Source organism: Nitratireductor luteus (genome assembly GCF_026162365.1).
GTDB lineage: Bacteria > Pseudomonadota > Alphaproteobacteria > Rhizobiales > Rhizobiaceae > Chelativorans > Chelativorans luteus.
In genome coordinates, this window is record NZ_JAOANW010000008.1 from 115,344 (window position 1) to 171,235 (window position 55,892).

The 55,892-nt window shown below is 63.3% G+C and carries 55 protein-coding genes (1 of these 55 only partly in view); 32 read left to right on the top strand and 23 right to left on the bottom strand.

Annotated features, from left to right (window positions below; translation table 11 throughout):
• Positions 1–28: 28 nt before the first annotated feature.
• Positions 29–1,057, top strand: a complete 1,029-nt coding sequence (locus N1058_RS13000) for a zinc-binding dehydrogenase (protein ID WP_265517993.1) — start codon at positions 29–31, stop codon at positions 1,055–1,057.
• Between the two features lies 1 nt (position 1,058).
• Complete coding sequence (locus N1058_RS13005) at positions 1,059–1,979, top strand: lipid A biosynthesis lauroyl acyltransferase (protein WP_265517994.1); 921 nt, start codon at positions 1,059–1,061, stop codon at positions 1,977–1,979.
• A gap of 119 nt (positions 1,980–2,098) precedes the next feature.
• Here N1058_RS13005 and N1058_RS13010 read toward each other — a convergent pair whose 3' ends face one another.
• Positions 2,099–2,530 carry a L,D-transpeptidase gene (locus tag N1058_RS13010; protein ID WP_265517995.1) on the bottom strand — a complete coding sequence of 144 codons (432 nt, stop codon included), beginning with the start codon at positions 2,528–2,530 and terminating at the stop codon, positions 2,099–2,101.
• A 193-nt stretch (positions 2,531–2,723) separates the two neighbouring features.
• Between N1058_RS13010 and N1058_RS13015 the strand changes: the two genes are divergently transcribed.
• The 5 genes from N1058_RS13015 (at position 2,724) to N1058_RS13035 (ending at position 9,119) form a co-directional block, all read left to right on the top strand.
• Positions 2,724–4,010 carry an acetylornithine deacetylase/succinyl-diaminopimelate desuccinylase family protein gene (locus N1058_RS13015; protein WP_265518198.1) on the top strand — a complete coding sequence of 429 codons (1,287 nt, stop codon included), beginning with the start codon at positions 2,724–2,726 and terminating at the stop codon, positions 4,008–4,010.
• Positions 4,011–4,167: 157 nt separating this feature from the next.
• Complete coding sequence (locus tag N1058_RS13020; protein ID WP_265517996.1) at positions 4,168–5,646, top strand: ABC transporter substrate-binding protein; 1,479 nt, start codon at positions 4,168–4,170, stop codon at positions 5,644–5,646.
• A 46-nt stretch (positions 5,647–5,692) separates the two neighbouring features.
• On the top strand, positions 5,693–6,640 hold the full coding sequence (locus N1058_RS13025) for an ABC transporter permease (protein WP_265517997.1): 948 nt from the start codon (positions 5,693–5,695) through the stop codon (positions 6,638–6,640).
• Positions 6,637–7,506, top strand: coding sequence for an ABC transporter permease (locus tag N1058_RS13030; RefSeq protein WP_265517998.1), 870 nt, complete (start codon positions 6,637–6,639; stop codon positions 7,504–7,506). Before N1058_RS13025 ends, N1058_RS13030 begins: the two co-directional genes overlap by 4 nt.
• Entirely contained in the window at positions 7,503–9,119 is a 1,617-nt protein-coding gene (locus N1058_RS13035) for an ABC transporter ATP-binding protein (RefSeq protein ID WP_265517999.1), read from the top strand. The genes N1058_RS13030 and N1058_RS13035 overlap by 4 nt, the downstream gene beginning before the upstream one ends.
• 116 nt (positions 9,120–9,235) lie before the next feature.
• On the opposite strand, the gene N1058_RS13040 is transcribed toward N1058_RS13035, so the two are convergent.
• The gene (locus tag N1058_RS13040) at positions 9,236–9,631 is read right to left on the bottom strand and encodes a hypothetical protein (protein ID WP_265518000.1); all 396 of its coding nucleotides are present in this window, start codon (positions 9,629–9,631) and stop codon (positions 9,236–9,238) included.
• A gap of 107 nt (positions 9,632–9,738) precedes the next feature.
• Between N1058_RS13040 and N1058_RS13045 the strand changes: the two genes are divergently transcribed.
• From N1058_RS13045 to N1058_RS13060, 4 genes are all read left to right on the top strand, one after another.
• The gene (locus tag N1058_RS13045; RefSeq protein WP_265518001.1) at positions 9,739–10,524 is read left to right on the top strand and encodes a TSUP family transporter; all 786 of its coding nucleotides are present in this window, start codon (positions 9,739–9,741) and stop codon (positions 10,522–10,524) included.
• Between the two features lie 53 nt (positions 10,525–10,577).
• Positions 10,578–10,748, top strand: a complete 171-nt coding sequence (locus tag N1058_RS13050; RefSeq protein ID WP_265518002.1) for a hypothetical protein — start codon at positions 10,578–10,580, stop codon at positions 10,746–10,748.
• 76 nt (positions 10,749–10,824) lie between these two features.
• Complete coding sequence (locus tag N1058_RS13055) at positions 10,825–11,646, top strand: helix-turn-helix domain-containing protein (RefSeq protein ID WP_265518003.1); 822 nt, start codon at positions 10,825–10,827, stop codon at positions 11,644–11,646.
• Between the two features lie 94 nt (positions 11,647–11,740).
• Positions 11,741–12,163, top strand: coding sequence for a VOC family protein (locus N1058_RS13060; RefSeq protein ID WP_265518004.1), 423 nt, complete (start codon positions 11,741–11,743; stop codon positions 12,161–12,163).
• A 7-nt stretch (positions 12,164–12,170) separates the two neighbouring features.
• Here the strand turns inward: N1058_RS13060 and N1058_RS13065 are convergent, their stop codons facing one another.
• Positions 12,171–13,643 carry a cobyric acid synthase gene (locus tag N1058_RS13065; RefSeq protein ID WP_265518005.1) on the bottom strand — a complete coding sequence of 491 codons (1,473 nt, stop codon included), beginning with the start codon at positions 13,641–13,643 and terminating at the stop codon, positions 12,171–12,173.
• Positions 13,644–13,842: 199 nt separating this feature from the next.
• On the opposite strand from N1058_RS13065, the gene N1058_RS13070 reads away from it, so the two are divergent.
• Entirely contained in the window at positions 13,843–15,012 is a 1,170-nt protein-coding gene (locus N1058_RS13070) for an isobutyryl-CoA dehydrogenase (protein WP_265518006.1), read from the top strand.
• 122 nt (positions 15,013–15,134) lie between these two features.
• Entirely contained in the window at positions 15,135–16,028 is an 894-nt protein-coding gene (mmsB, locus tag N1058_RS13075) for a 3-hydroxyisobutyrate dehydrogenase (RefSeq protein WP_265518008.1), read from the top strand.
• A gap of 291 nt (positions 16,029–16,319) precedes the next feature.
• Here the strand turns inward: mmsB and N1058_RS13080 are convergent, their stop codons facing one another.
• Both N1058_RS13080 and N1058_RS13085 read right to left on the bottom strand, forming a co-directional pair.
• Positions 16,320–16,724, bottom strand: coding sequence for a carboxymuconolactone decarboxylase family protein (locus N1058_RS13080; protein ID WP_265518009.1), 405 nt, complete (start codon positions 16,722–16,724; stop codon positions 16,320–16,322).
• A 53-nt stretch (positions 16,725–16,777) separates the two neighbouring features.
• On the bottom strand, positions 16,778–18,157 hold the full coding sequence (locus N1058_RS13085) for an aspartate aminotransferase family protein (protein WP_265518010.1): 1,380 nt from the start codon (positions 18,155–18,157) through the stop codon (positions 16,778–16,780).
• Between the two features lie 336 nt (positions 18,158–18,493).
• Between N1058_RS13085 and N1058_RS13090 the strand changes: the two genes are divergently transcribed.
• The 3 genes from N1058_RS13090 to N1058_RS13100 are packed head-to-tail and all read left to right on the top strand — an operon-like array spanning position 18,494 to position 23,245.
• Positions 18,494–20,068 (top strand): trimethylamine methyltransferase family protein, encoded by a 1,575-nt coding sequence (locus tag N1058_RS13090; RefSeq protein WP_265518011.1) that lies wholly within the window; start codon positions 18,494–18,496, stop codon positions 20,066–20,068.
• Between the two features lie 4 nt (positions 20,069–20,072).
• A complete protein-coding gene (locus tag N1058_RS13095) occupies positions 20,073–20,663 on the top strand; it encodes an endonuclease domain-containing protein (protein WP_420847982.1) in 591 nt (196 codons plus the stop codon).
• Positions 20,660–23,245 (top strand): GcvT family protein, encoded by a 2,586-nt coding sequence (locus tag N1058_RS13100; RefSeq protein ID WP_265518012.1) that lies wholly within the window; start codon positions 20,660–20,662, stop codon positions 23,243–23,245. The genes N1058_RS13095 and N1058_RS13100 overlap by 4 nt, the downstream gene beginning before the upstream one ends.
• An 11-nt stretch (positions 23,246–23,256) precedes the next feature.
• Here the strand turns inward: N1058_RS13100 and N1058_RS13105 are convergent, their stop codons facing one another.
• Both N1058_RS13105 and N1058_RS13110 read right to left on the bottom strand, forming a co-directional pair.
• Positions 23,257–24,051 (bottom strand): phosphate/phosphite/phosphonate ABC transporter substrate-binding protein, encoded by a 795-nt coding sequence (locus N1058_RS13105; protein WP_265518013.1) that lies wholly within the window; start codon positions 24,049–24,051, stop codon positions 23,257–23,259.
• Positions 24,052–24,122: 71 nt separating this feature from the next.
• The gene (locus N1058_RS13110; protein WP_265518014.1) at positions 24,123–25,130 is read right to left on the bottom strand and encodes a fatty acid desaturase; all 1,008 of its coding nucleotides are present in this window, start codon (positions 25,128–25,130) and stop codon (positions 24,123–24,125) included.
• Between the two features lie 204 nt (positions 25,131–25,334).
• Between N1058_RS13110 and N1058_RS13115 the strand changes: the two genes are divergently transcribed.
• From N1058_RS13115 to N1058_RS13135, 5 genes are all read left to right on the top strand, one after another.
• The gene (locus tag N1058_RS13115; RefSeq protein WP_265518200.1) at positions 25,335–26,174 is read left to right on the top strand and encodes a helix-turn-helix domain-containing protein; all 840 of its coding nucleotides are present in this window, start codon (positions 25,335–25,337) and stop codon (positions 26,172–26,174) included.
• 72 nt (positions 26,175–26,246) lie between these two features.
• Positions 26,247–27,293, top strand: coding sequence for a betaine--homocysteine S-methyltransferase (gene bmt / locus N1058_RS13120; RefSeq protein WP_265518015.1), 1,047 nt, complete (start codon positions 26,247–26,249; stop codon positions 27,291–27,293).
• 206 nt (positions 27,294–27,499) lie between these two features.
• Entirely contained in the window at positions 27,500–29,437 is a 1,938-nt protein-coding gene (locus N1058_RS13125) for a pilus assembly protein TadG-related protein (protein ID WP_265518016.1), read from the top strand.
• A 31-nt stretch (positions 29,438–29,468) separates the two neighbouring features.
• The gene (locus tag N1058_RS13130) at positions 29,469–30,074 is read left to right on the top strand and encodes a TadE/TadG family type IV pilus assembly protein (protein ID WP_265518017.1); all 606 of its coding nucleotides are present in this window, start codon (positions 29,469–29,471) and stop codon (positions 30,072–30,074) included.
• The gene (locus N1058_RS13135; protein ID WP_265518019.1) at positions 30,071–30,514 is read left to right on the top strand and encodes a TadE/TadG family type IV pilus assembly protein; all 444 of its coding nucleotides are present in this window, start codon (positions 30,071–30,073) and stop codon (positions 30,512–30,514) included. Before N1058_RS13130 ends, N1058_RS13135 begins: the two co-directional genes overlap by 4 nt.
• A gap of 26 nt (positions 30,515–30,540) precedes the next feature.
• Here N1058_RS13135 and N1058_RS13140 read toward each other — a convergent pair whose 3' ends face one another.
• The 4 genes from N1058_RS13140 to N1058_RS13155 form a co-directional block, all read right to left on the bottom strand.
• Positions 30,541–32,139: a trimethylamine methyltransferase family protein gene (locus N1058_RS13140; RefSeq protein ID WP_265518020.1), complete on the bottom strand. Its 1,599-nt coding sequence runs from the start codon at positions 32,137–32,139 to the stop codon at positions 30,541–30,543.
• A gap of 129 nt (positions 32,140–32,268) precedes the next feature.
• Positions 32,269–32,682 carry a hypothetical protein gene (locus N1058_RS13145; RefSeq protein WP_265518021.1) on the bottom strand — a complete coding sequence of 138 codons (414 nt, stop codon included), beginning with the start codon at positions 32,680–32,682 and terminating at the stop codon, positions 32,269–32,271.
• Positions 32,683–32,705: 23 nt separating this feature from the next.
• Positions 32,706–33,101, bottom strand: coding sequence for a hypothetical protein (locus tag N1058_RS13150; protein ID WP_265518023.1), 396 nt, complete (start codon positions 33,099–33,101; stop codon positions 32,706–32,708).
• 8 nt (positions 33,102–33,109) lie between these two features.
• On the bottom strand, positions 33,110–33,580 hold the full coding sequence (locus N1058_RS13155) for a hypothetical protein (RefSeq protein ID WP_265518024.1): 471 nt from the start codon (positions 33,578–33,580) through the stop codon (positions 33,110–33,112).
• Between the two features lie 282 nt (positions 33,581–33,862).
• Between N1058_RS13155 and N1058_RS13160 the strand changes: the two genes are divergently transcribed.
• Positions 33,863–34,561: a corrinoid protein gene (locus N1058_RS13160; RefSeq protein ID WP_265518025.1), complete on the top strand. Its 699-nt coding sequence runs from the start codon at positions 33,863–33,865 to the stop codon at positions 34,559–34,561.
• Positions 34,562–34,635: 74 nt separating this feature from the next.
• On the opposite strand, the gene N1058_RS13165 is transcribed toward N1058_RS13160, so the two are convergent.
• Positions 34,636–34,794 carry an entericidin domain-containing protein gene (locus N1058_RS13165; protein ID WP_265518026.1) on the bottom strand — a complete coding sequence of 53 codons (159 nt, stop codon included), beginning with the start codon at positions 34,792–34,794 and terminating at the stop codon, positions 34,636–34,638.
• A gap of 88 nt (positions 34,795–34,882) precedes the next feature.
• Here N1058_RS13165 and N1058_RS13170 point away from each other — a divergent pair, with 88 nt between their 5' ends.
• The 7 genes from N1058_RS13170 to N1058_RS13200 all read left to right on the top strand — a co-directional run bounded on the left by N1058_RS13170 (position 34,883) and on the right by N1058_RS13200 (position 41,585).
• Complete coding sequence (locus N1058_RS13170; protein ID WP_265518201.1) at positions 34,883–35,479, top strand: DUF1638 domain-containing protein; 597 nt, start codon at positions 34,883–34,885, stop codon at positions 35,477–35,479.
• Between the two features lie 189 nt (positions 35,480–35,668).
• Positions 35,669–36,313, top strand: coding sequence for an exopolysaccharide biosynthesis protein (locus tag N1058_RS13175; RefSeq protein WP_265518027.1), 645 nt, complete (start codon positions 35,669–35,671; stop codon positions 36,311–36,313).
• Between the two features lie 114 nt (positions 36,314–36,427).
• Positions 36,428–36,730, top strand: coding sequence for a virulence factor (locus N1058_RS13180; protein WP_265518028.1), 303 nt, complete (start codon positions 36,428–36,430; stop codon positions 36,728–36,730).
• Positions 36,717–37,319, top strand: coding sequence for a methylenetetrahydrofolate reductase C-terminal domain-containing protein (locus N1058_RS13185; RefSeq protein WP_265518029.1), 603 nt, complete (start codon positions 36,717–36,719; stop codon positions 37,317–37,319). The genes N1058_RS13180 and N1058_RS13185 overlap by 14 nt, the downstream gene beginning before the upstream one ends.
• The gene (locus N1058_RS13190) at positions 37,316–38,413 is read left to right on the top strand and encodes a methylenetetrahydrofolate reductase (protein WP_265518030.1); all 1,098 of its coding nucleotides are present in this window, start codon (positions 37,316–37,318) and stop codon (positions 38,411–38,413) included. The genes N1058_RS13185 and N1058_RS13190 overlap by 4 nt, the downstream gene beginning before the upstream one ends.
• Before the next feature lie 158 nt (positions 38,414–38,571).
• Positions 38,572–39,525 (top strand): methyltetrahydrofolate cobalamin methyltransferase, encoded by a 954-nt coding sequence (locus N1058_RS13195; RefSeq protein WP_265518031.1) that lies wholly within the window; start codon positions 38,572–38,574, stop codon positions 39,523–39,525.
• A gap of 11 nt (positions 39,526–39,536) precedes the next feature.
• A complete protein-coding gene (locus N1058_RS13200; RefSeq protein ID WP_265518032.1) occupies positions 39,537–41,585 on the top strand; it encodes an ASKHA domain-containing protein in 2,049 nt (682 codons plus the stop codon).
• A gap of 30 nt (positions 41,586–41,615) precedes the next feature.
• Here the strand turns inward: N1058_RS13200 and ligD are convergent, their stop codons facing one another.
• Both ligD and N1058_RS13210 read right to left on the bottom strand, forming a co-directional pair.
• Positions 41,616–42,539, bottom strand: a complete 924-nt coding sequence (gene ligD, locus N1058_RS13205; RefSeq protein WP_265518033.1) for a non-homologous end-joining DNA ligase — start codon at positions 42,537–42,539, stop codon at positions 41,616–41,618.
• Between the two features lie 90 nt (positions 42,540–42,629).
• Entirely contained in the window at positions 42,630–43,529 is a 900-nt protein-coding gene (locus N1058_RS13210; RefSeq protein WP_265518034.1) for a LysR substrate-binding domain-containing protein, read from the bottom strand.
• On the opposite strand from N1058_RS13210, the gene N1058_RS13215 reads away from it, so the two are divergent.
• From N1058_RS13215 to N1058_RS13225, 3 genes are all read left to right on the top strand, one after another.
• Complete coding sequence (locus tag N1058_RS13215; RefSeq protein WP_265518035.1) at positions 43,528–43,839, top strand: hypothetical protein; 312 nt, start codon at positions 43,528–43,530, stop codon at positions 43,837–43,839. The genes N1058_RS13210 and N1058_RS13215 overlap by 2 nt on opposite strands.
• Positions 43,840–43,859: 20 nt before the next feature.
• Complete coding sequence (locus N1058_RS13220) at positions 43,860–43,985, top strand: hypothetical protein (protein WP_265518036.1); 126 nt, start codon at positions 43,860–43,862, stop codon at positions 43,983–43,985.
• Between the two features lie 492 nt (positions 43,986–44,477).
• Entirely contained in the window at positions 44,478–45,476 is a 999-nt protein-coding gene (locus tag N1058_RS13225; protein WP_265518037.1) for a GlxA family transcriptional regulator, read from the top strand.
• A 30-nt stretch (positions 45,477–45,506) separates the two neighbouring features.
• On the opposite strand, the gene N1058_RS13230 is transcribed toward N1058_RS13225, so the two are convergent.
• The 9 genes from N1058_RS13230 to N1058_RS13270 form a co-directional block, all read right to left on the bottom strand.
• Complete coding sequence (locus N1058_RS13230) at positions 45,507–46,352, bottom strand: DUF1194 domain-containing protein (RefSeq protein ID WP_265518038.1); 846 nt, start codon at positions 46,350–46,352, stop codon at positions 45,507–45,509.
• A 120-nt stretch (positions 46,353–46,472) separates the two neighbouring features.
• Positions 46,473–47,669: a hypothetical protein gene (locus N1058_RS13235; RefSeq protein WP_265518039.1), complete on the bottom strand. Its 1,197-nt coding sequence runs from the start codon at positions 47,667–47,669 to the stop codon at positions 46,473–46,475.
• Positions 47,670–47,724: 55 nt separating this feature from the next.
• A complete protein-coding gene (locus N1058_RS13240; RefSeq protein ID WP_265518202.1) occupies positions 47,725–49,152 on the bottom strand; it encodes an aspartate aminotransferase family protein in 1,428 nt (475 codons plus the stop codon).
• A gap of 57 nt (positions 49,153–49,209) precedes the next feature.
• Complete coding sequence (locus tag N1058_RS13245; RefSeq protein ID WP_265518040.1) at positions 49,210–50,217, bottom strand: NAD-dependent epimerase/dehydratase family protein; 1,008 nt, start codon at positions 50,215–50,217, stop codon at positions 49,210–49,212.
• Positions 50,214–50,645 carry an EamA family transporter gene (locus N1058_RS13250; RefSeq protein WP_265518041.1) on the bottom strand — a complete coding sequence of 144 codons (432 nt, stop codon included), beginning with the start codon at positions 50,643–50,645 and terminating at the stop codon, positions 50,214–50,216. Before N1058_RS13250 ends, N1058_RS13245 begins: the two co-directional genes overlap by 4 nt.
• A 117-nt stretch (positions 50,646–50,762) precedes the next feature.
• Entirely contained in the window at positions 50,763–52,109 is a 1,347-nt protein-coding gene (locus N1058_RS13255; protein ID WP_265518042.1) for an FAD-binding oxidoreductase, read from the bottom strand.
• Between the two features lie 2 nt (positions 52,110–52,111).
• A complete protein-coding gene (locus tag N1058_RS13260; RefSeq protein ID WP_265518043.1) occupies positions 52,112–53,545 on the bottom strand; it encodes a UbiA family prenyltransferase in 1,434 nt (477 codons plus the stop codon).
• Between the two features lie 216 nt (positions 53,546–53,761).
• The gene (locus tag N1058_RS13265; RefSeq protein WP_265518044.1) at positions 53,762–54,025 is read right to left on the bottom strand and encodes a hypothetical protein; all 264 of its coding nucleotides are present in this window, start codon (positions 54,023–54,025) and stop codon (positions 53,762–53,764) included.
• A gap of 122 nt (positions 54,026–54,147) precedes the next feature.
• Positions 54,148–55,892, bottom strand: partial view of a mechanosensitive ion channel domain-containing protein gene (locus N1058_RS13270; protein WP_265518045.1) — the 3' portion only. Its footprint extends 616 nt past the window's final position; only the last 1,745 of its 2,361 coding nucleotides appear in the window; the start codon falls outside the window, past its right edge; its stop codon occupies positions 54,148–54,150.

Genomic DNA, 55,892 nt, shown 5'->3' on the forward strand with positions numbered 1-55,892 from the left:
CGGCAGCCTTTCAAAGGAACGACATTTCATGCGCGCACTGCAACTCGTCGCCGACCGCAAGCTCGAACTGAGCGAGGTTCCGCCCCCGCCCCCGCCGGGCCAGGGCGAGGTGACGGTCAATATCCGGGCCGTGGCGCTCAACCATATCGATGTGTGGGGCTGGCGCGGAATGGCCTTTGCCAAGCGCAAGCTGCCCCTGACCGTAGGTGCCGAGGCCTCGGGTGTGGTCGACGCCGTAGGCGCTGGCGTGAGCGGCCTCCTGCCCGGCCAACTGGTCTCGATCTACGGTGCGCGCACCTGCGGGCTTTGCCGCCCCTGCCGCGAAGGCCGCGACAATCTTTGCGAACATGTGGGCGGCGTGCACGGCTTCCATCTCGACGGCTTCGCCCAGGAAAAGATCAACCTGCCGGCGCGCCTGCTGGTCCCCGCCCCGCCCGGCGTCGACGAGATCGGCGCGGCGGTGGCGCCCGTGACCTTCGGCACCGTTGAGCACATGCTGTTCGACAACGCGAAGCTGCAGCCCGGCGAGACGATCCTGGTCCACGCAGGAGGCTCGGGCATCGGATCGGCGGCGATCCAGCTCGCCAAGCGCATGGGCTGCACCGTCATCACCACCGTAGGCTCGGATGTCAAGATCGAGCGAGCCAAGGCGCTGGGCGCCGACCACGTCATCAACTACCGCGAAGACCGCTTCGAAGGCGCGGTGCGCAAGATCACCAGGAAGCGTGGCGTCGATGTGGTGTTCGAGCATGTGGGCGCCGACACCTGGGCGGGATCGATGCTCTGCCTGAAGCGCGGCGGCCGGCTTGTCACCTGCGGCTCCACCTCCGGCGTGTCGACCAGCATGAATCTCATGCAGCTCTTCCAGCAGCAATTGAAGCTGTTCGGTTCCTTCGGCTGTCGCATGGAGAACATGGCCGACGCAATGCAGAAGATGGCTGCCGGACTGGTCGCGCCCGTCATCGACACGGAAGTCGGCATCAGTGAGATCGACAAGGCGCTCGCGCGCATGGAAGGGCGCGACGTCTTCGGCAAGATAATCCTGCGCCTCGAATAGGATGAAACCGTTTCTGGTCAGGCTCGGCCGTATGCTCAAGACGGCTGAACACTGGGTGAGCGCCCAGCTCATGCTGGCCATTCTGGCACTGCTGCGCCGACTGCCTCCCGAAAAGGCGCTGGACTTTGCCGAGAATGCCGCGCGCAAGGTCGGCCCGAAACTGGGCCGTCATCGCGTGGCAATGGGCAATCTGCGCCAGGCCTATCCCGACAGAAAGCCCGAGGAACTGGAAACGGTCGCCTCGGACATGTGGGCCAACATGGCGCGTCTGGCGGTCGAGTATGTTTTTCTCGACAAGCTGTTCGACTACGATCCGGACGCCGCCGAGCCCGGCCGGGTGGAGGTCAAGGGCCGCGAGATTTTTGAGCGTGTGCGCGACGAGGACGGTCCGCACATCTTCTTCACCGGCCATCTCGGCAATTTCGAGTTTCTGCCGATAGCCGCCTCGACATTCGGCCTGGGTATAACTTCCCTGTTCCGCGCGCCCAACAATCCCTATGTCGCCGATTACGTTCACAAGACGCGCAGTTCTTCCATGGGAAAGCTGCTCGCATCCCGTTCAGGGGTCGCCTTGCAACTGGCCCGGATTCTGGAAGACGGCGGCAATATCGGCGCACTGGTCGACCAGAAATTCATGCGCGGCGTCCCGACCCGCTTTTTCGGCCGCCCGTGCCAGACGAGCCCGCTGGTGCCGAAACTCGCCCGGCAATATGAGTGCGACGTCTATCCGGCCCGCTGCATCCGCCTGCCCGGCGGCCGTTTCCGGCTCGAAGTTGAAGACAAGCTGACATTGCCGCGCGACGACACGGGCGCCGTTGACGTCGACCGCATGGCCCAGCAGCTCAACGACGTCGTCGAGCGGTGGGTGCGCGAGGATCCCGGCCAGTGGATGTGGTTCCACAAACGCTGGGACATACGTTGATACGTTGCACCAGAGCGAAGACCGGGGCCGCGCTCTACGATGCTCTTCCGATAGATCCCGGATAGCCCTTCGGGCTTCCAGGAACGAGGAGAACCTATCCCGCTCTGCCGCTACAGCTATCAATCCACTACCACGACCCGCGTATTGCCCGGCCCCACCTGCTTGACCAGCGAATAAAGCCGCGCCGCGTTGGACGTATGCAGCCGCACACAGCCGTGCGACGCGGGGCTTCCAAGCCTGCTGATGGCGTTGGTTCCGTGGATCGCATAGCCGCGATGATAGAAGATCGAATACGGCATCGGCGACATGTCGTATTTGCGCGAATGCCACATGCGATGCATGCGCTTCGGCCGCCACTGGCCGCGCGGCGTGACATAGCCGCGCCGTGCGGTCGACACCTTCCAGCGATAGATCACCCGGCCCCGATGTAGCACCGTCATCGTCTGGCTGGAAACGTCCACCTTCGCCACCAGCTTGGCAGCAACACTTTCCCCTCCGGATCCAAACATGATCGCTGCCGCGACCATGGCACCTCCGATAAGCTTTCGCATATCATCCCCCTGCCCATGTTGCGCCGACCAGTATAGTCGGCCCCGCCAACGCAAGAATTAAGCATCAAATGAAAATTTTGTGCAATTATCGGCTGATCATGTCCTGGTGACGAAGCAGGAGGCAGGCTCTGGCGTGATCGGTTGGGCCCTCTGGCCCCTTGCCAGATTGAGCGCCAACCGGCCCAATTCCGCCATGTTCGAGAATCTCTACCGCGCTATAGAAGACCGCACCGAAGAACTCGTTGCGCTGACCTCCGACCTCATCCGCTTCCCCACGGTCAATCCACCGGGTGAGGCCTATACGCCATGCGCCGAATTCATCGCGCGCCGCCTCGCCGCAAAGGGCTTCCAGACGCTGTTCATGCGCGGTGAAGGCACGCCCGGCGACAGCGACCGCTATCCACGGACCAATGTCATTGCCCGCAAGGAAGGCCGCGGTCCCGGCCCGACCGTTCATTTCAATTCGCATATCGACGTGGTCGAGGCCGGCGAAGGCTGGACGATGGATCCTTATGCGGGGCTCGTCCGCGACGGCAAAGTCTATGGGCGCGGTGCCTGCGACATGAAGGGCGGGCTGGCCGCCTCGATCATTGCGGCCGAAGCCTATATCGCCGTCAATCCGGGTTTCTCCGGCGCTATAGAGATTTCGGGCACCGTGGACGAAGAATCCGGCGGCTATGGCGGCGTCGCCTATCTGGCCTCCAAGGGCCTGTTCTCCAAGCCGCGCGTCGACCACGTCATCATTCCCGAGCCGCTGAACAAGGACCGCATCTGCCTTGGTCATCGCGGCGTCTGGTGGGCCGAGATCGAAACCCACGGCTCCATCGCCCATGGCGCCATGCCCTTCCTGGGCGATTCGGCGATCCGCCACATGGGCGCCGTTCTGCATGCCTTCGAGGAAGAGCTTTATCCCGCCCTCGACCGCAAGCAGACCCAGATGCCCGTGGTGCCGGAAGGCGCCCGCCGCTCGACGATGAACATCAATTCCGTCCATGGCGGCCAGACGGAGGACTTCTTCCCCGGTCTGCCGTCGCCCAATGTCGCCGATTCCTGCCGCCTCGTGGTCGACCGCCGCTTCCTGATCGAGGAGGACATCGCCGAGGTGAAGGGCGAAATCGTCGCCATCCTGGAAGGGCTGAAGAAGAAGCGCCCGCGCTTCGACTACGCCATCCGCGACCTAATGGAAGTGCTGCCGACCATGACCGAGCGAGACGCGCCGGTGCCGGAGGCGCTGGCCGGTGCCATTCGCCAGGTGTTCGGCCGCGAGCCGGACTACGTGATTTCACCCGGCACCTACGACCAGAAGCACGTCGCCCGCCTTGGTCATTTGCACGATTGCGTGGCCTATGGCCCCGGCATTCTGGACCTTGCCCACCGCCCGGACGAATGGGTGGGCATCGATGACATGGTGGAATCGGCCAAGGTCATGGCCATCGGCATCGACGCCCTTTTGAACGGGGCCGCCAAGTCCGCCGTATAAGCCGATTTACTCGACAGCCAATTCGCGCTTTCATGCGCGCGATGGCGTTTATGCGGCAAAGCAAGAAGAGGAAGCGTCTTTGTGCGGCCCAATGGACGTACGGCGCTCCAGAGCCGCTCGCAATGTCGGGCGGCTCGCAATTTGGGAGATGAGAAGAATGAAGAAACTGGCTGCATTCCTGGGCGCGACCGCAGTCGTCGCGGCGATGAGCAGCGCGGCATATGCCGCGCGCACGGACCTCGTCCTGGGCGTCGTCCTGGAACCGCCGCATCTCGACCCGACCGCCGGCGCCGCGGCAGCCATCGACGAGATCGTCTACGCCAATGTCTTCGAGGGCCTGACACGCATCGGCCAGAACGGCGAAGTGCAGCCAGCGCTGGCCGAGAGCTGGGAAATCTCCGACGACGGCAAGTCATATACGTTCAAGCTGCGCGAAGGCGTGACCTTTCACGACGGCACCAGCTTCGAGGCCGAGGACGTGAAGTTCACCCTCGAACGCGCCATGGCGGACGATTCGACCAATGCGCAGAAGGTCCTGTTCTCGGCCATCGAAAGCGTGGAGGCGGTCGATCCGGCGACCCTCAAGGTGACGCTCGATCATCCGCAGGGCTCATTCCTCTACAATATGGGCTGGGGCGATGCCGTCGTGGTGGCGCCGGAAACGGCGGACGGCAACAAGGAAAAACCCGTCGGCACCGGCCCCTTCAAATTCGAGAACTGGGCCAAGGGTTCCTCCGTCACCATCGTGAAGAACCCCGACTATTGGGGCGAGCCGGTGGCGCTCGACAAGGCGGAGTTCCGTTTCATCCCCGATGCGGCGGCCGCCATTCCGGCCCTCCTATCGGGCGATGTGCATGCTTTCCCCATGTTCCCGGCCGATGCGGTCACACAGGTCCAGGGCGACCCCCGTTTCGAGGTGGTGATCGGCGCCACCGAAGGCGAAACGATCCTCGCCACCAACAACGGCAAAGAGCCCTTCAACGATTTGAAGGTGCGTCAGGCCATCGCCCACGCGCTCAACCGCGACGAAATCATCATGGGCGCGTCGAACGGCTTCGGCGTTCCCATCGGCTCCCATTTCTCGCCGGCCAACGAGGCCTATGTCGACCTCACCGGCACCTACCCCTACGATGTCGAAAAGGCGAAGGCCCTGCTTGCAGAGGCCGGTTATCCAGATGGCTTTTCCGGCACACTCAAGCTTCCGCCACCGGCTTATGCGCGTCAGGGCGGCGAAGTCGTGGCCTCGCAGTTGCGGGAAATCGGCATCGATCTGGAGATCGTTCCCGTCGAATGGGCGCAATGGCTGGAACAGGTCTTCACCAACAAGGACTATGACCTGACGATCGTCTCCCATACCGAGCCCAACGACATCAACATCTACGCCCGCGACGACTACTACTTCAACTACGACAATGATGCGTTCGACGCGGTGATCGAGGAGCTCGACCGCGTCTCCGATCCGGATAAGCGCAACGAACTATACGCCAAGGCCCAGCGCATCATCGCCGAGGATGCGGTGAACGGCTTCATGTTCCAGCTGCCGAAGACCGGTGTGTGGGATGCGAAGCTGGAAGGCATGTGGGAAAACATGCCGATCCAGGCGAACGACCTGACCGGGGTGCGCTGGGCGGAATGAGCATAACAGGCACGGGTTTGGAGCCGCGCAGGCTGAATCGCAAGACATGATCCCATACCTTGCCAAGCGGCTCCTCACCGGGCTCCTGACGCTGCTTGCCGCTTCCATCATCGTCTTTTCGGTGCTGGAAGTGCTGCCGGGCGATCCGGCGCGCATCATGCTGGGCATGAATGCCAGTCCAGAGGCGCTGGCGGCGCTGCGCATGGAAATGGGCATCGACCAGCCCGTCCTGGCCCGCTACCTTGATTGGGTAGCCGGGCTGGCAACCGGCGATTTCGGCCGGTCCTACACCTATTCGACGCCCGTCATCGACCTGATCGCCGAGCGCGTCGCCGTCTCGCTGCCGCTGGCGCTGCTGGCGCTTGCGCTGTCGACGCTGATTGCCCTGCCGGTGGGCGTCTACGCCGCCTCGCGCCGGGGCACGCTCTCCGACACGCTGACCATGGGGCTGGCGCAGGTGGGTGTGGCCATCCCCAATTTCTGGTTCGCGATGCTGCTCGTCTATGTTTTTGCGGTCGGCTTGCGGCTGGTGCCCGCCGGCGGCTTTCCGGGCTGGGACCAAGGCATCCTGCAAGGGCTGGCGGCCCTCCTGCTACCCGCCGTGTCTCTGGCGCTGCCGCAGGCCGCCATTCTCGCCCGTGTCACCCGTTCGGCAATGCTGGAGGTGCTGGGCGAAGACTATATCCGCACCGCCCGCGCCAAGGGCCTGCCACGGCGGGCGGTTCTGTGGCGGCACGCGCTGCGGAACGCGCTCATCCCGGTGCTGACCATAATGGGCCTGCAGTTCGCTTTCCTGCTTGCCGGCACGATCATCATCGAGAACGTGTTCTACCTGCCGGGGCTGGGCCGCCTCGTCTTTCAGGCCATCAGCCAGCGCGATCTCATCGTCGTGGAAGGCGTGGTCATGCTGCTGGTCGCAACCGTCATTGCGGTGAACATGCTGGTCGACGTGTGCTACGCCATCGCCGATCCAAGACTGAGGACGGCGCGATGAGCCTTGATCCCGTTTTCATCGCGGGGCCTGAACGCCACATTCTGCGCCAGGCGCTCTCCAATCGCTCGTTCCTCATCGGCCTTGCCATCGTCGCGCTTGTGGCGGCCATGGCCATCGTCTCCTTCGTATGGACGCCCCACGATATCACGCGCCTTCAGGTTTCCGACCGCATGCAGGGCCTGTCGCTGGCCTACCCCTTCGGCACCGACCATCTCGGCCGCGACATCCTCTCCATGATCATGATCGGGGCGCGCAATTCCATCGCCGTGGCCATCCTTGCCGTCGGCATCGGCATCGGCCTCGGCGTGCCGCTGGGCTGCTGGGCCGCCGCGCGCGGCGGCTGGCTGGACGAGGCGGTGATGCGCGTCAACGACCTCGTCTTCGCCTTTCCCGCCCTTCTGTCGGCGGTGATGATCACCGCGATCTTCGGCCCCAGCGCGATCAATGCGATCATCGCCATCGGCATCTTCAATGTGCCGGTCTTTGCCCGCGTGGCCCGTGCCGGCGCGCTGGCCATCTGGCCGCGCGAATATGTGCTTGCCGCCCGCGCATCCGGCAAGGGCCGCTTCCTGATCACCGTCGAACACATATTGCCGAATATCGCCAGCGTGCTTCTGGTGCAGGGCACGATCCAGTTCGCGCTGGGCATACTGGCCGAGGCGGGCCTGTCTTATCTCGGCCTCGGCGCACAGCCGCCTATGCCTTCCTGGGGCCGCATGCTGTTCGACGCCCAGACCCGCATGGTAGTGGCCCCTCACCTGGCGCTCTTCCCCGGCCTTGCCATCGTCGTCACCGTGCTCGGGCTGAACCTGCTCGGCGATGGCCTCCGCGACGTGCTCGACCCCCGCGTGAGGCGCCAGCGATGAGCCTGCTCGAGATCGAGAATCTGTCGCTGGACATAGGCGGCACGCCCATCCTGAAGGATATCAGCCTGTCCATCGGGCGGGGTGAGGTCATGGGTCTGGTGGGGGAATCGGGTTCCGGCAAGTCGATGACGGCGCTTGCCGTCATGGGGCTTCTGCCACACGCCGCCCGTGCCAGGGGCAGCATCATGTTCGACGGAATAGACCTTGTGGCCGCGCCCGAGGCGGCCATGTGCCGGCTGCGCGGCGACGATCTGGGCATGGTCTTCCAGGAGCCGATGACGGCGCTCAACCCGGTCAAGACCATAGGCGAGCAGGTGGCGGAGGGCATTCGCTGGCATACCGGCGCCAACAGGGCCGACGCCGAGACGCGCGCCCGCGCCATGCTCCATCGCGTCGGCCTGCCCGAAGCGCAATTTCCGCTGACCCGCTATCCGCACGAGCTTTCCGGCGGCCAGCGCCAGCGCGTGGTGATCGCCATCGCCTGCGCGCTGAAGCCCAAGCTGCTGATCGCCGATGAACCCACCACCGCGCTCGACGTCGTGTTGCAGGCGCAGATCCTCAAGCTCTTGAAGAGCCTGGTGGCGGAGGACGGAATGAGCCTGCTTCTCATCTCCCACGATCTTGCCGTGGTGGCGGATATGGCCGAACGGATCACCATCATGCGCCATGGCGAGGTGATGGAGGCCGGCAACACCAAGCAGACGCTGTCGCAGCGTGCCCACCCCTATACGAGGCAGCTTGCCGAAGCCTCCACCCATGTTCCCCATCGCCCGCAATCACCCGGCCAATCCAAGCCCGCGCCCTTGCTGCAGGTAAAGGAGGTCGTGCGCGATTATCCGGTGCGCGCGCGTCGGCTTTTCACGCGCCCCGCGCCCTTCCGCGCGGTCGACCATGTCTCGTTCGAACTGCCCGCCGGGCGTTCGATGGCGCTGGTCGGGCGGTCGGGCTGCGGAAAATCCACCCTCGCCCGTATGATCCTGGCGCTGGATCGCCCGACGGCGGGCTCCATTCGTTTTCAGGGCGAAGCGCTGGAGGATAAGAGCGAGGATGCGCTCAGGCCGCACCGCCGCAACATGCAGGTCGTGTTCCAGGACCCCTACGGCTCCTTCAACCCGCGCCACAAGGTGGAACGGCTCGTCGCCGAGCCCCTGCACCTTTTGGACCGCAGGCCGTCGCCGGCGGAGCGCCGCGAGAGCGTGGCCGAGGCCCTGTCGCAGGTAGGGCTTTCGCCTGCCGACATGGAGAAATACCCGCATGAGTTCTCGGGCGGCCAGCGCCAGCGCATCTCCATCGCCCGCGCCATCATCACGAGGCCCAAGCTGATCGTGGCCGACGAGCCTGTCTCCGCGCTCGACGTTTCCATACGCGCCCAGGTGCTCGACCTCTTCGCCGACCTCAACGCCAGGCTCGGCGTGGCCTATCTCTTCATCACCCACGACCTGACCGTGGCGCGCGCCATTACCGACGAGGTGATGGTGATGCATGACGGCAGGATCGTCGAACGCGGGCCGACGGCGCGCGTGCTCCATCACCCCGAGACCGTGCCCGCCCGCGCCCTCATCGATGCCGCCCCCGATCTCGAACGCGCCCTGCAGAGGCAAGGCGCCGCCTGAGGCGCAAGGACGCTGCGCTAAAGCATTTTGCAGTCAGATGGAATCATCTGACGTCCGCATAAATGCGGAAAAACAAGAAGATAGAGCGCCATGCGTCCGAACGGACGCATGGCGCTCTAGATTCCATCTTCCTCGATGTCCAAGAGCACGGCAACGCGGCTGCGGGCCCGCTCGATATGCGGCTTCAGCGCCTCGTCGTGTCGGCAGATGGCCATGATCGTGCGGCCGAGAGCCACCTTTTCCGGCCGGGGCTTTTCCTGAAAATGCGCCGCCGCGCCGGCCGCACCCGCCTCGCCGAGGGCGCGCAAGGAGACGTAGATTTCCAGGAAATCCGCTTCATTGAGGCCGAAGGCGCGGCGGGCGACCCGTCGCAGCACCGTCATCGTATTCTTGTCCGGTGCGCCGTCCGACAAGACCAGCCGCAGGAGCAGCAACACTTCAGCGGCATCTGCCGCCGGGTCAGCAGCGGGTGCGGAGGGAACCTCGCGGTCCGGTTCTTTTGCGGAAACCATGCCGCCCCTTTCCGACTTCCGGTGCTGGCACAAGCGAAATCTCCTTGCACCTGGCGCCGGTCTGTGATGCAAGTCCGCCTCTTGCCTTTGCAGGTTAATATTGCCAAATGTTTGACATATTCGGTGAAACGCTCGTTCTCCTTGCTTTCGCCGCTTTTTTTGCCGGCTTCATCGACGCGATTGCAGGCGGCGGTGGTCTGGTAACGATCCCTGCCCTGCTTCTGGCCGGCTTCAGCCCCATAGAATCACTCGGCACCAACAAGTTGCAGGGCCTTTTCGGCTCCGGCTCTTCGGTGATCGCCTACGCAGCCAAGGGCCATGTCGACCTCAAGGCACAATTGCCGTGGGCGCTGCTTTCGTTTCTCGCCTCCATCGGCGGGGCGGCGCTCGCGACCATCCTGCCCGGCGCGGTTCTTGAAACGATACTGCCGCTGCTTCTGATCGGCATCGCCGTCTATTTCGCGCTAAAGCCCGATATGGACGATCTCGACCGGATACGCCGCATTTCGCCCGCCTTGTTCGGCTTCACGGTCGTGCCTCTGATCGGCTTTTACGACGGCGCGTTCGGGCCGGGAACCGGCTCCTTTTTCATGATCGCCTTCGTCGCCTTTGCCGGCTTCGGCGTCTTGAAGGCGACCGCGCACACCAAGCTTTTGAACTTCTCGTCGAATGTCGGCGGCTTCCTTGCTTTCGCGCTGGCGGGGGCGGTGGTCTGGAAGGCCGGGCTCGTCATGGGCGCGGCGCAATTCGCCGGCGCGCGGCTCGGCGCCTCGCTTGCCATGAAGAACGGCGCTAAGCTCATCAAACCACTGCTGGTGATCACCTGCATCGCGCTCGCCATCAAGCTCCTGACCGAGGACGGGAACCCGATCGCCGCCTATATTGGCCTATAACCGCCCGGTCAGCCTAGGAATTCACGCAGGCACAACTTTGTCGCGAGGATCCTATGACACTCAATGCACCGACCAAGCTCGTATTCCTGATCTCCCTTCTGATCGCCATCATCGCGCTCGTCGGCGCTTTCGGCTTCCTCGCGATGATTCCGATCTCGGCCGTCTGGATCATGACAGCCGCCTATGCGCTGCTGGCCCTGGCCTGCGTCTTGAGGGGAATCTAGCCCGCGCGAATACGCCAAAGGCTTCTGAGCTGGAACGAAGTGCGCTATCCTGCCCCGCATGGAGCGTACTTCCGACTTGGACGGGCCGGCGCCGCCTTCGACCGCCGACTGCCACTTTCTGCGCCGCCCGCCGCCACCGGCACTGGCTGGCGATGTCGTAGACATCTGCGACTATCGCGAGACCCGCCGGGCGCATTTCAGACAGCGCGGGCCAGCCTCTCTGGTCGTTCCGCTGGTCATCAGCTTCGGCGACCCCTTCGTCATCGGCCTCGGCCGAATGGCGGCGACGCATGAGCGGTATGGCACCTTTGCCGCCGGGCTTTTCGCAGGCCCTGTCTATATCGACAGCTTCGGCGCATCGGCATGTGTCCAGGTGAATTTTACCCCAAGGGGCGCACGGCGCTTTTTCGGGATGCCCTTGAGCGAACTGACCGCCCGCATGATCCCGCTCGACGCGCTTTTGGGCTCCGACGCAGAACGCCTGCGCGAAAGGCTGGCGCTCGAAAGAGCGCCCGTGCGCAGGCTGGACATCGTCGCCCGGTTCGTCGCCGACCGGCTTGCCGCCGCTCCCCCGCCCTGCGCTGCCGTCGGGCGGGCTATGGCCATGGTGGAATTCAGCCGTGGAAGGCTGCCCGTCGGCAGGATCGCGGCAGAAATCGGCTGGGGCCGCAAGCATCTCAACGAGCGCTTCAAGGCCGAGATCGGCCTTGGCCCGAAAGCGGTGGCCCGCATCGTCCGACTGGGCGCTACCATGCAAGCCATCGACAAGGCGCCCGTCCGCTGGGCAGAGATCGCCGACAGCGGCGGCTACTCCGACCAGGCGCATTTCATTCGTGAATGTCGGGCACTGGCCGGCGTCTCCCCGGCCGCCCTCCAGGATCTGCCGGCCCTCGGCTGACACCTAGGCCGAACAAGCGCGCAGGTAACATTTCTTCAAGACCGGGCTGGCGCAGCCGGCCTATCTTCGCGCGATCGACATCGGGAGAAACATCATGAATGAAAGCACTCGCCAGGCCCCTTCCATCTTTCCGACATTCCGCTACCGCGATGCCTCCGCCATGGTCGAATGGCTGGAAAAGGCGCTGGGTTTCACGGCCCGGGAAAAGCATATGGACGGAAACCGGGTGGCTCATGCCGAAATGGTGTTGGGCGCCTCGATCGTCATGCTGGGCGATGCGGCCGACGACGCCTATGGCGCGATGGTCGGCACATCGGGAGCAACCGGCGGAAAATCCACCTATATCGCCGTCGAGGACGCCACTGCAGCTTACGAGAAGGCCAAGGATGCGGGGGCGGAAATACTCCAGAAACTGGTGGAGCGATCCTATGGCAGCACCGAATTCATCTGCCGCGACCCCGAAGGCAATGTGTGGTGCGTCGGCACCTATTGGCCCAAGGCCGGCAACGTATCCTGATCGGCCTTTACCGTGCCAGCGCGAACAGACCGCTGCAGTCGAGATGTTGTTCCAGCGCGTCGGCGATCCCGTCGAGCGCGGTCTCCAGGCGCTCACGATAACCGGCGCTGGCCGCTTGGACGCCATAACCGGCAAGGAAGGCGCGGCGATAGGCATCGGCGGTGAAGATGCCATGCAGATAGGTGCCCCATACGCGCCCGTCCGCTGACGTCGCGCCCTCCGGCCGCCCCTCGACCAGCGCTACGGGCCGGGCGCAGTCGGGCCCGCTCGTCCGCCCCATATGTATCTCATAGGCGGAAATGGGCAGATCGCCGGCCACCGAAAGGGCGGTGACACCCTTAACCTTTTTTTCGGCGGCCATCACGGTATCGACATCGAGGAGGCCCAGGCCCTTTTCCTCGCCGCCGGCCCCGTCGTGGCCCTCGGGATCGCGCACCAGCCGGCCGAGCATCTGGAAGCCGCCGCACAGGCCGATCACCGACCCGCCGCGCCCGTGATGACGCAGGATGTCCTCGTCCCAGCCCTGGGCGCGCAGGAAGCGCATGTCGGCGACCGTCGACTTGGTGCCCGGCAGCACGATCAGGTCCGCATCGCGCGGCAGCGCGCGCCCCGGCGGCACGAAAACTACCTCCACGCCGGGTTCGGAGCCGAGCGGGTCGAGATCGTCGAAATTGGCGATGCGCGACAGCTTGGGAACGGCGATCCGCAATTGGACATCCGTACCCGTCGCCGCCCGCCGGTCGAGCGCGACCGCATCCTCGGGCGGCAGATGCGCCACCTGCGGCAGCCACGGTACGACGCCGAACGAGCGCCAGCCGGTGAAGCGGGTGATGGCTGACAGCCCGGCGTCGAACAATGAAACATCGCCGCGGAACTTGTTGATGATGAAACCCTCGATCGCCGCGCGGTCGCCTTCCGGCAGGATCAAATGGGTTCCGGCCAGCGCCGCGATCACGCCGCCCCGGTCTATGTCTCCCACCAGGATAACGGGCACGCCGGCCCTGGTGGCAAAGCCCATATTGGCGATATCGCGGTCGCGCAGATTGATTTCGGCCGGCGACCCGGCGCCTTCGACGATGACGAGGTCGGCGTCCTCACCCAGCTTGCGCCAGGAATCCATCACCGCCGCCAGCAATTGCTCCTTCAGCGCGCCATAGGCCGAGGCCTTCGCCTCGCCGAAGACGCGACCCTGCACGACGATCTGAGCACCGACATCGCTCTGCGGCTTGAGCAGGACGGGGTTCATGTGCACGTTCGGCCTGACGCCGCACGCCAGCGCCTGGAGCCATTGCGCCCGGCCGATTTCCCCTTCCACATTTGCCGCAGGAATCTCGGCGATCGCCGCGTTGTTCGACATGTTCTGCGGCTTGAAGGGACGCACCGTCAGCCCGCGATTGCGCGCCGCGCGGCAAAGGCCGGCCACCAGCACGGATTTGCCGACATCCGAGCCCGTTCCCTGCAGCATGATGGCGCGCGCCATGGAATCTCCTTCTGCACACCGACTGTGTGCGCCTTCGGATTGCGTACCCGACCCAATGCACTAGACTGCCGGATAAGAAAAGATGCCGGCAACCAGCATTTAGCAGTCAGGTGGAATCACTTGAAGTCAGCAAACATGCGGAAAAACAAGGAAGAGCGCTGTACGTTCAAGCGGACGCACAGCGCGCTGGGAGGATGAGATGGATGCCAAAGTCGAAAGCGGCAGCGAAGCTTTTTCGCTGAACGCGGATCAGCGTGCAATCCAGGAAATGAGCCAGGCTTTCGCGGCGGACCGCGTCGCCCCCCATGCCCTGGAATGGGATGAAAAGCGGCATTTTCCCGCCGATGTCATCCGCGAGACAGGGCCGCTCGGCTTCGGCGGCATCTATGTGCGCGACGATGTTGGCGGCTCGGCGCTTGGCCGGCTGGACGCAGTGCTGATCTTCGAGGCACTCGCCGCCGCCTGTCCCGGCTTTTCCTCCTTCATCTCCATCCACAACATGGCGGCCTGGATGATCGACGTCTTCGGCAATGAGGAACAGCGCAAACGCTTCCTGCCGAAACTCACCAGCATGGAGTGGCTGGCCAGCTATTGCCTGACCGAGCCAGGCGCGGGTTCCGACGCGGCAGCGCTCAAAACCCGGGCCGTCAAGTCGGGCGATCACTATGTGATCAATGGCTCGAAACAATTCATCTCGGGCGCCGGCGTCAGCGACATCTATGTGACCATGGTGCGCACCGGCGAGGACGGGCCGAACGGCGTCTCCACTCTTGTCATACCGAAGGACGCTCCGGGACTCTCCTTCGGGCCGGCGGAAAAGAAGATGGGCTGGCATATGCAGCCCACGCGGCAGGTCGTTTTCGAGGATTGCCGGGTCCCGGTAGAAAACCTTCTCTCCGATGAGGGTCAGGGTTTCCGGATCGCCATGGCCGGGCTCGACGGCGGCCGTCTCAACATCGCCGCCTGCTCGCTCGGCGGCGCGCAATCGGCCGTCGACAAGGCGGTCGCCTACACGGGAGAGCGCGAGGCTTTTGGCCAGAAGATCAACCGCTTCCAGGGACTGCAATTCAAGCTGGCCGACATGGAGACGAACCTCAACGCATCGCGCATGTTGCTCTATACGGCGGCCGCAAGGCTGGATGCCAAGGCGCCCGATGCCTCCAAATGGTCCGCCATGGCGAAGCGCTTTGTCACCGACACCTGTTTCGACATCGCCAACGATGCACTGCAGCTCCATGGCGGCTACGGCTATCTGCACGAATACGGCCTGGAAAAACTGGTGCGCGACCTGCGCGTCCACCAGATCCTGGAAGGCACCAACGAGATCATGCGCGTCATCGTCGCGCGGCACATGGTGGGAAGGAGTTAGGGAGTAGGGAATGGGGCAGCAAGGCAATAGGAAGGCCGCCATATCCGGTGCCGGACGTTCTCACTGCCCTATTCCCATACTGCCTTGCTCCCTTGCTGCCCACCCCACTGGAGGAACCTCACATGGCCACCATTGCATTCATCGGCCTCGGCAATATGGGCAATCCCATGGCGGCCAATCTGGTCAAGGCCGGGCACGCGGTGACCGGCTACGATCTGGTCGCCGACAATCTGAAGAAGGCCGAAAGCAACGGCGTTTCCGTTGCCGGCAGCGCCCATAAGGCCATTGCCGGCACGGAGATCGTCATCACCATGCTGCCGGCTGGAGCGCATGTGATCTCGGTCTATGAAGACCTCGCGCCCCGCGCGCCGAAGGGAACGCTCTTTATCGATTCGTCCACCATCGACGTGGCATCCGCCCGCCGCGCCCATGAGATCGCCGCGGCGAACGGTCACCTTTCGGTCGACGCCCCCGTCTCGGGCGGCGTCGGCGGCGCGGAAGCCGGCACGCTGACCTTCATGGCGGGCGGCGGCGAGAAAGCCTTCGCAAGGGCCCGGCCGGTGCTCGACGCCATGGCCGGCAAGATCGTGCATTGCGGCGACGCCGGGGCCGGCCAGGCCGCCAAGATCTGCAACAATATGATCCTCGGCATTTCGATGATCGGGGTGTGCGAGGCTTTCGTGCTGGCCGAGAAGCTGGGCCTGTCGCACCAGGCGCTGTTCGACGTCGCGTCGACGTCGTCCGGCCAGTGCTGGTCGCTCACCACCTATTGCCCGGTTCCCGGCCCCGTGCCCGCCTCGCCCGCCAACCGCGACTACAAGCCCGGCTTTGCCGCCGGCCTGATGCTCAAGGATTTGCGCCTGGCGCAGGAGGCCGCGGGCAGCACGGGTGCCGCCACGCCGCTCGGCGCCGAGGCCGCTCAGCTCTACGCCCTCTTCGAATCCATGGGCAATGGAGGCGCGGATTTCTCCGGCATCATCAACTTCCTGCGCGGGAAAGCTGCACCGTCGCCGTAATGCACGAGCATGGCGCGAAACCTTACCCAATCGTAAAACTGCAGAAAAAACAGCAAATTAAGATTTGCGAAAGCACTTGCTAACCTCCCGGTAACGATGTCCGGCTAAAACGGTCTTCGAGGCGGACATCAAGGCCTCCAAGTGCTCCGGAAAAGGTCTCGCGTACCGGAGACAAGGGCCTGCCAGCGTATCGTATCAGGCAAGGTTTCCGCTTATGTGTGTGCGTAATGCCGCGTCTCTCCCCGCCCGGAGAGCGCGGCTTTCGCATATCGGCGATCCCACATGCCGTCCTCAGACCGGGCGGAACGCCTCGTCCACCGGCGGCCGCAAGCCGTTCGCCAGCCTGTTGGTCTCGTTGGCCATGCCGACGACGGCCATCACCTCCATGAGCTGGGCTTCGCTCATGCCCTTGGCGCGCGCCGAGGCGGTGTGGGAGTAGGTACAGTAGGTGCATCCATTGGTGGCCGAGACGGCAACATAGATCATCTCCTTCACCAGCGGATCGAGCGCGCCGGGGCCCATCACCTCCTTGACGCTTTCCCAGGTCCGCTTGAGCAGCGCCGGATCGTGCGCCAGCACCTTCCAGAAATTGTTCACCCAATCCGTCCCGCGCGTCTGCATAATGTCGTCATACACCGCGCGAACCTCGTCGTTCGCCACTTCATATTCCACCAGCGGCACCACGGGCCCATCCATCGTCGCCTCCTCGATTGCGCGGCCGGAGTATAACTCCGGCCGCCATTGCTACGTCAGGTCTCACGCAAGTCGATCTCCGCCTTGTCCAGCGCCCTGACGATACGGTCGCAGGCCATGTCGATCGTCTCCCTTGTCCAGATCAGCGGCGGCGACAGGATCATCGTATCGCCGACGGCGCGCATCATCATGCCTTCCGCGATTGCGTGGTCGCGCACGGCCACGGCCGCCGCGCCGCCGCCGTCGAAGCGCTTCCGCGTGTCCTTGTCGCTGACGATCTCGATGGCGCCCATCAGGCCGAAGCTGCGCGTCTCGCCGACGATGCCATGGCCGGCCAGGCGCTCTTCCAGCGCCTCGGCGAAATAGGGGCCGGTATCCTCGCGCACGCGCTCGATGAGGCCTTCGCGCACGATGATCTCGAGGTTCCTCAGCGCCACTGCGCAGGCCACCGGATGCCCCGAATAGGTGTAGCCGTGATAGAACTCGCCGCCCTTTTCCACCAGCGTGGCGGCGATGCGGTCGCCCACCAGAAGCGCCGAGAGCGGCTGATAGCCGGAGGTGAGCGCCTTGGCCGTGGTGATCGTATCGGGCTCCAGCCCCAACCTCTGGGCGGCGAACCATTCTCCCGTGCGGCCGTAGCCGGTGATCACCTCGTCGAGCATCAGGAGCACATCGTGCTTCTTGCAGATGCGGTCTATCTCCGGCCAATAGCTTTCCGGCGGAACCTTCACGCCGCCCGCCCCCATAGCCGGTTCGCCGATAAAGGCGGCGACGTTCTCTGGGCCGGATTCCAAAATGGCGTCCTCGACCGCTCTGGCCGCGCGCAGTCCGAAATCATGGTCGCTCTCGCCCTTCTCCTTCAGCTCGAACGCATAGGGCGGCATGACATGAGCGATATTGGGCACCGCGCCGTGGAGCTGTCCGTGCATGGCCTCCATTCCGCCGAGCGAGGTGCCTGCGATGGTCGAGCCGTGATAGGCCCATTTTCGCGATATGATGCGGTTCTTCTGCGGCTTCCCCTCCAGCGCCCAATAGTGCCGCACCAGCCGCAGCGCCGTGTCGTTGGCCTCCGACCCCGACGAGCCGTAAAATACCTGGTTGACGTTCTTCGGCGCGATCTCCGCCAGCTTTTGCGCGAGCAGCACCGGCGAAGGCGTGGAGCAGCGGAAGAAGGAGTTGTAGTAGGGCAACTCCTTCATCTGGGCATAAGCCACGTCGGCAAGCTCGTCGCGGCCATAGCCGATATTCACGCACCAAAGGCCGGCCATGCCGTCGAGAAGCTCATTGCCTTCGGTATCGTAGACGAAGGGGCCTTGGGCGTGGGTGATGATGCGCGCGCCCGCATCACGCAGATCCTTATGATCGGTGAAAGGATGCAGATGGTGCGCGGCATCGATGTCCTGAAGCTGCTTCAGGGAAAAGTTCTGATACGTCATGGGATTGGCGTCTCCGTTTGAATCGTTCCGGCAAGGGCCGGGCGGCGTTTCAAACGGAACGCGGCGGCGAGTATCCGATGCGGGCGCACAGCCGCAGAAGCTCCGCATGCCGTGTGCGCGGCGATGGCTTTGCGGCTGGCGCGATGTGCCCGAGCTTTTTCATGCGCCCAATGTAGCGGGTGCCGGCACCGGCAATCAAGCCGAACCGGCATCTGCCTCAAAAGGCCTTTTCGCGTCGCGCGATGTCGCATCTGTTGCCCTTTCCGTCGCCGCTCCCGTGTTCTGCGACCGAGGACGGGTCCATCATTCCGCTGTTCCAGGAGGATGAGGCGCTTGATGACCGAATTCAGCACGCCGAACGAAACCGCGCCGGAGCCGGGCCGCACCCGCCGCGGCGGGCGCACGGGAAAGCGGAATGGCGCTTCCGGCTTCTCCCAGCCGGCTTTCCAGCAGATCAAATCGCCCTTCCCCTGCACCCCGATCGTTTCCGATGACGAGCTGGAATCCATTCACCTCGCCTCGCTGCGCGTGCTTTCGGAGATCGGCCTGGAGGTGCTCCACGATGAAGCGCGTGCGATCATGAAGGAGCACGGCGCGGACGTTCGGCCGGACACCCATCGCGTCCATTTCGACGCCGAGCTGATCGCCGGGCTGATCGCCCATTGCCCGTCCGAATACACGCTCCACGCCCGCAACCCCGCCCATGACCTGCATATGGGCGGCAACAGCATGATCTTCTCGCAGATCGGCTCGGCGCCCAATTGCTCCGACACGGACCGGGGCCGCCGGCCGGGGAACCAGGCGGATTTCCGGAATTTCATCAAGCTCGCCCAGATGCACAACATCATCCACTGCATCGGCGGCTATCCGGTCGAGCCGATCGACGTGCATCCTTCGGTCCGCCATCTGGAATGCCTGCGCGATATCGTGACGCTGACGGACAAGGTTTTTCACATCTATTCGCTGGGCAAGGAGCGCAACGTGGACGGCATCGAGATAGCGCGCATCGTGCGCGGCCTCAGCCGCGAGCAGTTGCAGGAGCAGCCTTCCTGCATGACCGTCATCAACACCAATTCCCCGCTCAAGCTGGATGTTCCGATGATGGAAGGCATCATCCAGATGTCCTCCATGGGGCAGGCCGTCATCATCACGCCCTTCACGCTGGCCGGCGCCATGGCCCCCGTCACCATTGCCGGCGCGGTCGTCCAGCAGAACGCCGAGGCGTTGGCGGGGCTCGCCTTCAGCCAGATGGTCAGGAAAGGCGCGCCCGCCGCCTATGGCGGCTTTACCTCCAATGTCGACATGCGCTCCGGCGCCCCGGCCTTCGGCACGCCGGAATACATGAAGGCGCAATTACTGGGCGGCCAGCTCGCCCGCCGCTACGACATCCCCTATCGCAGCTCCAATGCCTGTGCGGCGAACACGGTGGACGCGCAAGCCGCCTATGAAAGCGTGTTCTCGCTGTGGGGCTGCGTCCAGTCCGGCACGAACTTCGTCAAGCATGCCGCCGGCTGGCTGGAGGGCGGGCTGTGCTGCTCCTACGAGAAGATGATGCTCGACATCGACCTCCTGCAGATGGTGGCCGAGTTCCTCACCCCGCTTGACCTCTCGCCGGATGCGCTGGCGGTCGATGCGATCCGCGACGTTGGCCCCGGCGGCCACTTCTTCGGCTCGCCGCACACCCAGGCCCGCTACAAGACCGCCTTCTACGCCCCCATCATCTCGGACTGGCGCAATTACGAAAGCTGGGCGCAGGCCGGCGCCCCCACGGCCATCGAACACGCCAACCGGCTATGGAAAGAGCGCCTCGCCCAATACGAGGAACCGCCCCTCGACCCGGCCATCCGCGAAGAACTCGACGATTTCGTCGCCCGGCGCATCCGCGAAGGCGGCGCGCCCACGGATTTTTAAGCCGATGCGCACCCGTCGACCCCCACTCCGATCCGCTTCGCGGACCACCTCTCCCCCGCTCGACGGGGGAGAGGAAGAGCCGGCCGCAACCTCAGGCACCCTTCCTCTCCCCCCAGCGGGGGGAGAGGTGGCCCGCAGGGACGGAGTGGGGGAAGACGCCGCCGCCACGCGAAGCCGCCGGAAAGCGGGCGTCACCAAACGCGCTCGTCAGCTCCGCCAGACCGATAATGAAGCGGAAGCCTTGCTCTGGCTGGAGTTGAAGCTGCGCAGGTTGGGCGGTTTCAAATTTACGCGCCAGTTCCCCATCGGCCCCTTCTTCGCTGACTTCGCTTGCCGGGAACGATGGCTCGTCGTCGAGGTCGACGGCAGTCAACATATCGAAAGTGCACATGACCGCAGGCGCGATGAGTTCATGCGTTCCCACGGCTACTCCGTGCTGCGCTTTTGGAATGTCGTCGTTCTGCAGCAGCGAAGCACGGTCTGCGAAACAATCCTTGCAGCCCTGGAGGGCCGCCTTGCCGAGGACGTCAGCGCTCCCAACCTGCGCTTCATACACGCCCCAAGATCAATTTCAGGTACGGACATAAGCAAATGAAATCCCACGCAAAAGCGGTTGTCATCGGTGGCGGCGTCGTTGGCTGCTCGGTCCTCTACCACCTCGCCCGCGCCGGCTGGCGGGACGTCCTGCTCATCGAGCGCTCGGAGCTTACCTCCGGTTCTTCCTGGCATGCCGCCGGCGGTTTCCACACGCTGAACGGCGACCCGAACGTCGCCCGGCTGCAGGCCTACACCGTGCAACTCTACAAGGAGATCGAGGAGCTTTCCGGGCAGTCCTGCGGCCTGCATCTGACCGGCGGCGTGATGCTGGCCGACAGCCCGGAGCGCATGGATTTCCTGCGGCTGGCCCATGCCAAGGGTCGCTATCTCGGCATGGAGACGGAACTGATCACGCCGTCGGAAGCCAAGGCGATGTTCCCGCTGATGGACGAGACGCATTTCGTCGGCGCCATGTGGGATCCGGTGGAAGGCCATCTCGACCCCTCAGGCACAACCCACGCCTATGCCAGGGCCGCGCGCAAGCTCGGCGCCGAGATCGTGCTTCGGAACCGTGTGACCGAGCTTACCCAGGAGCCGGACGGCACGTGGAACGTCGTCACCGAGCAGGGCACGGTAAAGGCCGAGCATGTGGTCAATTGCGGCGGCCTGTGGGCGCGCGAGGTGGGACGCATGGTTGGGCTGGAACTGCCGCTTCTGGCCATGGAGCACATGTATCTGCTCACCGAGCCCATGCCGGAGGTGGAAGAATTCAACCGCTCCACTGGCCGCGAGATGATCGGCGTCATCGATTTCAAGGGCGAAATCTATACGCGGCAGGAGCGCAACGGCATCCTGCTCGGCACCTATGAGAAGGCGGCGAAACCCTGGTCGCCGCGCCAGACGCCATGGGATTTCGGCCACGAGCTTCTGGAGCCCGACATCGACCGCATCGCGCCTTCGCTGGAAGTGGGCTTCCGCCATTTCCCGGCGCTGCAGAATGCCGGCATCAAGCAGATCATAAACGGCCCCTTCACCTTCGCGCCCGACGGCAACCCGCTGGTCGGGCCCGTGCAGGGGCTGACCAATTTCTGGTGCGCCTGCGCCGTCATGGCCGGGTTCAGCCAGGGCGGCGGCGTGGGGCTGGCGCTTGCCAACTGGATGGTCGACGGAGATCCCGGCTTCGACGTCTGGGGCATGGATGTCGCCCGCTTCGGCGAGTGGGCAAGCCTTCGCTACACCAACGCCAAAGTGCGCGAGAACTATTCCCGCCGCTTCTCCATCCGCTTCCCCAACGAGGAACTGCCCGCCGCTCGTCCCGCGCAGACGACGCCCCTCTACGACATCATGACCCGCGACAACAATGCGGTGATGGGCGATTCCTGGGGGCTGGAAACGCCGCTCTGGTTCGCGCCCAAGGGCACGGCGCCGAAGGATATCGTCTCCTTCCACCGCTCCAACGACTTCGAGCATGTGGGAGAAGAGGTGCGCGCCGTGCGCGAGCGCGTCGGCGTCACGGAGATCGCCAATTTCGCCAAGTACGAGGTCACGGGCCCCGGCGCGGAAGACTTCCTCAACCGACTGATGACCAACAGCATGCCGAAGACGGGCCGCATCGTGCTTTCGCCCATGCTCAACGAATTCGGCAAGCTCATCGGCGATTTCACCATCGCCAAGGCGCAAGAAGAGCGGTTCATGATCTGGGGCTCGTCGGCGGCGCAGGTCTATCACATGCGCTGGTTCGAAAAGCACCTGCCTGGGGACGGATCGGTTCGCATCCACCGTTTCGACCAGACGCTGGTGGGTCTTTCCATTGCCGGTCCGCAATCACGCGCCGTGCTGGAAAAGCTCGCCGACATCGACGTATCAAGAGATGCCTTCCGCTTCATGGATTTCCGCCAGATGGCGGTGGCCGGCTGCCCCTGCATGGTCAACCGGCTGACCTATACAGGCGATCTGGGCTACGAGATATGGATGCCGCCCGCCTATCAGCGCCAGGTGTATATGGCGATAAAGGAGGCAGGTGCGCCATTCGGCATCGCCGATTTCGGGATGCGCGCCCTGCTGTGCATGCGGCTGGAAAAGAACTTTCCGACATGGTTCCGCGAGTTGCGGCCGATCTACGGCCCGTACGAAGGCGGCATGGGCCGGTTCGTCAAGCTCGAGAAGAACGATTTCATCGGACGCGAGGCCGCCGCCAGGGAGCAGGCCGAGGGCCCGAAGCTTCGGCGGGTTTCGTTTGTCGTCGCGGTGTCGGACGCCGATGTGATGGGCGACGAGCCCATATGGGCCCGCGTGAACGGGCGCGAATTCGGCACCGTCGCAAAATCCCATGGCTTCGGCGCACAGCGCTTCGGCGCGGATGGTGGTGAGATCGAGGGCCGCGCCGCGCCGGACGGATCGGGCGGTGCGTCCTCAGTCAGGGGCATCGAGGATGGCGCCTGGCGCGTGGTCGGCTGGGTCACTTCGGGCGGATACGCGCATTATGTACGCAAATCCATGGCACAGGGCTACGTGCCGGCCGAACTCGCCGAGGATGAAAGCGAAGGCCTGTTCGAGATCGAAATCCTCGGTCACCGCCGCCCAGCCCGCATCAATATCGATCCGCCCTTCGATCCGGTGGGCGAGCGGATGAGGGGGTGAGGTGGCGCAGATCAGTCGCCCAGCGCCAGCACTTGCCGCAGGACGCGTATATCGTTGGGCGCGGTATATCTGGAGGTGATGTAGGGCAGGCCCTTGCGCCGGGCCGTCCAGCCGACGGCGACAAGCTCCGCCGCATATGGCTCGAAACGCTGGATCAGGGCCCAACTCCGGCAATCGACCGTGCACAGATCCGCCCTGCCCTCCGCCACCGCCTGCGCCGAGGCACGATGTGAGCCCGTCTCGACGGTCTCCGCGAACAGGCCTGCATCGCTGTCGATATCCTGCATGAGCGCGAGATAGCCGGACATCGAAACCGGTTCGTTATAGGCGATGCGCGCGCCTTTCATCCGGTCCAGCGGCAGCAAGGCGTTTCCCTCCAGGGGAGCGGCGACGCTTCTTTCGGCGCCCTCGCCCCGCCGCATCAGGACGGCGCTGGAATAGCAGGCCCCGGCACCACCCTCGCAGGACGAATAGTCGGGCTGGCCGACCAGTTGCACATGCTCATGCAGGCCCGCATTCATCGGGCCCCAGCAGGTCTGCGCCAAAAGCAGGTCCGGATGATGCCACAGTGCCTGCAGGTCCAGTTCGTCGGACGGCAGGTCCGCCGGATCGGCGGCGATGACCGCACCGGTCTCGTCGCGGATCCCGCCCGGCACCGGCGGCAGAGCAGCATTATTGCGGGCAAGCCGCTCCGGAGCCTCGACGCCGCAGGATCGCAGCGCCTTGGCAAGCTGGCTCCACAGCGCATCCGTCTCAGCCCGGATTTCGGGCCAGTCATACATCGGCAGCGCGGCAACCTGGCTCATGGCCGAATGTGTACGCAAACGGACGTAAGGTTCAAGCTTTTATAGAGAAAACCCGGTGTTGCGGCTGTTTTTCAGTCGTCCGTGGGTTTGGCAGGGACCGGCATCGCACCGCCCCGTGCCTTGGCGCCCGCAACCCGTGGACGGAAGGCACGCGGCTGGTGCGGCTCGCGGCGCAGGATCGGATGAGGAACCGGCTCCTTTCCCTTGAAGGCAAAATCCCTGAAAAGCGCCAGGTAGTTCGGGTAGGCGTAGCCGCCGTTCAGCCGAAGCCACTCCTCGCGCTTCTGCCGGTAGTGCTCCGGCAGCCGGTACCACGGGACGGTCGGCATCTTGTGGTGAACGAGGTGCAGGTTGTTGTTCAGGAACAGGAAGGACAGCGGCGAGCGCTCGACGATGATCGTTCGCCCGTCCGGCCGCTCGGACCATTGGTGCTCGGCAAAGGTCCTGATCGAGATCAGCGATTGGCCGAACCATGCGGGCACCAGCACATAGAGCCACAGGGGCATCGAGAAGACATAGCCAATGACAGGCAGCACAATGGCAAGTCCCACACCATGCAGAAGCCACGCCCGGCGCACTGCGGCATCGCCCTGGCGGATCAGGCGCAACTCGGAAGCGATGAAACCGAAATTCATGATTGCCGGTCCCAGGATGAAGCGCCCGAGCATGGTGTTGTTGATGTCGAGCAGCCGGCGCGCCCACCCGGGCATGGCCTCATATTCCCAAAGGGCCCGGTAATAGCTTTCCGGATCCTCGAACGGGTCGGTCAGCCTTTCGTCGGCATGGTGGCGCAGATGGAGTGCCTTGAACCGGCGATAGGGGTAGACGAGGCCGATGGGCAGGAAGACGAGCGCCTCGTTCACCCGTGGGTTCCGGGTGGGATGGCCGTGCAGGCACTCGTGCATCAGCGACGACTGCAGCGCGACCGTGAATGTCAGGATCACCAGCGCCGCGACAGGCCAATCGGGCCACAGGAAAATGCCCGCGCCACCCCAGGCGGCGTAGCACACCAGAATCAAGGCAAATGTCGGCCATTCAATCGCCGGACGACCGTCCCGGCTCTTGTTCTCACGTCTCATTCTTTTCCCTGGTTGGCGCCGCCCCGCTGCGAATCGCCGCGCGTAGCCTTCGCTTGACTGACAGGAGGATGTCAGCAGGAACGCCGCGCTTCAACGAGAGAATGAGCACAATACGTTGCGGATGCGCAGCAAGCATCGCATTTGTTTACTAAAGTAACGAAACGCGGTATATAAACCTCCTTTCGAGGAAATCTCATGGATCGCATGATCGACAAGCGCGACCTTTCCGGCACGTTCCGCGAGCGCATGAAACTTTTGATGCAGCGCACCGGCCTCAACCAGTCGGCCTTTGCCGGCGCCGTCGGCATCGACCGGTCGGCCCTGTCGCAGCTTCTCTCGGGAAGCTCGACCCGCCTGCCCCGCGCCGAGACGCTGCTGAATATCGCCGCCGAGCATCAGGTCTCGCTCGATTGGCTGCTTGGCCTCAGCCAGGACGAAGGCATTACGGGAGAACTGCGCGAGAGCCTGGAGATTGCGGAAGCGGAAGCAGGCTTCGGCAGCACCATGCTCGCCAAATGGCACGCCGAGGCGGTCGGAACCAAAATCCGCTACGTGCCCTCCGGCATCCCAGACCTGCTGCGCACCGAGGCGGTGATCGACTTCGAGGCCGACGCAGCCCACATCAGCCGCGATGCCCAGCGCGAGGAAGCCCAATACCGTGTGGACTATAACCGCCGACCCGAGACGGATATGGAGGTCTGCATGCCACGCCAGACCCTGGAGCTGTTCGCCCTTGGCAAAGGCCGATGGGACGGCCTGCCGGCGGCGGTGCGCGCGGCGCAGCTTGCCCATATGGCCGATCTGATCGAGGATCTCTACCCCACCTTCCGGCTGTTCCTTTTCGACTGGCGGCAGCGTTTTTCCGCGCCCTACACGGTTTTCGGCCCCTATCGGGCGGCGATCTACATGGGTGGCATGTATCTCGTTCTGAACGCCCGCCAGACCGTGACGACGCTGACGCGCCATTTCGACGGCCTCATTCGTATCGCCGAAATCAACGCCCACGAAACGGCCGGCTTCATCCGGGGACTTAAGGTCGAATGACGCGTTGACGACATATAAAGATTTCTTTATATGTTTGCGAAACCCCAAGCATTCCAATGAAGGCGGCATCTCATGCAGAACCCGATCGACGCGCTTATTGCGGAAAAAGGCGTACTGCTCGCCGATGGCGCGACCGGCACAAACCTCTTCGCCATGGGGCTGCAGTCCGGCGAGGCGCCGGAGTTTTGGAACGATGAAGCGCCGGAAAAGATCGAGGCGCTGCATCAGGGCTTCATCGATGCGGGCGCCGATATCATCCTGACCAATTCCTTCGGCGGCACGCGGCACCGGCTCAAGCTGCACGACGGCCAGGATCGTGTCTTCGAGCTCAACAAGAAAGCCGCCGAGATCGCCTGCCGCGTCGCCGCCAAGGCTGGCCGCCGCGTCATCGTCGCCGGCTCCGTCGGCCCTACCGGCGAACTGCTGGTGCCGCTGGGGGCGCTCACCTACGAGGCCGCCGTCGAGGCCTTCGCGGAACAGATCGAGGGCCTCAAGGCCGGCGGCGCGGAAGTCGCCTGGATCGAGACCATGTCGGCGCCCGACGAGATCAAGGCCGCGGCAGAAGCAGCGATCAAAGTGGGCCTGCCCTACACCTATACCGGTTCGTTCGACACGGCCGGCCGCACCATGATGGGCCTCGCCCCAAAGAATATTCACGATGTCGGCGAAACGCTGCCGCAGAAGCCGGTTGCCGTGGGCGCCAATTGCGGCGTCGGCGCGCCCGATATCCTTGCGGCCCTGCTGGACATGTCCGAAGCCCGCCCCGACGCCACCATCGTGGTCAAGGGCAATTGCGGCATCCCGGAATTTCGTGGTACCGAGATCCATTATTCGGGCACGCCCGAACTCATGAGCGAGTATGTGCGCCTTGCCGTCGACGGCGGCGCCAGGATCATCGGCGGCTGCTGCGGCACCTCGTTCGAGCACCTGGCCGCCATGCGCAAGGCGCTCGATGGGCACCAGAAGAACGGTCGCCCCGACATCGCCGCCATCGAAGCCCGCGTTGGCCCGATGCGCAACAAGGGCGCGGCCCAGAGCGGTGCCGATAGCGGACCCGGCAGAAGCCGGCGCAGACGTACCGGGTCGAATACAGAGGCCAGCCTTCGCGGGAAGCCCTGAACGCATCCAGGATGGGCTTGAGTTGGGCACTCCCAGAATACAACTAGGGATCGCCGGAAAACTGACTTTAATACCAGTAATAGAAATCTTTAAGCTTATTCGGTTGTTTTTTTTCGAGCCGCGCAAAAACCACGCTCCGAATTAACGTTTTAGTCAACGATAGAGCCTGATCGTTACCCGAACCAAGAATGGGCGGGGACTATCGGATGTATAACCGAATAAGGCGGTTTGCTGGGGATCGCTCGGGGGCCACGGCAATCGTTGTCGTACTCCTGCTCCCGATCTTGCTGGGAATGAGCGCGCTGTCGATCGAGTATGGGTCCGGCCTTCTTACCCGCGTGAAAAATCAGCGGGCAGCGGACCTCGCGTCCATCGCCGGCGCTCTGGCATATAGCGACACGGGATCGGAAGAGCGCATGCGGGCTGCAGCGGCCGATGTCGCCGCGCTCAACGGTCTGCCCGGCTCCTCTATTGTGACCACGCTTTCGTCCTCACCGCGCGATCCCGATGCTGAGGCCGTTCACGTCACGATAAAAACCAGCAACAAGCTCGTGCTCGCTACCGTATTGGGTATAGATCCCTCGCTGAAGATAGCGGCGCAGGCCAATACTGCCATCGCTACCGAAAGCGGCGGCTGCATTCTCGCTCTGGATCAAGCCGGCTCGGGAATCACACTATCCGGCGGCGTGAGAGTAAATGCAGGTTCCTGCAACGTAGCCTCCAATGCCACGATAACGGCGCCCTGCGGCACCAGGATCACCACGGAAGGCGCCAATTATTTCTCGGAAAGCGCGCCTGCCGACTGCCGGTGGAGCGATAATATCGTAAAGCCGGACGGCAACCCTGCTCCAACCAGCAAAAAGTACACCGACGATCCTCTCGCCGGAAATGAAGGCGTGGCCACGCTCCAAGCCCGTTTCAACGAAATGGATAAAGCGGTCTGGCCGAGCAAGGTTTCCGTCGCGAAAAGAGAAAACATCCATTTCGGCTGGTCCCCGCTCAAGGACCGGGAGTTGGAGGCCCTGAACGCGACAGATTGCGCAGCCACGAGACCCGACGGCGCATGGAGTTCCCACTGGGTCGTCACCTGCACCGGCGACGAAGTCAATCTCGGTTCGATCACCGCCGATGGCGGTATCCGGATAGACTTCAACAACGCGAGCAGCGAGCCGCCGATCCGGAAGATCACCTATAATTTCTCGGGCGCCATCAACACGCAAAACGCTCCGATCGCGTTCGGTCCGGGAACCTTCAACATCATGGAAGGCGTCTACGGGGCCAATGTCACTTTCGGCGCGGGGACCTTCCACATCGGTCGGGGTACGACCCAATGCGGGGCCAGCTTCTACAGCATCTGCAACTCCGGCACGATGACCTTTGATGGGCCGAGCACGTTCGTTCTGGATGCCGGAATCCATAATGGTGGCGGCGCGAAGCTCTCGCTCGGCGCCGGCGCTTCCAACAGCTATATCATACGGTCCGCCGGGAACGGCGACGCCATAACCGTAAGCGGCGGCTCGCGCACTCATCTGGCCGACGCCACCGGGAAAGACGGCGTCTACCGCGTCGGCGGCAATGTGAACGGCAGCGGCGGCGGAAGCTGCCTGGTCTTTCCTGCCGCCGAGCAACACGACATATCGGGCAATGTGCATCTGGCAGGTGGCGCCAAACTGGGCGCCGGGATCTACACGATCGACGGCTATTTCAAGATCGATACGGGCGGCGCCAATTGCTCCGACTGGCCGGGCGCGATCTACGGCAAGGATGTGAACATCATCATTTCAGGCAAGACGACTCCCAGCGACTGGTCGTGCCGGGAACGCGCCTTCTGCATAAGCGGAGGCAACAGCGTCACCTTGTTGGCTCCGGTCTCTGGAGCACTGGCCAAACTGGCGGTCATTGGCCCGCAATCACCCGATGTTACGTCCGGGGCAATGATTGATGCGGGCGGCAAGGCACGCATCTCAGGCGCATTCTACTTCCCCAACGGCGATGTCGACATGCACGGCGGCGGCAGGATCGAGGGCGCCGAGGGCGATTGCCTGCAGCTGATCGGCGCAAGCGTCTCGTTGTCCGGCGGCACTTCCGCCACGTCGGAATGCGTCGAGGCGAGCGGCGCCGGCAATATCGCCCTCATTCAATAGTCCGCCCGTATCCGAGAGACAGCGAGAAACCATGCAATCCCCACCTGCAAACACCGCAAGGCGTCCCCGTAAAATCGGCGTACAGGAAATTCGATCTTTCCTATTTCGCAACGAAGAAGGCGTTTCTGCGCTGGAATTCGCGATCTTCACCCCAATTCTCGCCCTGCTGCTTGGAGCGGGCATCGACCTGGGGCTGATGCTCCACTCGCAGTTCAGCTTGAACTCGATGATATCATTGAGCGCAAATCAGGCATTCCTGAACCGCGATATGGTCGATGACGCAAACGGCGAAACTCTTGCCAAACAGATCATCGCAGTTCTCGCCGGCACCGGCGGCAAGCTCGTTTCTGAAGCCACCGTTGTCGTCAATAACGGGCCCACGGCCCGGCTCGAGCAGCATCCGGCTGTGATGAAGGCTTCGTCTGGCTCCGCCGATAGCTGCTATTGCCCGACCGGCAGCGGCAGCTCGTTTTCCTGGGGCAAACCCACAGGCTGCGGCGAAGAATGCGGCGACGGAAATCTGTCGGGGAAGTATGTCATGGTCACCGCCAGATCGGACTATGAACCGTTCTTCATCGGTTTCGGCTACACCAGCGCACAAGCGCTTCAAGCCAGCGCCGTGGTGCGTACTCAATGAACTGCAGGACCAAAGGCTTCATAAAGGCGAATGACGGCACAAGCGCCCTGGAATTCGCGATCATCGCGCCCGTTCTGTTCCTGTTCCTGTTCGGCATTATCGAAATAAGCCGGATGTTCTGGACAGATCATGTGCTGAACGAAACCGCGATCCGAACAGCCAGATGCATGGCGCTTCCCCAGCTCGAATGCACCAAGGACGGGGCTTTCGATCTTGTATCGACGACGGCCTTCGCCATGAAGCAAGCGGACGATTTCGGCGTTTCACTGACGCCGGGCGCCATTCAGCTGAATCGGGCCGCGAAATGCTTCGATGTCGAGGGCTTCTCCAAAGTGTCGATAAGCCACAAGTTCGAAACCGTCGTTCCCGGTTTTCTGCCTTCCCTTTCTGAGATGACCGCGCTATCCACGGACGCCTGCTTCCCCAACCAGCCTGCCTGACCCGGTTCTTCGGATCAGAGAGGACATCAGGAAAAGGCGTCCGGCATAGCTTCTTTGCGCTTTGCCACGAAATCCTTCAGCCCCTCATCGATGCCTTCGTCGAGCGGTGGCGGCTGGTAGGCTTCCAGCCAGCTCCGGGCCAATTGGTTGGCACGCTGGTTCGCCGTCTTTTCGCCCTCAGCCAACCACTGCTCGTAGGAATTGTTGTCGGCGATTGAAGAACGATAGAAGGCCGTCTGGAAGTTCGCCTGGGTGTGCGCGCAGCCAAGGTAGTGGCTGCCCGGCCCCACCTCGCGTATGGCGTCCATTGCCTGGCCGTTCTCCGACAGATCCAGCGGTTCGCACAGGCGCTGCTGCATGCCGAGCTGATCGATGTCCATCATGAATTTCTCGTAGGACGACACCAGCCCGCCCTCCAGCCAGCCGGCGGCGTGCAGCACGAAATTGGTGCCCGCAAGCACCGTCGAATTGAGCGTGTTCGCACTTTCGTAGGCTGCCTGTGCGTCCGCAACCTTGGATGCCGTCAGCGAGCCGCCGGTGCGGAACGGCAGGCCGAGCCGGCGGGCGAGCTGCGCAGCGCCGTAGGAGACGAGCGAGGGTTCCGGCGTGCCGAAGGTGGGCGCGCCGGACTGCATGGAAATGGACGAAGCGAAGGTGCCGAAGAGGACCGGCGCGCCGGGCCGCACGAGCTGAGTGAAGGCGGCGCCTGCGAGCACTTCGGCCAACACTTGCGTCAGCGTGCCGGCCACCGTCACCGGGCTCATGGCCCCTGCCAGGATGAAAGGCGTGATGATGCAGGCCTGATTGGCCCGTGCATAGACCTTGGCCGCCCCGAGCATCGTCTCGTCGAAGACCATGGGCGAGTTGGCGTTGATGAGATTGATGACGACGGTGTTGTTGTCGACGAACTCCTCGCCAAAGAGTATCCTCGCCATCATCACCGTGTCCTCGGCCCGGTCCGGCGCCGTCACCGAGCCCATGAATGGTTTGTCGGAAAAACGCATATGGGCGTAGACCATGTCCAGATGGCGTTTGTTGACAGGCACGTCCACAGGCTCACAAACGGTGCCCCCCGAATGGTGGATCGACGGCGCCATATAGGCGAGCTTCACGAGGTTGCGGAAATCCTCGATCGTCGCATAGCGCCGCACACCGTCAAGATCGCGCACGAAGGGCGGACCATAGACAGGCGCAAAAACCGTGGCGTTGCCGCCGATCTCGACCGAGCGCTCGGGGTTGCGGGCGTGCTGTGTGAAGACGGAAGGCGCGGTCTTCAGGAGCTCTCGGCACAAGCCCCTGGGAAAATGCACACGGTCACCCTGAACGTCGGCGCCAGCGGCCTTCCAGAGCGCCAACGCCTCGGCGTCGTCGCGGAACTCGATGCCGATCTCCTCGAGCACCGTATCGGCGTTGGCCTCGATGAGCGCCAAGCCGTCCTCGTCCAGTATCCCGTAGGGTGAAAGGTTGCGGCGGATATAGGTGAGCTGCGTGCCCGGCCCGCCGCCCGTGCGCGCGGCGCGGCGCGCGGCGGCTCCACCGCGCTCCCCTCGCCCGCCCCTGCTGCGGCGGCCTTCGGCTGCGGCGTCGGGGGTGGCTGAAAACTCGTCTGGCGAATTCTGATTCATGGCTCTGGCCTTCGATATCGGCTGCCCGCGCGGTAGGCGCGAGGATTCTCATGACATGGTATTCAGCCGAGCGGCGCTGAACGGTCAGCGAGCGTCGAAGCGTGTCGCAGAAAGAGCGGTCAGGGTTTGCTACTTCCGATCGCCCGTCGTCCAACCGTCGTGGCTGGCCCAACTGGCATCGTTTGAAACGGCCTGGCTTGTGCGCGGGTCGAGGCCGCGCTTGAGCAGTTGCACCTCCAGTTGAAGCCGCTCCAGCTCGAGCTGATACAGCCTGTCGCAATTCAGCCGCCTGGGCTTCTCGCCCAGGGGCATCACGATGCGGCCATAGGCGGACAAGGGGCGGGAATCGCCGTTGAGCCCGCCGCCGATCACGCCCGTATCCAGATGGGCGCCGGAGCCGCCCATTGCCGAGCGGCAGGTCGTTCCGTCGGCAGCCCTCACCTCGTCGAAACCATGTGGCGACGATACCCCCGGCAGTGTCATGCCGGCATGGTTCTGGTTGACGATGTATTGATCCTGAGCAATGGCGGCCGAATGCATCATGCCTGACGATGCCAACACGGCGGCTACTGCAAGCGTCGTCCTAGAAATCGACCACATATCTGTGCCTTGATCCTGGTTGCCTGATTGGGAAACGGAACGCTTTCGGTACAAATGCGCACGCGCCGCGATCCGGCTCCCTCGAAGGGCAGGACCACCAGAACGGGCCGCGAATTGTCGCTGCCCAGCATCATCGTCGACGGTGTCACGCGGGCCTTCACCGGGCGGAAGTTCTCGTCATAGACCTTGACCTCCACCAGAATGCGCTGGCGATAGGGATTGTACGGGCGAACCCGGATGGCGAATTCGTCGGTGAAGCTGGAGACCTCGCCGCGCATCGGCGTCATCGATTGGGCGGCCGCCGCGGCCGGCAGACCGAGCGCGAACACGGCAACCGCCGCGAACCATACGGAGGTGCTCATGGCTCGTCCTACTCGCAGGTCACGGTAACTTCGGCGGTATAGGAACCGGCCGGGAATATGTCGGCCGACTTGGTAGCGGCGAGGTCGACCTCGACATTGGTGATGCCGAGGCCGAGCGGCGATGCCACCGAACCGACGACATCGAGCAGCGAAGTGACGCCGCTGGCGCTGTAGGAGGAGGAGAAGGTGACATTGGCATCGCCGTCGGCAGGTGCGGAGGTGAAAGACGCCGGCGCGCTGGTCGACAGCGAATAGCCGAGCCCCGTCGTAACGACGGTAGCCGTTCCCGACAATCCTCCGGCGTTCTGCGAGCTGAGTTCCGTGAAGTCCGCGCTTGCTACGAACGTGCCAGGCGTGCCGATGGTGATGAGACAAGTGGCAAGGATGGTGCCATTGAAGATCACGGTGCCATTGACGGCGTCGGCGGCCGGAATACCGATCGTGCTGAATGCAATGGCGAGAGGGAGAAGCTTTTTCATAGGCAACACTCCAGGCTACGCCCCGGTTGGTGCCCCCGATGCAATATACCTGAAGGTTGTCTCATGGAACCTGTTAACTTAACCTTAAATTGCGAATGCCATCTCCGGCATCGAACGCCGTTTGCTCCCGGCTCTCCGTCGCAAAACGCCGTCAGCCGCGCTTCCCGCCGTTTCCAGTCGCTTTCCTTTTGCATCTCGTCGCAATTCGGCTATGGAAGCCATCGACGAGCAGCGTATGTAGGCGTAACGGCTGAGCGCCACGATCACCGGCAGGAGTGGGACATGTCCGACGACGAAATCATCCTTTCGGATCTTTCTGACGAAGAACTCGTGCAGCAGATGCACGACGACCTTTATGACGGTCTGAAAGAAGAGATCGAGGAAGGCACGCGGATACTCCTGGAGCGCGGCTGGACGCCTTATGACCTGCTCACCCAGGCCCTCGTGGAAGGCATGCGCATCGTCGGCGAGGATTTCCGCGACGGTATCCTTTTCGTGCCGGAGGTGCTTTTGTCGGCCAACGCCATGAAGGCGGGCATGACCATCCTGCGCCCCCTTCTGGTGGAAACGGGAGCGCCAAAACAGGGCAAGATGGTGATCGGCACCGTCAAGGGCGACATCCATGACATCGGCAAGAATCTCGTCGGCATGATGATGGAAGGCGCCGGCTTCGACGTGATCGACCTTGGGATCAACAACCCTGTCGAGAATTACCTTGCAGCAATCGAGGAGCATCAGCCCGACATCGTCGGCATGTCCGCGCTTTTGACCACGACCATGCCTTACATGAAGGTGGTCATCGACACGCTGAAGGAAAAAGGCATCCGCGACGACCTTATCGTCTTGGTGGGCGGCGCGCCTTTGAATGAAGAATTCGGCAAGGCGGTCGGCGCAGACGCCTACTGCCGCGATGCGGCCGTCGCCGTCGAAACGGCGAAGGCCTTCATGAAGCGGAAGCACAATATCGGCGCTTCGGCCTAGGCACTTTGGATATCTCAGGTGCGTCTGCGCTGGGGTCGGGCGAACCCGACCTGCTGTAAACGTTATGGCGGCGCTTATTTGGTGGCCTGGGCAACGTTCTGGCCGGCACCCTGCGTCGCGTTGACGACGTTGGCGGTATCCTGCCCGACGCCACGAATGGTATTGGCGCAGCCGGCGGCCAGCCCGACGACCGCAAACAGCAAGATGATGCGCGAAAGGCCCGAACGTGTCATGATTGTCCCTCCTGGAACGGCCTGAGATCTTGAGTTGACACAGCTACAACGCGCCAATGCAGAAAAGGTTCTGGTAATCGCCTGCGGGATGATCGCCCGCGAGGTGCTTGCGGTGCGCGAGCGGCTGGGCTTCGAGCATATCGAACTGACCTGCCTGCCGGCGCAATATCACTACCGCCCGGACCGGATCGCGCCGGAGATCGACAAGGCCGTCGAGAAAGCCAGGTCCGAAGGTTATCGCAACATCTTTATCGGATACGCCGATTGCGGCACCGGCGGCGCCCTGGACCGCGTTTGCGAAAAGCACGGCGTGGAGCGCATAGCCGGGCCGCACTGCTTTGCCTTCTACCAGGGGCTGACGGCATTCGAGAAGGTGATGGAAGAAGACATGCTGTCCTTCTACATGACCGACTTCCTGTGCCGCCATTTTGACGCGTTCTTCATGCGCCCCCTGGCCCTCGACCGCCATCCGGAGCTCATCCAGGACTTCTTCGGCAACTATGAGAAAGTGGTCTATCTGGCCCAGACGGATGACCCGGAGCTTGAGAAAGTTGCGCGTTCGGCCGCCCGCCTGCTCGGACTCGAATACGAGCGGCGCTTCACCGGCTACGGCGATCTGGCAGATGCCATGGAACAAGCTGCCCGAGCATTTGGAAGCGACCACAAAAAGGCTTCAATCGGCTGATTGGTTCAAATCGGCCTTGGAGATTCCATATTGATGCGGTGTGCTCGCCTTTGTTCACTTTCTCTCTCTCCGCGTACCGCACTCGGGCGTCCATGACCGTCACGGAACCCTTTGCATAACTGTCATGAAGGCTTAACAGCTTACGGCGCATGATGCGTTCAACACAACGAGCATGAAGAAAGACATCCGGTGAAAGCGGAGGGAACGGGTTCGGGCGCGGCCATGTGTGCGCCGGCGGCGGATGCGCCGCGCAGGTTGTCGCGCATTTTCGAGGAATTGGCCGGCAATGCACGCGGATCCGTTACAGTGGCGCAACTCCGCCAGGCGCTGGGTGACCGCAGCTTCGCGACCCTTCTCGTCTTTTTCTCATGCTTGAATATGCTGCCCCTGCCGCCGGGCAGCACGTTGATCCTGGGCATTCCGCTCATTCTGCTCTCGATTCAGATGGTCTTGGGCAATCGAACGGTCTGGCTGCCGCAATTCGTCCTGAAGAAATCGCTGACCGCCGACAGTTTCCGCCACATGAGCGGGCGGCTGGTGCCGCGAATCAAATGGGTGGAGAAGCTCATCCGCCCCCGCTATTGGCCTTTCGCCCGTGACCACGCCGACCGCATCATCGGCCTGATCGCGCTGATCCTGTCGATAGCGGTCACCCTGCCGATCCCGCTGGGCAACTGGTTTCCCGCCTTTTCGTGCGCTCTGGTGGGCCTTGCACTTTCCGAGCGCGACGGGGTGCTGCTGGGCATTGCCGTCATCAGCGGTACCCTTTCGCTGCTTGTCATCGCCGTGGTCATCGGGGCCGCGAGCATGCTGGCCGGCGCGCTCATCGGCTGACCTCGCCGCTTGACGGCATCTCCCGCGTCGCATTTGAAAGAACGCGCGTCGTCGCGCAGCAAGCAGCCGTGCGCGCAAGGGCGCAATCCTCGACACAATGGAGACATGCCGGATATGGCCGATCTGATCGTAGTTTACTGGCGCGACATCCCCGCCCAGGTCATCGTCAAGAAGGGGCGCAAGGCGGCGCGGCGCGAACTTTCTCTGCGCTTTACCGAAGCGATCGACATGTGCGCCATGCGCGTCGGCGCCCGCGATACCGATTCCTATCTCGCGGAATGGCGGCGTGCCGACCCCAGCCCTGTGAGCGACGACCTCGAAGCAGAGGCCGAGAAGGCAAGCTCCCATCTCGAACAGACCTATACCGACGAGCGCCTGAAGGCGCTTGTAAAGGCAGGCGGGTATGACCTCGAATAAAAAAAAGAAGCCCCTGCGCCAGCGCGTGACGCAGGCCACCATCGTGCGCAAGGCGCGGGAGCTCATCGCCTACAAGCCGGCGGACGTGTCGCCGCAGCGGCGCGTGCAACGCCGCTATACGATGCGGCGATGGTCGGTGCGCCATGCGCGCAGCCTGGAATGGTTCTACGCTCATTTCGCCAATATGTTCCTGGTGCTCCACCCCTTGTGGAACGCCATCGGATACCGGCGGGCCGAAGCGCCTGTGAAATTCGTCGAGAAACAGGTCAAAGGCCTCTTGTTCGACTGCCGCATGTGCGGCCAGTGCATTCTTTCGTCTACCGGCATGTCCTGTCCGATGAACTGCCCGAAGCAATTGCGCAATGGCCCCTGCGGCGGCGTGCGCGCCAACGGCAATTGCGAGGTGGAGCCCGACATGCCCTGCGTCTGGGTGAAGGCGTGGGAGGGCGCGCAGCGGATGCGCGGAACAGAAAACATTCTCGACGTGCAAAAGCCCGTCGATCAGTCCCTGCGCGAAACCTCCTCGTGGCTGCGCGTCACTGCACTTGCCGCCGCCGAGCGCAACCGGAATACGAAGGCCGCCGAATGACCCGCCGCCCTCCCCATATCGATGAAAACCCGCATGGCGTCGACCTGCCGCTGGAGCCCCTTCCCGGCCATTCCTCGCGCGGCAGGCTGGAGCGCGTGCTGCGCCGCGGCGAATTCGCCGTTACCGCCGAGTTGAACCCGCCCGACAGCGCCAATGCGCAGGACGTCTATGAGCGCGCCGCCGTCTTCGACGGCTGGGTCGACGGCATCAACGCCGTCGACGCCTCCGGCGCCAACTGCCACATGTCGTCGCTCGGCATCTGTGCGCTGCTTACCCGCATGGGCTACGCCACGATCATGCAGATCGCCTGCCGCGACCGCAACCGCATCGCCATCCAGGGCGATGTGCTGGGCGCGGCGGCCATGGGCGTGGCCAACATATTGTGCCTGACCGGCGACGGCGTGCAGGCCGGCGATCAGCCAGGCGCCAAACCTGTTTTCGACCTCGACAGCATGTCGCTTCTGGAAACTGTGCGTGTCATGCGCGACGAGGAACGCTTTCTCTCCGGCCGCAAGCTTTCGACGCCGCCCGCCGTCTTCATGGGCGCCGCTATCAATCCTTTTGCCCCGCCATACGATTTCCGTCCGCTGAGGCTCGCCAAGAAGATCGCCGCCGGTGCCCAATTCGTACAAAGCCAATATTGCTTCGACGTGCCGATGCTGCAGGAATACATGAAGCGTGCGCGCAATCTCGGGCTGGCGGAGAAATGCTACATCCTGATCGGCGTGGGCCCCCTCGCCTCCGCCAAAACAGCCCGCTGGATCCGCGCCAACGTGCCCGGCGTCCATATTCCTGATGACGTGGTGCGCCGCCTGGAAGGCGCGCAGAACCAGAAGGAAGAAGGCAAGCGCCTGTGCATCGACATCATCAACGAGGTGAAGGAGATCGAAGGCGTATCGGGCGTCCATGTCATGGCATACCGGCAGGAGGAATACGTCGCTGAGATCGTCCACGAATCGGGCGTCCTGAAGGGCCGCCGTCCCTGGAAACGCGAACCCGGTCCCGACGACGCCATGGTCGCCGACCGGCTCGATCACCTTCTGGAAACGCCAAACCAGCGGCCGGTGGACATGGTGAAGGATGCGGCGGGGTGAGAGCGTTGTAAGGCGGTAGGGGAGTAGGGAGACTTCGAATCCATGAAGCGCCACCATCCATTCCCTACCTGCTGCCCTACTGCCCTACTTCCTTGCCCCGCTTGAAACTCGTCAAATAACGATATAAACAACTCTTTATATCTTCTGGAGGATAGTGAATGACCCGCACCATCGTCGCCTCGGCGACAAAGGAAGTCGTGATCGGCTTCGACCAGCCCTTCTGCGTCATCGGCGAACGCATCAACCCGACCGGCCGCAAGAAACTGGCCGCCGAGATGGTCGAAGGCAATTTCGAGACAGTGATCAAGGACGCGCTGGCCCAGGTGGCCGCCGGGGCGACGATGCTGGACGTCAATGCCGGCGTGACCGCGGTCGACCCCAATGCCACCGAACCCGCGCTGCTGGTCCAGACGCTGGAAATCGTTCAGGGTCTCGTCGACGTACCCCTGTCGATCGACTCTTCGGTCTCGGCCGCCATCGAGGCAGCACTCAAGGTGGCCAAGGGCCGCCCGCTGGTCAACTCCGTGACCGGCGAGGAAGAAAAGCTCGAAGCCATCCTACCGCTGATCAAGAAGTACGACGTGCCCGTCGTCGCCATCTCGAACGATGAGACAGGAATCTCGGAAGATCCCGACGTTCGTTTCGAAGTGGCCAGGAAGATCGTGCAGCGCGCGGCCGATTTCGGCATCCCGGCGCACGACATCGTGGTCGATCCGCTGGTCATGCCCATCGGCGCCATGGGCACGGCGGGCAAGCAGGTCTTCGCGCTTCTGCGCCGCCTGCGTGAGGAGTTGAAGGTCAACACGACCTGCGGCCTGTCCAACATCTCGTTCGGCATCCCGCATCGCCACGGCATCAATGCCGGCTTCATTCCCATGGTCATCGGCGCCGGCATGACCAGCGCCATCATGAATCCGTGCCGGCCACAGGAAATGGAGGCCGTGCGCGCCGCCAACGTCCTCAACGGCACCGACCCCAACTGCCACACCTGGATCATGACCTATCGCGATCATCAGCCGGCGGCCGGCGGCACCGCGCAGGCGGCACCCGTGGATTCGTCGTCCGGCGGACGCCGCCGCGGCGGACGCGAGGCGCGGCGGGCGCGGGGATAAGGTCGCGAATCATGACCGACCACCTCGTCCTTTTCATGCCATCGGGCAAGCGCGGACGCTTTGAAAAGGGCACCGCCGTGCTCGACGCCGCACGCAAGCTTGGCGTCTATGTCGAGAGCGTGTGCGGCGGGCGCGCGACTTGCGGGCGCTGCCAGATCGAGGTGCAGGAAGGCCATTTCGCCAAGCACAAGATATCCTCGTCGAAAGAGAGCATCTCCGGCGTTGGCCCCAACGAGGCCCGCTATCTGGAAAAGCGGTCCCTGCCCGCCGGACGCCGCCTCTCCTGTGCAGCCACCATCGAAGGCGATCTCGTGGTGGACGTCCCGCAGGATGCGGTGGTCAACGCACAGGTGGTGCGCAAGGACGCCGACGACCGCCTGATCGAGCGCCGCCCGGCCGTTCGGCTTTGCTATGTCGAGGTCGAAGAACCCGACATGCACAAGCCGCTGGGCGATCTCGACCGGGTCAAAACCGCGCTCCGAAAGGACTGGGGCTATGGGCGGCTGGAGGCGGATTATCATTTGCTGCCGCAGGCGCAGAAGACATTGCGCGAAGGGCAATGGGCCGTCACCGCCGCTGTCCACGAGGACGAGGAAGCCGAGACGGCGCACATCATCGCGCTGTGGCCGGGGCTGAAGAACGAGGCCTATGGCATCGCCTGCGATATCGGCTCGACAACCATCGCCATGCACCTGGTCTCGCTTCTGTCGGGACGGGTCGCGGCCTCTGCCGGCACGTCGAACCCGCAAATCCGCTTCGGCGAAGACCTGATGAGCCGCGTTTCCTATGTGATGATGAATCCGGAAGGCCGCGACGCCATGACCAAGGCGGTGCGGCTGGAAATATCCAAGCTGGTCCAGCAGGTGGTGGACGAGGCGGGCTGCACCCGCGAGGATGTGCTGGACGCCGTCTTCGTCGCCAACCCCATCATGCACCACCTGTTCCTGGGCATCGACCCGACGGAGCTTGGGGGCGCGCCCTTTGCGCTCGCCGTCTCGGGCGCGGTGAAATTGAGGGCCGACGATCTGCGCCTGAAGCTCAATCCGGGCGCGCGCACCTATTTATTGCCCTGCATCGCCGGCCATGTCGGCGCTGATGCCGCCGCCGTGACGCTCTCTGAGGGGCCGCATCGGCAGGACGAGATGATGCTGATAGTCGATGTCGGCACCAACGCCGAAATCGTGCTCGGCAACCGGAGCCGCGTCGTCGCCGCCTCCTCGCCCACCGGACCGGCCTTCGAAGGCGCCGAAATCTCCGCTGGCCAGCGCGCCGCCCCCGGCGCCATCGAACGCGTGCGTATCGACCGTGAGACGCTCGAGCCCCGCTACCGCGTGATCGGCTCGGACAGATGGTCGAACGAGCCCGGATTCATGGAGGCTGTCGGCCCGACCGGCGTGACCGGCATCTGCGGCTCCGGCATCATCGAGGTGATTGCCGAGATGTACCTGTCCGGCATCATCTCCGAAGATGGCGTCATCGACGGCGCACTGGCCGCGAAAAGTCACCGCATCGTCGGCGACGGCCGCACCTTCTCCTACGTCCTGGCCGAGACCGAGCCGCGCCTGACGATTACGCAGAACGACGTGCGCGCCATCCAGCTCGCCAAGTCGGCGCTCTATGCCGGAACGAAGCTTCTCATGGAAAAACAGGGTGTTGTGGCTGTCGATTCTATTCGTTTTGCAGGCGCCTTCGGCTCGTTCATCGACCCGACTTACGCGATGGTTCTGGGCCTCATCCCCGATTGCGAGCTGGAAAAGGTCTCAGCCGTGGGCAATGCCGCCGGCACCGGCGCGCGCATGGCGCTGCTCAACCGCGACCACCGCCGCGAGATCGAGGAGACGGTGCGCCGGATCGAGAAGATCGAAACGGCTCTGGAGCCGAAGTTCCAGGAGCATTTCGTCTACGCCATGGCGCTGCCCAACAAGGTCGATCCATTCCCCAAGCTCGCGGCCCAGGTCCAGCTTCCGCCCCGCAAGGTGCTTGGCGGCGACGGCAGCGATGCCGCCCGCCCCCGCCGCCGCTCTCGTGAGGAGCGCGAAGCGAGGCGGCAGCGCGGATAGCGCTTCGCGCTGCCGTGATAATGGAACGATTCACGTCCCCGACCCGCTTTCTTCCACTCCAACCGCCAATAGCATTTTGCGCGTGATCGATTGCCGCCATTCGGCCATTTCCGCCCATGGGTCAGGCTTTTCCAACCGATCCGCCATGTCCTCGAGACGAAAGCGGTTGGCCGCTTCGATCGTCTCCAATTCGTCCCACGAAACCGGCATCGCCACGGGGCAGCCGGGCTTTGCACGGGTCGAGTAGGGTGCGATCGCTGTCGACCCGCGCTCATTGCGCAGCCAATCGATGAAGATCCGCCCCTCCCTTTTTGCCTTTGAAGCCTGCGCCAGATAGCGGCCACGGTCTTCCGACGCCATCTGTTTGGCAAAACCCCGCGCGAAGGCCTTGACCAGCGGCCAGTCGACCCGCCGTTCCAGCGGGGCGATCACATGGACGCCCTTGCCACCCGTCACAAGGGCCACCGTTTCCAGCCCCATGTCGCCGAGCCGCTCCTTCACATCGCGGGCCGCCTGCCGGACATCCGCAAAATCAAGCCCCTCGTCGGGATCGAGATCGAAAACCAGCCGGTCGGGCCGCTCGAGCTTGTCGATGCGCGACCCCCAAATGTGAAACTCCAACGTGCCCATCTGCACGCCGGCTACGAGCCCGGGAAGGTCGTCCACATAGAGATATTCAGCGCGCCCGCCGTCCTTCTCGACAATCGTTTCGCGCTTGACCTCGTCGCGGAACCCCTTGCCGCCGTGCTTCTGGAAGAAGCATTGCCCGGTCTGCCCTTCGGGACAGCGCACGAGGCTCAACAGCCGGTTTTCGACGAATGGCAGCGCACGCGCGGCCACGCGTTCATAGTGGGCGGCAAGGTCGGCCTTGGTCACGCCCTGCTTGTCGAACAGCACCTTCGTCGGGCTCGACAGCTTCACGCCGGCGAACCGATCCCGCGTTTCATGCTTCATGGCGCCCTCTTCCACTTCTCGCCCGGCCCGGACGGCCGGGGGTTATCAAGGCATATAAGCGGCGCCAGGGGCGGGAAGTTCCGTCCGCGGTCAGAACCTGCCGGTCTCGGCGAACATTTCGAAGGTGGCACGGATGTGATCGGCCGCCGCCCTTACCGGAGCCGAAGCATCCGGACAAACGATCATGCCCAGGCGGTAATTGCCCATTTTCGGCATGCCGTCCTTCTCAGTCAGTTCCACGAGATCGCCACCGAGAAAGGTCTTGGGAAGCGGCGCGACGGCGAGCCCGGCCAGGATCGCGGCGCGCTGTCCAGCCGTATGGGCGCTCATATAGGCGATGCGGTAGTCGCGTCCCTGTTCGTTCAGCGCCTTGACGGCAGCCGCGCGCCACGCGCAGCCGTCCTCCCACAGCGATACCGGCAAGGGCTCGCGCAGATGGGCGCATCCGCCCTTCGCCCCGGCCCACACGATCGGTTCCGTCATGAGAACCTCGACGTCACTGGTGTCGGCGCAGTCCGAACAGGTCAAAAGGGTAATGTCGAGCTGGCGCGCGGTCATGCGCTTGCGCAGATTGGAGCTCTGGTCAATCGTCACATCCACGGCGATTGCCGGATGGGTTTCGGCAAACCGCTTGAGCACGCTCGGCAGGACACGCTCGCCATAATCGTCCGGCGATCCCAGCCGCACGATGCCGCTGATATCCGGCATCACGAACTTCGACACCGCCTCCCGGTTGAGCGCCAGAAGCCGTCGGGCATAGCCCAGCAGCATCTCTCCATCCGCCGTCAACGAAACGGACCGCGCGTCGCGCAGGAAAACGGACCGCCCCAGCAACTCCTCCAGCTTCTTGATCTGCATGGAAACGGCCGAGGGCGTTCGAAAAACGGCATTCCCCGCGGTCGTGAAGCTGCCCGTTTCGGCAATCGCGACGAAGGTTCGCAGCACATCGAGTTCAAGCAGCGGCATGGGATGGTTGAGTGGAGCGTTCATGGCGTTACCTTCAATTTCATTGATGCAAAACATCATTTCATTGCGTTTGATTGAACATCAACTCAGCGGCATAGTCAATCCCGAAGCCGGCGATCCGGCGCGATGTTCAAGGAGAAGGACCATGACTGTTCAAACGCGCATCACCAACTATCTACGTCGCAGGGCAGCGCTGTGGGAGCGCCGCCGCACCGAGCGCTACATCCGGAATCTGCCAGCCGAAGTGCAGAAGGATATCGGTTGGCCGGGTAGCGACAACAACCGGCCGTCGCACCAGCAGGCGCCGCTGTCCCAATGGGAACACCGTTGGTAAAAATGGAAAGGAGCCTGGATATGACCGTGCAGACCCTCTGGAAAAACGTGAGCACGTTCATGCGCGAATTCGCGGAGATCATGGACCACGCCCGCACCGGCAAGCCCTCGCCGCAGAGGATTCGTCCAGCCGCAAGGCGCAGGTAACATGTCCGGTGTCGCATTTTCTAACAGCCGCTTCGCATTTGCCGCTGCGGCAACATTCGGCAACGCCTAGAAGGCGCATAACGAGCCGCCCCACTCCATGGCAAACCAGGTAAGGCGCTCGGTGCAAGCCGAACAAACCGTTCATGGAGACCAAAATGAAGCTGTTCAAAAAAATCCGGAAGGCAAACCGCCTCCACCAAACCCGACGGGCGCATAATGACCGCAGCCGCCTTGCGGCCAGCATGCCTGGCGAAACCGGCGCTCTTGCCGGCCTCCGGCTTGGAATGCTGGTCAACTAGACCGCTCCGCGACAACATCCTCCCATAAAAAGCCGCTTCCTCGGATGGAGCGGCTTTTTTCTTGGCGGGACGGTTGCCCGACCGGCATAAAAAGTCGTGTCAGCGTCAGCCCAACCCATTGACAAAAAGCCCCAATCAGGGGCAGGCTTTTCTGTTAGCGACATGGTATGGCGGCTTATGGAAGGGCTGTTGCATGCGGCAAGACAGTCAGATGAAGCGCTCGCTCGTTTTCTTTCTCGTGCCCGATTTCACGCTGGTCGCATTCGCTACCGCGCTGGAGCCGTTGCGCGCCGCCAACCGCATGGCTGGCTATGAAGCCTATAGCTGGAGGCTTGCCAGTTTCGATGGCAAGCCCGTCCGCGCCTCCAACGGTGTCGAGGTAGCCGTCGACTTCTCGCTGGCCGACGAGCGGCAGAAGATGAGCGGACACGAGCGCCCGACGATGGTGGTTGTGTGCAGCGGCCTCAACATCGACAATTACGCCAACAAGACCGTCTTCGCCTGGTTGCGCGAGGAGTATAACCGCGGCGTCGCCATTGGCGGGCTTTGCACCGGCTCCTACATCCTTGCCGCGGCCGGTCTTCTGGCCAACAAGCGCTGCGCCATCCATTGGGAAAACCTGCCGGGCTTCGCTGAGAAATACCCCAAGGCCAATGTCTTTGCAGACCTGTTCGAGATCGATTCCAATATCTACACCTGCGCCGGCGGCACGGCCTCCATGGACATGATGTTCCAGCTCATCGGCGAGGATTTCGACGACAATCTGGTCAACCGGGTCTGCGAGCAGATGTTGACAGACCGTGTGCGCAGCCCCTCCGACCGGCAGCGCCTGCCGCTCCGCGCGCGGCTGGGCGTGCAGAACTCCAAGGTGCTGACGATCATCGAGCTCATGGAAGCCAATCTGAGCGAGCCACTCTCGCTCGTGGAGATCGCCGCTTCCGTCGGGCTTTCCCGCCGCCAGATCGAGCGCCTGTTCCGCCAGGAAATGGGCCGGTCGCCCGCCCGCTACTATCTGGAAATCCGTCTCGACCGCGCGCGCCATCTTCTGGTGCAGTCGACCATGCCCGTCGTCGAAGTGGCGGTCGCCTGCGGCTTCGTCTCCGCGTCGCATTTTTCCAAATGCTATCGCGAACTCTACGCCCGCTCGCCGCAGCAGGAGCGCGCCGACAGAAAGCAACTCATGGCGGCGTGAGCCGGCGAGTTGCTGAAATCGCCCTTCCCCTCAGGGGTCGCGATAGATCCACGACCGGTTCTGCCACATTTTCTCGCCAACCTGGCAGTCATAAGCACTCGACTGCACGAAAAGGACGGGCACTCCGGTATCGGCTGCAGCCGGCCGCTCATCGGCGCCCGCCAGTTCCAGAACGAGCTTGCGGCGGATGGCGTCAGGGAACTGCGACCAATCATTGACCGGAACCATGAAGGCGCCCGGCCCGCCTATCACGCATTCGCGGTAATAAAGGTCGAGATCGTCGACATCGAAACTGGTGGCCAGCCCGCCGCTGGTCATCAGTGGAAGACCATTGATGGTGATGCCGTCGGACACCAGCGCGTCGCGCACGCCGACAACGGGCGGACCCTGGTTGTTCGGGCCGTCTCCGGAGACGTCGATGACGCGCCTCGATCCGTTGAACCTGCTTTCGGCAAACAGGTCGCCGGCGAACTGCAACGCACCGGAAATCGAGGTCCGCCGCGCACTGTTGGGCGGCATCGCCGAGAGCTGACTGGCCACCCGGCGGGCATCCTCCGCCGAGGCGATGACCGTCCAGGGCACGACGATGCGCTGCGAGAATGTCCCCGCCCATTCGAAATAGGTGACGGCAATCTTGCCATAGGCGCCGTCGAGGATCGCCCGAATGACCAGCTCATGGCTCAGCGCGGCCGCATAGCCGCGGCGCTGGATTTCCAGCTCTCCCGGCGACATTGACAGCGATACGTCGACAGCCAGGACAAGCTCCACATCGACGTTTTCTTGAGACAGGGCCGCATCGAACACAACAAGCGGCAACCCCAGCGCGACCAGCGCACCGCTCGCGAACCGGTGCAGGTTTCGAGGTAGTTGAACCATGACCAAAGTTTAGCGCAGGCGCATCATCCGACAATAGCCTTCGGCTGGATAATGGAGGGCGTAGATATTAGCGCAAGCCTCCGCCCCCGCCCGTTTGCGGCACCCGGAAGCGGCGCGACCTCAGCGGATGCTGTTGGCCGGCACCAGATCGAAACGCGGCCGCCAGGACGCTATCAGCACCACCGCCATGCCGGCTATGAAGACGAAATAGAAGCGGTCGTCGGGCAGAGGAAAGCTGGCGAACTTGCCGAGCGTGCCGATGGCCAGCGCGAAGACCAGCCCGTTGGCCCGGCTGCCCCCGATGCGGCCGAATTTCGCCAGCAGCGCCCAGGCGGCCGTCAGTGCCACCAGAATGGCCGGCCAATCATTGTCCTGCAAGGCTACGACAGCGCCGCGCACATATCCCTTTATCATCAGAAGGGCCGAGAAATCCGGCGAAAAGCTCGCCATCGAGTTCTGGATTTCGACGCAGGAAAAATAGAAATGGGCCCACCAGCCGGGATGGCCGCCGAATTTGGAGATCGCCATGCAGGCGGTGAAGGCGGCGACGAAGGTGACGGCGATGGGCAATTTTCGCCAGTTGAACAGGATGGCGGCAATCAGCAGCGCGAAAATGAGGATAAGGTTGTCGGGCCGCACGAAGACCGAAGCGAAGAGACAAAGGCAGCCCACGATATCCCGCCCGCGCCAGAAGGCGTAAAGCGCCGCGATCGAGACCAGCGCCAGAAGCATGTCCGGCACGACGGCGGAAGTCATGCGCGAATAATCGGCCAAGAGCAGAAGCGGCACCAAGAAGAATGCGCCCTGCAGTGCCTCGACCCGCCACAGCCAGTAGAGGCAAAGCATGCCCATCAGAAACGCAGGAACCACGCTGAGGAGGATGGAGGCATCGATCAGCCCCGTCACCGGCTCCAGAAGCCGCATTAGGGCGATATAGGCGACCTTGACGCGGTACATGGACAATTGAGACTGGAAATCGTCCGGCTGTTCCCACTGGTTCAGATTGTAGGGGTTGGAGAATTTCAGGTGGTACTGCTGGTTCTCGCTCGCCCCTTCGTCAATCATCTCCCAGGTGGCGGCGTGCAACTCCCGCGGGTTCTCCAACCGGTTTTCAAGGGCGGTCGCCACATAGGCGACCATGTCCCAGTTGTAGTCCGGCCTCAGCAGCCCGTAGGCGGCGACCGCGAGAACGGAAAGCACTAGGAAAAGGGCCGCCAGCCGGTCGAGCGCCGACCGGACAAGGAGCGCCTTCAGGATGCCCGCTCCCGGCCTGCTGGCGAATGCGCGCCCGATCGGCGTTTCGTCGACTGTACTCATACCTGCCCCGCTCCCGACGTGCCCAACCGTCCGCCCCTGTTCAACTCGACTGGGTTCAGCCCATCTGGCTCTTCACGAAATCCTTGACGATCGAGACCACGCCCCGGCCCAGAAGCTGGTCCAGTGCATCGACGAAGGTATCGACGTGGCTCCGCTCGACGATGAGCGGCGGCTCGAGCCGTATGACGTTGCGATTATACTCGGTGAAGGCCACGAGCACGTCATGATCGCGCAAAAGCAGCGCACCGATGAAACCGGACAGCGAGCCCTTCAGCTTGTCGTCGAGCATGCCGACCATCGGCCGCATCACCGCCGGCAGCGTCTGCGAGAAGTCCTGGAACTCCACGCCGACCATGCAGCCCTTCCCGCGCACATCCTTGATGATGCGCGGATATTTGTCCTTGAGGCTGTTGAGGCGCTCGATGAGGTAGCCGCCGACGGCTTCCGCGTTCTCCATCAGTCCCTCGTCATAAAGGACATTGAGCCCTTCGATGGACGTGGCGCAGGCTTCGCCAATGCCGCCGAACGTCGCCATGGCATGGATCATCGCCGTCTTGGGCGTGCCGTAGGCCTTCATGTAGACGTCGCGCTTGGCGATCATCGCGCCTACCGCCGCCTTGCCCGCACCGAGCGACTTGGCGAGCGCGGTGATGTCCGGCACCACGTCATAGTGCTCGAAGGCATAGAAGCAACCTGTCCGGCCGAAGCCGCACTGCACCTCGTCGGCCACCCAGATCACGCCAAACCGGTCGCAAAGCTGGCGCAGCTTCTGCCAGTATTCCGCTTCGGCCTGGATGATGCCGCCGCCGCCCTGAACCGTCTCCAGGACGATGGCGCCAATTTCGGGGTCGGACTTGAACGCATTCTCCACGGCATCGATGTCGCCGAAAGGCACCCGCACCGTATTGTCGGTCAGGCGGAATTCGCCGCGGTAGAGCTGCCCGTCGGTCAGCGTCAGGACGCCCTTCGTCTTGCCGTGGAAGGAATTCTCGGCATAGACGATCTTCGGCCGCTTCGGCCCCGCCGCGCGCTCGGCCAGCTTCACCGCCGCTTCCATCGCCTCGGAGCCGGATGAGCCCAGAAACACCATGTCGAGGTCACCCGGCGAGCAGGCGGCGAGGTTCGCGGCCAGCGCCGTCGCATATTGCGACATGAAGGCGATTGCGATCTCATGACGCTTTTCGTCCTGGAACTTCCGTCGCGCCTCCAGGATGCGCGGGTGGTTGTGGCCGAAGGCCAGTGAGCCGAAGCCGCCGAAGAAATCGAGAATTTTTCGGCCGTTTTGGTCGATGTAGTACATGCCCTCGGCGCTCTCGACCTTCACCTTGTGGAAGCCGAGAAGCTTCATGAAGTGGAACTGGCCCGGATTGAGGTGAGCCTTGAAGAGCTCGGTCATCCGTTCGATGGGAAGCGCCTTGGCATCATCGACGGAGTAAAGATTCGGCTTGGTGATCGTGCGCGGCGCCAGTTCCGGTGCATTCATGACGGGCACGGCTCCCTTGGCCTCGGTCTTCGTAAGAACGGTCATTTCGGCAAACTCCTATTCGGCCGGCACATGATGCGCGCTGACATTGTCGCCGGCTTTCTTGGCCCGATATTCGTCGTAGGCGGCGATCAGCATGTCCTCGTCGCGGTATTGCGGCACCCATCCCAGGTCTCGCTCGCCCTTGGAAACGTCGAGAACGCACATCTCGTCGGCGATCAGGTACTGCTCGGGGTCCATCAGCGGCATGTTCATGAGGTCGAGCAGATCGAGCGTGCGCTTGACCGCCCAGCCCGGCGTCGGAACGAGCAGCGATCTGGAACCGGCATGCTTCACCAGATTGCCCAAAAGCGTGCGCACCGGAGGCGGATTGAGCGAGCCCAGATTATACGCCTCGTTAGGCACGCCCGCCTTCCACGCGAGCCGTGCAGCCTGCGCGCAATCGAACACTGAAATGAACTGATACGGGTTCTTGCCCGAACCGATCATGGGTACCGGCAGGTTCATGTCGACCAGCTTGAAAAGCTTTTCGAGGATGCCGAGCCGCCCCGGGCCGATGATGAGGCGTGGGCGGAACAGCGAGATGTTCATGCCGCGCTTGCGCCACTCGGCGGCAAGCACCTCCGTGTCGAGCTTCGACTGCCCGTATTCGCCCAACGGCGAGACCGGGTGGTCCTCCGTCATTGGATAGGTGACCGTATGGCCGTAGATCATGTCGGTGGTGAAATGGACGAGATTCTTTGCGCCCGCCTTGTCCATGGCCTCAATGATGTTCACCGTGCCGTGGTAGTTCACGGGATAGAAGAAGTCGTGGCGTTTGGCCCGCACCTGGATCGGCGACAGCATCTTGGCCGACAAATTGTAGACCATGTCGTCCGGCGCGATTGCGACCGCCGCAACCGCGGCAGGATCGGTCACGTCGCACTGCACGAATTTCGCCTTGCCATAGTGCGGCAGGTCGCTCTTCACGATATCGGCGACGACGACCGTCTCGCCGTCGGCCAGAAGCTTGGGTGCAAGATGACGGCCGACAAAGCCGTCACCGCCGAAGATGATGTGTTTCATTGGACGACAGACCCTTTGGACTGAGATGAATTCTGCGCGACCTCGGTCTCCGGCGTATCGCGGCCGCTCTGGGCGATCAGCACCGTGCCGAGACAGATCAGTGCGATGCCGGCGATACGGTAGGCGTTGAGATCCTCGCGGAAGATGAAGTAGGCGAACACCGCCACCGCGACATAGGCGAGGCTGAGAAAGGGATAGGCGAAGGACAGCTCGACCTTCGAGAGGACGTAGAGATGCGAGGCCATCGACACCACGAACACCGTCAGACCCGCGAAAATCCACGGGCTGAACACGATCTGCAGAATCTTCAACAGCGGATTGATGCCGGCGAAGGTGAGCGGGCCCAATGTCATCATGCCGTGCTTCAGCATCAGCTGCGCCGCGGCATTGGTCATCACCGTGAACAGGATGAATGGAATATATTTCATTTCGGATTGCCCCGCTTATCCCGCAGTCCTGCATAGACGACGGAAGAAAAAATCGTGTGAAGCGGTCCGCTCGAATGCCGCCTCCTGCAGTTACCTTCCGGAAAGAACTTCACTGGCCTACTCCGCCGCCGACCGAAGAGAGGCCGGACCCACCCGCATCGCCGTCCTCCGCCAGAAGTCCGACATGAAAGCAGGATCGCGGAAGCGCTCGAGTTTCTCCCAGTCGGGAAACGATGCCGCGAAGACGTCGGCGCCCATGCGCGCGTCCTTGTACGGATTGACCGCTCCGCCCGCGTCCACCGTGATCGCATCCAGCCTTGCCAGAAGATCGAGCGTGGCCCTGCCCCGGTTGGGGAAATCGAGCGTCAGCGTGTATCCCGGTCGGGGGAAGGACAGGATTCCCGGCGAAGCCATCTCGCCGAACCGCTTGAGCACGGTGAGGAACGAGGCCTGCCCCGCATCGCGCGCGGCCTGAAGCAGGGCCGGAACGGCTTTGCGGGCCACCGCCTCTGGCACTACGCTCTGGTGCTGATAAAGCCCCCCGGGCCCATAGAGCCGGTTCCACCCACGCACGCCGTCGAGCGGAAAGAAATAGCCGCGATAGGGGGCGCGATTGACCCCCGTCCTGCGGCCCTTGGCCCAGCGATAGGCGGCGTTGAACAACCTTATCGAGACGCTATTGAGCATGTTGAACGGTGGCTGGAAAGGAACGCCCAGCCTTGGCTTGCGCGCCAACGAAAAGCCCCCGCCATGGCGGGCATGGTTGGCCGTCATCAGCAGCCCTCTGCCCGCCTTGCGCCCGCCGGAAAGCTGGTCGATCCAGGCTACCGCATATTCGTTCTCGGCGTCGGCCTCGACGGCGCGATCGAAATATTCGTCGAGCGTGGAAAACGGCGAGATGCGCTCGTCGACATCGGCGCTGCCGACCTTCAAGAGCCGGATGGTTGCCCCCAGGACCAGACCCGTCAGGCCCATTCCACCGATGGTCGCGCGGAAATAGTCCTCGTTCTTGCGCGGCCCGCATTCCAGGATCGTGCCGTCGGAACGCATCAGCGTGAAGGAATGCACATGGCTGCCGAAGGTGCCGCGGCGATGGTGGTTCTTGCCGTGAATGTCGTTGGCGATCGCACCGCCGAGCGTGACGAGCTGCGTTCCCGGCACGACGGCGGGGAAAAAGCCGCTCGGCGCGGCAAGGGCGATGATGTCGCGCAACAGAACGCCGGCTTCCGCCTGCAACAAGCCGGAGCCGGCATCGAAGGAGAGGATGCGGGCCCGGCCGCGCATGTCCGCAAGCCTGCCGCCGGAGTTCTGGCAGCTATCGCCATAGGAGCGGCCATTGCCATAGGCAAGCAGGCCGCCTGCTGCCGGAGTACCGTTCTGAAGAAGCTCTATCGCCGCGTTCGCCGGGATCGCATTCCGCCCCGGCGGTGTCGCCATGCCGAAACTGGGATAGCTGTCGCGCATGCTCAAAGCCCTGCGGCCAGAAGCAGGAGCGCGCCCAGGCCCGCGACGGCCTGGCTGCGCCAGTCGCGGATGATGAAGACGATCGGATCGTCATGCATCTCGTCGCGCCGCGCCAATATCCAGATGCGCATGGTGATGTAGAGCACGATGGGGCCCAGCGGCCAGATGAGCCAGGGATGAGTGTAGAGCGCGTCGATCGCGTCGCTCTGGATATAGAGCGCCAGCACCAGCGCCGAGGAAAAGGCGGACGCCATGCCGGCCTGAGCGATGATCTCCTGATCCTCGAGCCGGTATCCGCGCCCTGCCAGGCGCTCGCCGACGGGCACCTCGGTCGAACGCAGCTCGACATAGCGTTTGACCAGCGCCAGCGAGAGGAAGAAGAACACCGAGAACGCCAGCAGCCAGAACGATACCTCTATGCCAGTCGCCGCGCAGCCGGCCAGGATGCGCAGGGTGTAGAGGCCGGCCAGCATGAGCACGTCCACCAGAAGCATCCGCTTGACCGCTATCGAATAGGCGGTCGTCGTGACGAGATAAAGCGCCAGCACGGCGGCAAAAACGGGGGGCAGGAAAGCCGCGGTGCCTGCAGCCATGAGCAGCAGCACTGCCATCGCGCCCAGCCCGAACGGGATCGACAGGACGCCGCTGGCCAAAGGCCGGTTGCGCTTGGTGGCATGGCGTCTGTCGAGCGCCAGATCGAAGAAGTCGTTCAGGATGTAGATTGCGGACGCTGCGGCACTGAAGGCAACGAAAGCGAGCACCGCTTCGAGCATCACCGGCAGGTTCGCATATTGATGCGCCAGTACCAGCGGCACGAAGATCAGCGCGTTCTTGAGCCACTGATGCACGCGAAGCATCTTCGCAATCGTGCGCATCGACACCTTCGGCGCCGCGATCAGCTCGCCGCCATGGGCCGCCTGCCACGCAGACGCTGCCCGGTCCGGCGCCACGACCACCGCCTGGCGGGCCGCGTCGAACACCTTCAGGTCCGCCTTGCTGTTGCCGGCATAGTCGAACCCGCCATCGCCGAAGGCCGCAATCAGCGCGTCCCGCTTGATAGCGGACGCCATGTTGCAATCGGGGTCGGTACACAGCACCTGGTCGAAAACGCCCAGATGGGCGGCCACCTTTTCGGCGAGCAGGCGCGGCGAAGCGGTTGCCAGGACGATGTGCCGCCCCGCCGCCTTGTCTTCCTGCAGCCTTGCCAGCAACTCCGTGCGATAGGGCAGTGCGGCCGGATCGAAATCGATGCGCTCGGCGATCCGGCATTTGAGATGCGCCCGCCCCTTCATCAGCCACAATGGCAGAAGAAACACGCACAGCGGCCGCTTGCGGATCAGCAGGAACAGACTTTCCCAAAGAAGATCGGCCGCAATCAGCGTGCCGTCGAGATCGACGGCAAGCGGTACCGCAATGCGCTTGGATCGCGCGTCCATGGTGAAGCCCCCGTTTCAGCCATTCCGTACGGGAATGTACCCGTCCGGCGACGACGTCTAGCTTCGAACCGCTTCAGAACTCTGAATCTTCGCGCAAATATCGCCCGGCGCGCGCATCATTTCTGCCGGCAGCGTTAACAACAGGAAAATCAACTTGTTAAAAAGCCGGGCAAAATCGCCCGGCTTCCGTCAATTGCTTGGAAATTACGGATAGTTCTAACGGATCCGGCCGCGTCCGCCCGTGATTTCTATGGTCTCGGTTCCGGTCAGGACCTCACGGTCGCCGTTCGGCATGGTGACGAAGCAACCGGTGGGGCAGAACTCCACGGTTTCGCCGGGCCCGATAACGATGTCGGCCTGGCTGCCACCTTCCGTCACGATGATCGTGCGGGGATCGCCGTCCTGGTTCACGGCGCTGGCGGCCAGAGCAGCCGGGGCGCCGGCCAGGATGGCCGCGAATGCAAGAAGAGTGCGCTTCATGTTGTTCCCTCGGTGTTTCCACCGCCTCTGTCGTTCCGGCGCGTGACGATGTGCGACGGATATCCTTATCGTTCACGATCCTTATAGGCATTGCCATGTGAACGGCAACTGAACGCCATGCTTCACCCGCTTTCGGCCTGATCTTCCTCGTTCTCGCTCTCTCCATCGACCGACCCCGACGCCCCGGCTCCCGATGGCGACGGGCCGGAACGGAAATGGATGTCGCGCTGCGGGAACGGAATCTCGATGCCTTCCCTCTCGAAGGCTTCGACGATGGCAAAGCGGATTTCGTTCTGTACTTCGAGCTGCGCCAAGATGTCGGCCAGATAGACGCGGATCTCGAAATCGAGTGACGAGTCGCCGAACCCGGCAAACAGCACGAAGGGCTCCGGATTCTTGAGAACCAGCCGATTGCTCTGGGCAATATCCAGGAGGATGGCATGTACCTTCTTCACATCGGTCCCGTAGGCCACGCCGATCGGTATCTCCACGCGGCCCAGGCTGTTCTTGTGGGTCCAGTTGCCGACCGCGGCATTGATCAGTTCAGAGTTCGGCAGGATCACCGTCTGGCGCTGGAAAGTCTCGATCTCCGTCGCGCGGACGGAGATCTTCTTCACGGTTCCCGACACCGCGCCCGCCACGATCCAGTCGCCCGCCTTGAATGGCCGCTCGACCAGCAGGATGAGGCCGGAGACGAAGTTCTCCAGGATATTTCGCAGGCCGAAGCCGATGCCGACCGACAAGGCGCTGGCCACCAACGCCAGGTTCGACAGATCGATGCCCGCCGTGGCGACACCGAACAGCGCTGCGACCACCACGCCTGCATAGCCTATCGCCGTGCGCACCGAGTTCCGCACGCCCGTGTCCAGCCTGCTGCGCGCCATCACCCTGCTGTCGAGCCATGCCTGGAACCAGCGCGCGACGAAGTAGCCGACGATGAAGACCAAAAGCCCGGAAAGGATGCCGACCAGCGAAAAGGAGATATTGCCGATGCTGACCTTGTTGGCGATGCCATAGGTCCATGCGGTCAGTTCGGCCCAGTGAAAGCCCCATTGCAAAAGGATGAGCGGTGCCCCGACCAGCACCACCGCCACATTGGTGGCCAATCCCGCCACCAGCCCGAGCTGATCGAGAGTGGTGGCGTCCAGGCTGAAGCGCCGGGACAGGAGCCGCCCCACCGCCGATCCGGCGAAGGCGCCGTCGCCCGACATGGCGCCCCCGGCCAGGAAACCGATATACATCGTCGCCAGGATCGCCCCGGTGACGACAACCTGCTGCGACAGGAACCGCGAAAAACCGATATAGCCGAACAGCGCCGCGATGATAGTGGCCGCCGCAAAGCCGTATATCAGCACGCGGAAAATGATCGGCCAGGGGCGCGGACGGGCCCCCTCTTCACCCGGAAAGGGCTTCACCGACCCGATCAGGATCAGGAGCACGCCGACAACGATCGTGGCGAGAAAGCTCGTGGCCACCGTCAGCGACAATTGCGAGCCGAACAGCTCGTAGAGCCGGTTCATGAAGAAATCAAAGCCGGTAACGGTGGCCGTTACCCCCACCAGCAGGCACAATTTGCCGGCCGCGCTTGTTTCGACCGGCAAAAGGCGCCAGTTCTCACGCTTCGGCGCGAGCACCGCAAGCGCCAGCCGGTAGACGAAGAACACCACCACAGCCACCGAGAACAGCGGCCAAAGCAGCTCAGCGATGTCGCGGCGCAGAATGCCGAACACGTCGAGGAAGAAATATGCCGAACCGAGGAGAATGCCGAAGGCAGCCGAAGGCAGCAGCGTCGACCACAGCGCCAGCGACAGGCGGCTGAGATAGGTCGGCTCGGCCTCGTTGAGGTCGGGGTCAATCAGATTGCCGA

What these genes read in the sequence shown, in the direction of transcription:
- N1058_RS13000 (WP_265517993.1), top strand. Translation starts at nt 29, where the DNA reads ATGCGCGCACTGCAACTCGTCGCCGACCGCAAGCTCGAACTGAGCGAG.
- N1058_RS13005 (WP_265517994.1), top strand. Translation starts at nt 1,059, where the DNA reads ATGAAACCGTTTCTGGTCAGGCTCGGCCGTATGCTCAAGACGGCTGAA.
- N1058_RS13010 (WP_265517995.1), bottom strand. Translation starts at nt 2,530, where the DNA reads ATGCGAAAGCTTATCGGAGGTGCCATGGTCGCGGCAGCGATCATGTTT.
- N1058_RS13015 (WP_265518198.1), top strand. Translation starts at nt 2,724, where the DNA reads ATGTTCGAGAATCTCTACCGCGCTATAGAAGACCGCACCGAAGAACTC.
- N1058_RS13020 (WP_265517996.1), top strand. Translation starts at nt 4,168, where the DNA reads ATGAAGAAACTGGCTGCATTCCTGGGCGCGACCGCAGTCGTCGCGGCG.
- N1058_RS13025 (WP_265517997.1), top strand. Translation starts at nt 5,693, where the DNA reads ATGATCCCATACCTTGCCAAGCGGCTCCTCACCGGGCTCCTGACGCTG.
- N1058_RS13030 (WP_265517998.1), top strand. Translation starts at nt 6,637, where the DNA reads ATGAGCCTTGATCCCGTTTTCATCGCGGGGCCTGAACGCCACATTCTG.
- N1058_RS13035 (WP_265517999.1), top strand. Translation starts at nt 7,503, where the DNA reads ATGAGCCTGCTCGAGATCGAGAATCTGTCGCTGGACATAGGCGGCACG.
- N1058_RS13040 (WP_265518000.1), bottom strand. Translation starts at nt 9,631, where the DNA reads ATGGTTTCCGCAAAAGAACCGGACCGCGAGGTTCCCTCCGCACCCGCT.
- N1058_RS13045 (WP_265518001.1), top strand. Translation starts at nt 9,739, where the DNA reads ATGTTTGACATATTCGGTGAAACGCTCGTTCTCCTTGCTTTCGCCGCT.
- N1058_RS13050 (WP_265518002.1), top strand. Translation starts at nt 10,578, where the DNA reads ATGACACTCAATGCACCGACCAAGCTCGTATTCCTGATCTCCCTTCTG.
- N1058_RS13060 (WP_265518004.1), top strand. Translation starts at nt 11,741, where the DNA reads ATGAATGAAAGCACTCGCCAGGCCCCTTCCATCTTTCCGACATTCCGC.
- N1058_RS13065 (WP_265518005.1), bottom strand. Translation starts at nt 13,643, where the DNA reads ATGGCGCGCGCCATCATGCTGCAGGGAACGGGCTCGGATGTCGGCAAA.
- N1058_RS13070 (WP_265518006.1), top strand. Translation starts at nt 13,843, where the DNA reads ATGGATGCCAAAGTCGAAAGCGGCAGCGAAGCTTTTTCGCTGAACGCG.
- mmsB (WP_265518008.1), top strand. Translation starts at nt 15,135, where the DNA reads ATGGCCACCATTGCATTCATCGGCCTCGGCAATATGGGCAATCCCATG.
- N1058_RS13080 (WP_265518009.1), bottom strand. Translation starts at nt 16,724, where the DNA reads ATGGATGGGCCCGTGGTGCCGCTGGTGGAATATGAAGTGGCGAACGAC.
- N1058_RS13085 (WP_265518010.1), bottom strand. Translation starts at nt 18,157, where the DNA reads ATGACGTATCAGAACTTTTCCCTGAAGCAGCTTCAGGACATCGATGCC.
- N1058_RS13090 (WP_265518011.1), top strand. Translation starts at nt 18,494, where the DNA reads ATGACCGAATTCAGCACGCCGAACGAAACCGCGCCGGAGCCGGGCCGC.
- N1058_RS13095 (WP_420847982.1), top strand. Translation starts at nt 20,073, where the DNA reads ATGCGCACCCGTCGACCCCCACTCCGATCCGCTTCGCGGACCACCTCT.
- N1058_RS13100 (WP_265518012.1), top strand. Translation starts at nt 20,660, where the DNA reads ATGAAATCCCACGCAAAAGCGGTTGTCATCGGTGGCGGCGTCGTTGGC.
- N1058_RS13105 (WP_265518013.1), bottom strand. Translation starts at nt 24,051, where the DNA reads ATGAGCCAGGTTGCCGCGCTGCCGATGTATGACTGGCCCGAAATCCGG.
- N1058_RS13110 (WP_265518014.1), bottom strand. Translation starts at nt 25,130, where the DNA reads ATGAGACGTGAGAACAAGAGCCGGGACGGTCGTCCGGCGATTGAATGG.
- N1058_RS13115 (WP_265518200.1), top strand. Translation starts at nt 25,335, where the DNA reads ATGATCGACAAGCGCGACCTTTCCGGCACGTTCCGCGAGCGCATGAAA.
- bmt (WP_265518015.1), top strand. Translation starts at nt 26,247, where the DNA reads ATGCAGAACCCGATCGACGCGCTTATTGCGGAAAAAGGCGTACTGCTC.
- N1058_RS13125 (WP_265518016.1), top strand. Translation starts at nt 27,500, where the DNA reads ATGTATAACCGAATAAGGCGGTTTGCTGGGGATCGCTCGGGGGCCACG.
- N1058_RS13130 (WP_265518017.1), top strand. Translation starts at nt 29,469, where the DNA reads ATGCAATCCCCACCTGCAAACACCGCAAGGCGTCCCCGTAAAATCGGC.
- N1058_RS13135 (WP_265518019.1), top strand. Translation starts at nt 30,071, where the DNA reads ATGAACTGCAGGACCAAAGGCTTCATAAAGGCGAATGACGGCACAAGC.
- N1058_RS13140 (WP_265518020.1), bottom strand. Translation starts at nt 32,139, where the DNA reads ATGAATCAGAATTCGCCAGACGAGTTTTCAGCCACCCCCGACGCCGCA.
- N1058_RS13145 (WP_265518021.1), bottom strand. Translation starts at nt 32,682, where the DNA reads ATGATGCATTCGGCCGCCATTGCTCAGGATCAATACATCGTCAACCAG.
- N1058_RS13150 (WP_265518023.1), bottom strand. Translation starts at nt 33,101, where the DNA reads ATGAGCACCTCCGTATGGTTCGCGGCGGTTGCCGTGTTCGCGCTCGGT.
- N1058_RS13155 (WP_265518024.1), bottom strand. Translation starts at nt 33,580, where the DNA reads ATGAAAAAGCTTCTCCCTCTCGCCATTGCATTCAGCACGATCGGTATT.
- N1058_RS13160 (WP_265518025.1), top strand. Translation starts at nt 33,863, where the DNA reads ATGTCCGACGACGAAATCATCCTTTCGGATCTTTCTGACGAAGAACTC.
- N1058_RS13165 (WP_265518026.1), bottom strand. Translation starts at nt 34,794, where the DNA reads ATGACACGTTCGGGCCTTTCGCGCATCATCTTGCTGTTTGCGGTCGTC.
- N1058_RS13170 (WP_265518201.1), top strand. Translation starts at nt 34,883, where the DNA reads ATGATCGCCCGCGAGGTGCTTGCGGTGCGCGAGCGGCTGGGCTTCGAG.
- N1058_RS13180 (WP_265518028.1), top strand. Translation starts at nt 36,428, where the DNA reads ATGGCCGATCTGATCGTAGTTTACTGGCGCGACATCCCCGCCCAGGTC.
- N1058_RS13185 (WP_265518029.1), top strand. Translation starts at nt 36,717, where the DNA reads ATGACCTCGAATAAAAAAAAGAAGCCCCTGCGCCAGCGCGTGACGCAG.
- N1058_RS13190 (WP_265518030.1), top strand. Translation starts at nt 37,316, where the DNA reads ATGACCCGCCGCCCTCCCCATATCGATGAAAACCCGCATGGCGTCGAC.
- N1058_RS13195 (WP_265518031.1), top strand. Translation starts at nt 38,572, where the DNA reads ATGACCCGCACCATCGTCGCCTCGGCGACAAAGGAAGTCGTGATCGGC.
- N1058_RS13200 (WP_265518032.1), top strand. Translation starts at nt 39,537, where the DNA reads ATGACCGACCACCTCGTCCTTTTCATGCCATCGGGCAAGCGCGGACGC.
- ligD (WP_265518033.1), bottom strand. Translation starts at nt 42,539, where the DNA reads ATGAAGCATGAAACGCGGGATCGGTTCGCCGGCGTGAAGCTGTCGAGC.
- N1058_RS13215 (WP_265518035.1), top strand. Translation starts at nt 43,528, where the DNA reads ATGGCGTTACCTTCAATTTCATTGATGCAAAACATCATTTCATTGCGT.
- N1058_RS13210 (WP_265518034.1), bottom strand. Translation starts at nt 43,529, where the DNA reads ATGAACGCTCCACTCAACCATCCCATGCCGCTGCTTGAACTCGATGTG.
- N1058_RS13220 (WP_265518036.1), top strand. Translation starts at nt 43,860, where the DNA reads ATGACCGTGCAGACCCTCTGGAAAAACGTGAGCACGTTCATGCGCGAA.
- N1058_RS13225 (WP_265518037.1), top strand. Translation starts at nt 44,478, where the DNA reads ATGCGGCAAGACAGTCAGATGAAGCGCTCGCTCGTTTTCTTTCTCGTG.
- N1058_RS13230 (WP_265518038.1), bottom strand. Translation starts at nt 46,352, where the DNA reads ATGGTTCAACTACCTCGAAACCTGCACCGGTTCGCGAGCGGTGCGCTG.
- N1058_RS13235 (WP_265518039.1), bottom strand. Translation starts at nt 47,669, where the DNA reads ATGAGTACAGTCGACGAAACGCCGATCGGGCGCGCATTCGCCAGCAGG.
- N1058_RS13240 (WP_265518202.1), bottom strand. Translation starts at nt 49,152, where the DNA reads ATGAATGCACCGGAACTGGCGCCGCGCACGATCACCAAGCCGAATCTT.
- N1058_RS13245 (WP_265518040.1), bottom strand. Translation starts at nt 50,217, where the DNA reads ATGAAACACATCATCTTCGGCGGTGACGGCTTTGTCGGCCGTCATCTT.
- N1058_RS13250 (WP_265518041.1), bottom strand. Translation starts at nt 50,645, where the DNA reads ATGAAATATATTCCATTCATCCTGTTCACGGTGATGACCAATGCCGCG.
- N1058_RS13255 (WP_265518042.1), bottom strand. Translation starts at nt 52,109, where the DNA reads ATGCGCGACAGCTATCCCAGTTTCGGCATGGCGACACCGCCGGGGCGG.
- N1058_RS13260 (WP_265518043.1), bottom strand. Translation starts at nt 53,545, where the DNA reads ATGGACGCGCGATCCAAGCGCATTGCGGTACCGCTTGCCGTCGATCTC.
- N1058_RS13265 (WP_265518044.1), bottom strand. Translation starts at nt 54,025, where the DNA reads ATGAAGCGCACTCTTCTTGCATTCGCGGCCATCCTGGCCGGCGCCCCG.